Annotated in this window: 52 protein-coding genes (2 of these 52 running past the window's edge); 24 read left to right on the forward strand and 28 right to left on the reverse strand. The window is 38.5% G+C overall.

Going from position 1 to position 57,671, the window contains the following annotated elements; translation table 11 throughout:
- From AVFI_RS12965 to gspC, 12 genes are all read right to left on the reverse strand, one after another.
- Window positions 1-708 carry the 5' portion of a type II secretion system protein N gene (locus tag AVFI_RS12965; protein WP_054775825.1) on the reverse strand. Its footprint begins 54 nt before the window's first position, so the window shows 708 of its 762 coding nt (coding positions 1-708); the start codon lies at window positions 706-708; the stop codon falls past the left edge of the window.
- Entirely contained in the window at window positions 705-1,196 is a 492-nt protein-coding gene (locus tag AVFI_RS12970; protein WP_011262824.1) for a type II secretion system protein M, read from the reverse strand. Before AVFI_RS12970 ends, AVFI_RS12965 begins: the two co-directional genes overlap by 4 nt.
- Entirely contained in the window at window positions 1,196-2,449 is a 1,254-nt protein-coding gene (gene gspL / locus AVFI_RS12975) for a type II secretion system protein GspL (RefSeq protein WP_081300328.1), read from the reverse strand. The genes AVFI_RS12970 and gspL overlap by 1 nt, the downstream gene beginning before the upstream one ends.
- Window positions 2,418-3,452 (reverse strand): type II secretion system minor pseudopilin GspK, encoded by a 1,035-nt coding sequence (gspK, locus tag AVFI_RS12980; RefSeq protein WP_188863839.1) that lies wholly within the window; start codon window positions 3,450-3,452, stop codon window positions 2,418-2,420. The genes gspL and gspK overlap by 32 nt, the downstream gene beginning before the upstream one ends.
- The gene (gene gspJ / locus AVFI_RS12985; RefSeq protein WP_155662863.1) at window positions 3,452-4,126 is read right to left on the reverse strand and encodes a type II secretion system minor pseudopilin GspJ; all 675 of its coding nucleotides are present in this window, start codon (window positions 4,124-4,126) and stop codon (window positions 3,452-3,454) included. Before gspJ ends, gspK begins: the two co-directional genes overlap by 1 nt.
- Window positions 4,113-4,490, reverse strand: coding sequence for a type II secretion system minor pseudopilin GspI (gspI, locus tag AVFI_RS12990; protein WP_054775824.1), 378 nt, complete (start codon window positions 4,488-4,490; stop codon window positions 4,113-4,115). The genes gspJ and gspI overlap by 14 nt, the downstream gene beginning before the upstream one ends.
- Window positions 4,480-5,076 carry a type II secretion system minor pseudopilin GspH gene (gspH, locus tag AVFI_RS12995; protein WP_063650031.1) on the reverse strand — a complete coding sequence of 199 codons (597 nt, stop codon included), beginning with the start codon at window positions 5,074-5,076 and terminating at the stop codon, window positions 4,480-4,482. The genes gspI and gspH overlap by 11 nt, the downstream gene beginning before the upstream one ends.
- A gap of 22 nt (window positions 5,077-5,098) precedes the next feature.
- Window positions 5,099-5,551, reverse strand: coding sequence for a type II secretion system major pseudopilin GspG (gspG, locus tag AVFI_RS13000; RefSeq protein ID WP_011262830.1), 453 nt, complete (start codon window positions 5,549-5,551; stop codon window positions 5,099-5,101).
- Window positions 5,552-5,613: 62 nt separating this feature from the next.
- Window positions 5,614-6,828 carry a type II secretion system inner membrane protein GspF gene (gene gspF, locus AVFI_RS13005; protein ID WP_065639789.1) on the reverse strand — a complete coding sequence of 405 codons (1,215 nt, stop codon included), beginning with the start codon at window positions 6,826-6,828 and terminating at the stop codon, window positions 5,614-5,616.
- Window positions 6,829-8,328, reverse strand: a complete 1,500-nt coding sequence (gene gspE, locus AVFI_RS13010) for a type II secretion system ATPase GspE (protein ID WP_188863871.1) — start codon at window positions 8,326-8,328, stop codon at window positions 6,829-6,831. It abuts the gene before it with no gap.
- A complete protein-coding gene (gspD, locus tag AVFI_RS13015; RefSeq protein ID WP_188863872.1) occupies window positions 8,328-10,364 on the reverse strand; it encodes a type II secretion system secretin GspD in 2,037 nt (678 codons plus the stop codon). Before gspD ends, gspE begins: the two co-directional genes overlap by 1 nt.
- Before the next feature lie 32 nt (window positions 10,365-10,396).
- Window positions 10,397-11,305: a type II secretion system protein GspC gene (gene gspC / locus AVFI_RS13020; RefSeq protein WP_188863873.1), complete on the reverse strand. Its 909-nt coding sequence runs from the start codon at window positions 11,303-11,305 to the stop codon at window positions 10,397-10,399.
- 279 nt (window positions 11,306-11,584) lie between these two features.
- Here gspC and hslR point away from each other — a divergent pair, with 279 nt between their 5' ends.
- The 4 genes from hslR (at window position 11,585) to AVFI_RS13040 (ending at window position 17,054) form a co-directional block, all read left to right on the forward strand.
- Complete coding sequence (gene hslR / locus AVFI_RS13025; RefSeq protein WP_069581975.1) at window positions 11,585-11,986, forward strand: ribosome-associated heat shock protein Hsp15; 402 nt, start codon at window positions 11,585-11,587, stop codon at window positions 11,984-11,986.
- A gap of 92 nt (window positions 11,987-12,078) precedes the next feature.
- Window positions 12,079-12,954, forward strand: coding sequence for an Hsp33 family molecular chaperone HslO (hslO, locus tag AVFI_RS13030; protein ID WP_005421430.1), 876 nt, complete (start codon window positions 12,079-12,081; stop codon window positions 12,952-12,954).
- A gap of 336 nt (window positions 12,955-13,290) precedes the next feature.
- The gene (gene pckA, locus AVFI_RS13035) at window positions 13,291-14,913 is read left to right on the forward strand and encodes a phosphoenolpyruvate carboxykinase (ATP) (RefSeq protein WP_017018502.1); all 1,623 of its coding nucleotides are present in this window, start codon (window positions 13,291-13,293) and stop codon (window positions 14,911-14,913) included.
- 182 nt (window positions 14,914-15,095) lie between these two features.
- Window positions 15,096-17,054 (forward strand): AsmA family protein, encoded by a 1,959-nt coding sequence (locus tag AVFI_RS13040; protein ID WP_155662862.1) that lies wholly within the window; start codon window positions 15,096-15,098, stop codon window positions 17,052-17,054.
- Window positions 17,055-17,119: 65 nt separating this feature from the next.
- Here AVFI_RS13040 and AVFI_RS13045 read toward each other — a convergent pair whose 3' ends face one another.
- Entirely contained in the window at window positions 17,120-18,337 is a 1,218-nt protein-coding gene (locus AVFI_RS13045) for an EAL and HDOD domain-containing protein (protein ID WP_011262838.1), read from the reverse strand.
- 248 nt (window positions 18,338-18,585) lie between these two features.
- Here AVFI_RS13045 and AVFI_RS13050 point away from each other — a divergent pair, with 248 nt between their 5' ends.
- Window positions 18,586-19,554, forward strand: coding sequence for an alpha/beta fold hydrolase (locus tag AVFI_RS13050; protein WP_017018504.1), 969 nt, complete (start codon window positions 18,586-18,588; stop codon window positions 19,552-19,554).
- Between the two features lie 167 nt (window positions 19,555-19,721).
- Window positions 19,722-20,519 (forward strand): Cof-type HAD-IIB family hydrolase, encoded by a 798-nt coding sequence (locus AVFI_RS13055; protein ID WP_005421442.1) that lies wholly within the window; start codon window positions 19,722-19,724, stop codon window positions 20,517-20,519.
- Between the two features lie 116 nt (window positions 20,520-20,635).
- Here AVFI_RS13055 and xerC read toward each other — a convergent pair whose 3' ends face one another.
- The 5 genes from xerC to lptM form a co-directional block, all read right to left on the reverse strand.
- Window positions 20,636-21,547: a tyrosine recombinase XerC gene (gene xerC / locus AVFI_RS13060; RefSeq protein WP_005421444.1), complete on the reverse strand. Its 912-nt coding sequence runs from the start codon at window positions 21,545-21,547 to the stop codon at window positions 20,636-20,638.
- Complete coding sequence (locus tag AVFI_RS13065) at window positions 21,540-22,244, reverse strand: DUF484 family protein (RefSeq protein ID WP_012534350.1); 705 nt, start codon at window positions 22,242-22,244, stop codon at window positions 21,540-21,542. Before AVFI_RS13065 ends, xerC begins: the two co-directional genes overlap by 8 nt.
- Complete coding sequence (dapF, locus tag AVFI_RS13070) at window positions 22,241-23,071, reverse strand: diaminopimelate epimerase (protein ID WP_005421448.1); 831 nt, start codon at window positions 23,069-23,071, stop codon at window positions 22,241-22,243. Before dapF ends, AVFI_RS13065 begins: the two co-directional genes overlap by 4 nt.
- 81 nt (window positions 23,072-23,152) lie before the next feature.
- Window positions 23,153-24,406 (reverse strand): diaminopimelate decarboxylase, encoded by a 1,254-nt coding sequence (gene lysA / locus AVFI_RS13075; protein WP_005421449.1) that lies wholly within the window; start codon window positions 24,404-24,406, stop codon window positions 23,153-23,155.
- Window positions 24,407-24,468: 62 nt separating this feature from the next.
- Window positions 24,469-24,588 carry an LPS translocon maturation chaperone LptM gene (lptM, locus tag AVFI_RS13080; protein WP_005421451.1) on the reverse strand — a complete coding sequence of 40 codons (120 nt, stop codon included), beginning with the start codon at window positions 24,586-24,588 and terminating at the stop codon, window positions 24,469-24,471.
- Window positions 24,589-24,669: 81 nt separating this feature from the next.
- Here lptM and cyaY point away from each other — a divergent pair, with 81 nt between their 5' ends.
- Window positions 24,670-24,984 (forward strand): iron donor protein CyaY, encoded by a 315-nt coding sequence (cyaY, locus tag AVFI_RS13085; protein ID WP_012534347.1) that lies wholly within the window; start codon window positions 24,670-24,672, stop codon window positions 24,982-24,984.
- A gap of 147 nt (window positions 24,985-25,131) precedes the next feature.
- On the opposite strand, the gene prlC is transcribed toward cyaY, so the two are convergent.
- Window positions 25,132-27,174 carry an oligopeptidase A gene (prlC, locus tag AVFI_RS13090; RefSeq protein ID WP_054775823.1) on the reverse strand — a complete coding sequence of 681 codons (2,043 nt, stop codon included), beginning with the start codon at window positions 27,172-27,174 and terminating at the stop codon, window positions 25,132-25,134.
- A gap of 152 nt (window positions 27,175-27,326) precedes the next feature.
- On the opposite strand from prlC, the gene AVFI_RS13095 reads away from it, so the two are divergent.
- The 6 genes from AVFI_RS13095 (at window position 27,327) to AVFI_RS13120 (ending at window position 35,472) form a co-directional block, all read left to right on the forward strand.
- Window positions 27,327-28,166, forward strand: a complete 840-nt coding sequence (locus AVFI_RS13095) for a 23S rRNA (adenine(2030)-N(6))-methyltransferase RlmJ (RefSeq protein ID WP_054775822.1) — start codon at window positions 27,327-27,329, stop codon at window positions 28,164-28,166.
- A 263-nt stretch (window positions 28,167-28,429) separates the two neighbouring features.
- On the forward strand, window positions 28,430-29,788 hold the full coding sequence (gene gorA, locus AVFI_RS13100) for a glutathione-disulfide reductase (protein ID WP_188863874.1): 1,359 nt from the start codon (window positions 28,430-28,432) through the stop codon (window positions 29,786-29,788).
- A 95-nt stretch (window positions 29,789-29,883) separates the two neighbouring features.
- Window positions 29,884-31,209, forward strand: a complete 1,326-nt coding sequence (locus AVFI_RS13105) for a tyrosine-type recombinase/integrase (RefSeq protein ID WP_199414918.1) — start codon at window positions 29,884-29,886, stop codon at window positions 31,207-31,209.
- Window positions 31,202-32,962, forward strand: coding sequence for a hypothetical protein (locus AVFI_RS13110; protein ID WP_188863911.1), 1,761 nt, complete (start codon window positions 31,202-31,204; stop codon window positions 32,960-32,962). The genes AVFI_RS13105 and AVFI_RS13110 overlap by 8 nt, the downstream gene beginning before the upstream one ends.
- Entirely contained in the window at window positions 32,962-35,010 is a 2,049-nt protein-coding gene (locus AVFI_RS13115) for a hypothetical protein (RefSeq protein WP_199414919.1), read from the forward strand. Before AVFI_RS13110 ends, AVFI_RS13115 begins: the two co-directional genes overlap by 1 nt.
- Window positions 35,011-35,013: 3 nt before the next feature.
- Window positions 35,014-35,472, forward strand: a complete 459-nt coding sequence (locus AVFI_RS13120; RefSeq protein WP_054776221.1) for a hypothetical protein — start codon at window positions 35,014-35,016, stop codon at window positions 35,470-35,472.
- A gap of 462 nt (window positions 35,473-35,934) precedes the next feature.
- On the opposite strand, the gene AVFI_RS13125 is transcribed toward AVFI_RS13120, so the two are convergent.
- The 3 genes from AVFI_RS13125 to AVFI_RS13135 all read right to left on the reverse strand — a co-directional run bounded on the left by AVFI_RS13125 (window position 35,935) and on the right by AVFI_RS13135 (window position 38,648).
- Window positions 35,935-36,732, reverse strand: a complete 798-nt coding sequence (locus tag AVFI_RS13125) for a hypothetical protein (protein WP_054776222.1) — start codon at window positions 36,730-36,732, stop codon at window positions 35,935-35,937.
- Between the two features lie 75 nt (window positions 36,733-36,807).
- Window positions 36,808-38,208 (reverse strand): DEAD/DEAH box helicase, encoded by a 1,401-nt coding sequence (locus AVFI_RS13130; protein ID WP_188863912.1) that lies wholly within the window; start codon window positions 38,206-38,208, stop codon window positions 36,808-36,810.
- Window positions 38,205-38,648 (reverse strand): hypothetical protein, encoded by a 444-nt coding sequence (locus AVFI_RS13135; RefSeq protein ID WP_236782104.1) that lies wholly within the window; start codon window positions 38,646-38,648, stop codon window positions 38,205-38,207. The genes AVFI_RS13130 and AVFI_RS13135 overlap by 4 nt, the downstream gene beginning before the upstream one ends.
- A 206-nt stretch (window positions 38,649-38,854) precedes the next feature.
- Here AVFI_RS13135 and AVFI_RS13140 point away from each other — a divergent pair, with 206 nt between their 5' ends.
- Window positions 38,855-39,067 (forward strand): helix-turn-helix domain-containing protein, encoded by a 213-nt coding sequence (locus tag AVFI_RS13140; RefSeq protein WP_054776224.1) that lies wholly within the window; start codon window positions 38,855-38,857, stop codon window positions 39,065-39,067.
- Window positions 39,068-39,224: 157 nt separating this feature from the next.
- Here the strand turns inward: AVFI_RS13140 and AVFI_RS13145 are convergent, their stop codons facing one another.
- On the reverse strand, window positions 39,225-40,628 hold the full coding sequence (locus AVFI_RS13145; protein WP_188863913.1) for an RES family NAD+ phosphorylase: 1,404 nt from the start codon (window positions 40,626-40,628) through the stop codon (window positions 39,225-39,227).
- A 235-nt stretch (window positions 40,629-40,863) separates the two neighbouring features.
- Here AVFI_RS13145 and AVFI_RS13150 point away from each other — a divergent pair, with 235 nt between their 5' ends.
- The 6 genes from AVFI_RS13150 (at window position 40,864) to AVFI_RS13175 (ending at window position 48,485) form a co-directional block, all read left to right on the forward strand.
- Window positions 40,864-42,684 (forward strand): AAA family ATPase, encoded by a 1,821-nt coding sequence (locus tag AVFI_RS13150; RefSeq protein ID WP_188863914.1) that lies wholly within the window; start codon window positions 40,864-40,866, stop codon window positions 42,682-42,684.
- Window positions 42,677-43,588, forward strand: a complete 912-nt coding sequence (locus tag AVFI_RS13155; protein WP_188863915.1) for an ATP-binding protein — start codon at window positions 42,677-42,679, stop codon at window positions 43,586-43,588. The genes AVFI_RS13150 and AVFI_RS13155 overlap by 8 nt, the downstream gene beginning before the upstream one ends.
- On the forward strand, window positions 43,588-45,027 hold the full coding sequence (locus AVFI_RS13160; protein WP_252653951.1) for a response regulator: 1,440 nt from the start codon (window positions 43,588-43,590) through the stop codon (window positions 45,025-45,027). The genes AVFI_RS13155 and AVFI_RS13160 overlap by 1 nt, the downstream gene beginning before the upstream one ends.
- A 393-nt stretch (window positions 45,028-45,420) precedes the next feature.
- Window positions 45,421-46,674: a TRM11 family methyltransferase gene (locus AVFI_RS13165; protein ID WP_155662856.1), complete on the forward strand. Its 1,254-nt coding sequence runs from the start codon at window positions 45,421-45,423 to the stop codon at window positions 46,672-46,674.
- Complete coding sequence (locus AVFI_RS13170) at window positions 46,675-47,802, forward strand: DUF262 domain-containing protein (protein WP_155662855.1); 1,128 nt, start codon at window positions 46,675-46,677, stop codon at window positions 47,800-47,802.
- Window positions 47,799-48,485 (forward strand): MAE_28990/MAE_18760 family HEPN-like nuclease, encoded by a 687-nt coding sequence (locus tag AVFI_RS13175; protein ID WP_155662854.1) that lies wholly within the window; start codon window positions 47,799-47,801, stop codon window positions 48,483-48,485. Before AVFI_RS13170 ends, AVFI_RS13175 begins: the two co-directional genes overlap by 4 nt.
- A gap of 115 nt (window positions 48,486-48,600) precedes the next feature.
- On the opposite strand, the gene AVFI_RS13180 is transcribed toward AVFI_RS13175, so the two are convergent.
- From AVFI_RS13180 to AVFI_RS13200, 5 genes are all read right to left on the reverse strand, one after another.
- The gene (locus AVFI_RS13180; protein WP_054775879.1) at window positions 48,601-49,329 is read right to left on the reverse strand and encodes a DsbA family protein; all 729 of its coding nucleotides are present in this window, start codon (window positions 49,327-49,329) and stop codon (window positions 48,601-48,603) included.
- Between the two features lie 23 nt (window positions 49,330-49,352).
- The gene (locus AVFI_RS13185; protein WP_005421462.1) at window positions 49,353-49,856 is read right to left on the reverse strand and encodes a protein disulfide oxidoreductase; all 504 of its coding nucleotides are present in this window, start codon (window positions 49,854-49,856) and stop codon (window positions 49,353-49,355) included.
- A complete protein-coding gene (locus tag AVFI_RS13190; protein WP_188863798.1) occupies window positions 49,856-51,952 on the reverse strand; it encodes a protein-disulfide reductase DsbD family protein in 2,097 nt (698 codons plus the stop codon). Before AVFI_RS13190 ends, AVFI_RS13185 begins: the two co-directional genes overlap by 1 nt.
- Window positions 51,953-52,007: 55 nt before the next feature.
- Complete coding sequence (locus tag AVFI_RS13195; protein WP_233932612.1) at window positions 52,008-52,340, reverse strand: copper resistance protein; 333 nt, start codon at window positions 52,338-52,340, stop codon at window positions 52,008-52,010.
- A 134-nt stretch (window positions 52,341-52,474) separates the two neighbouring features.
- On the reverse strand, window positions 52,475-53,062 hold the full coding sequence (locus AVFI_RS13200; protein WP_188863799.1) for a hypothetical protein: 588 nt from the start codon (window positions 53,060-53,062) through the stop codon (window positions 52,475-52,477).
- A 265-nt stretch (window positions 53,063-53,327) separates the two neighbouring features.
- Between AVFI_RS13200 and AVFI_RS13205 the strand changes: the two genes are divergently transcribed.
- The 4 genes in view from AVFI_RS13205 to AVFI_RS13220 are tightly spaced (at most 29 nt apart) and all read left to right on the forward strand, a layout consistent with a single transcriptional unit that may run on beyond the window.
- Window positions 53,328-54,653: a serine/threonine protein kinase gene (locus AVFI_RS13205; RefSeq protein WP_065623385.1), complete on the forward strand. Its 1,326-nt coding sequence runs from the start codon at window positions 53,328-53,330 to the stop codon at window positions 54,651-54,653.
- A 29-nt stretch (window positions 54,654-54,682) separates the two neighbouring features.
- Window positions 54,683-56,110, forward strand: a complete 1,428-nt coding sequence (locus tag AVFI_RS13210) for a chromosome partitioning protein ParA (RefSeq protein WP_065623386.1) — start codon at window positions 54,683-54,685, stop codon at window positions 56,108-56,110.
- Between the two features lie 11 nt (window positions 56,111-56,121).
- Window positions 56,122-56,688 carry an ECF-type sigma factor gene (locus AVFI_RS13215; protein WP_054775880.1) on the forward strand — a complete coding sequence of 189 codons (567 nt, stop codon included), beginning with the start codon at window positions 56,122-56,124 and terminating at the stop codon, window positions 56,686-56,688.
- Window positions 56,689-56,694: 6 nt separating this feature from the next.
- Window positions 56,695-57,671, forward strand: partial view of a hypothetical protein gene (locus tag AVFI_RS13220; protein WP_188863800.1) — the 5' portion only. The gene runs 592 nt beyond the window's last position; the window shows 977 of its 1,569 coding nt (coding positions 1-977); it begins with the start codon at window positions 56,695-56,697; the stop codon falls past the right edge of the window.

Genomic DNA, 57,671 nt, shown 5'->3' on the forward strand with positions numbered 1-57,671 from the left:
TACCCATTTTAACTGACTTCTTAAACTTGAAGGAAAATTCGCTTCAGGTTTAAACCAACCACTTACTTGATAAGAACGATTTGGATTAAGGGTAACATCAAATTGACTCGCGACATCTTTTGATGATTGTTTACTCACGACACTAATTTTGCTGTCATTACAAGTGACATCAGCAATCACTGTTTCAGGGTCAATATTACCTAATGGTGAAACTACCTTGCCACTAGACCACACCACTTCACCGATTGCTTGTTTACACCAAGGCTGACCTTGTTGATAAGATTTCACACTGATCTCTGCTTGGCCTTGTAATGAGATAGGAACCGCCATCGGCAAATGTTTCATTGCATTTGCTATCGGGAAAGAAAGTACTAAATTCTCAGCATAAGCCCCCATAGATACGCTATAACCAACCGTGCCTTTTCCACGTAAATCTAATTCACTACCACGACCAAAACGCACATCAAATACAGCATGACCTTTAAGAATGGCAAGTGGATCAATTACCCATTGAACTTGGCCATAGTTCATTCGTTGAAAGGATAATGAATCAACTTGTCCTTTCCATGGTGTTCCTGAAAGTCCGGTTAACTCTAATCCTCTTACTTTAGGGGCTTGCTCTACAACCCACTGAATTGGGATATGTAATAACGCACTAAAAGTAAAAAAAGTAGAAAATACGGTCGCGATTAATAACTTAAACTTCATGATGCCTCTCGAGTTAATTGAAGACGGTTCACTTCAACCACGCCTTCCACATCAGTTTTATTTAAATCTAAAAATTGTACATTTATTCCTTGAGAATCGCGTAAAAATGCCAACCAATTAACCAAAGAATTAAAAGGTAAAGGTTTTACCCACACTTGCATTTGTTCGCCACGAGGTTGCATACGAATCAACTCAATTTTAAATTGACGAGTACTGCTTGGTATCACCTGATTCATTGGACGAATTGCAGATTGTGAGCTAGAAGATGCCCCGCCTCTTAATGTAATGATCGTATCAGCTTTTTTCTGCACCCACGCTAATAAGTTACGTTCATTATTAATTCGATTTTGAGCAAGTTCTGCACGGTCATTTAATGGTTTTATTCCCCCCCAGTAAATAACCGCGATCAACAGTGCCACACCACCGCCAGCAACCAATATACGTTCACGTGGAGAGATACTTTGCCACCATGCCATAAATGCTTTCATTATTGTCTCCTAATGATAATGGCACCAAAGACTTGGCCGTCATTCTTATTCAATTGACCTTGCTCTACTTCAAATTTAGTTCCTAGTTCTGAAGTCAACTTCTCAAAATATGGGAAATCAGAAGCACTGGCTTGAAGTCGAATTTCATTACGCTTGCCATCAAATTTTAGGCTTTGTAATTTAACTTGAGGAACCTTTGATAAATAAGGTGATATCTCTGCCATCCAAGCTAACAAATCATGTCCGCCAGCACCACCTTGTAAACGAGCTTCTTCATTTTTCATTTGAGATTTTAAATAGCTCGCCGTTGGTATTTTTCGCTTATTAGGGAAAATATCTCGAAAAATACGCTCGCTTTCTGCATGCAAAGCCAAACTGTGTTGTTCTAATTTTTGTACTTCAGAAACGTGTTGAGCAACAAAAGCAACCATCACAAGACCAAGAGACAGAATCACTTTTTGCCATACTCGCCAATGCTTTCTCCATGAAGATTGCGGACGATATGGACCATTTAGCACGTTTACTTTTGAAGACAACAATCCTTCAGCTAATAATTGCATCACAAGTTCAGGGGATTCAAGGCTGACCTTAGTCCCTGCGACTTCCATCTCACATTCAGAATAGCTATGAAGAATAAAAGGCATTGGTGATGATTCAGCATCTTCATCGCTTTCTGAATCTTCATATTTGGTTTCAGCACGCTCAACGATACCCGTCAATAACATGGATACCCACTCAGATTCAGCTACTGCACCTTGGTATTCATGATGACGAATAAGCCATTGTTGACCCAATTGAACCATACTCGCACCATCATCATGAAATGGTAAAGCCAATACGTCAGGCATGAATCGTTTGGTTTGGATCCCTGCATCGCTCAGTTGCTCTAACCACATGGCCATTTTGTTATGTTCAACAATAGCTACTTGAGCGGACTTGCTGTCTTTTTTCAAAATAACCATATGAAGATCATCAACATCTTGTGCTAAATCATCTTCAATAATAAACGGTAGCATCGATGAAAACTGACGAGTTGCCCCTTCAGGTATTGCAACCTCACGCAATAACACATCACTGCTTGGTAAAAGCACAGACACCATGCGTTGTTCACTGTATGACGACAACGAAGGTAATTCTTCAGACGAACTTAACTCACCTGAAGCAATCACTTCTTTATTTTCTGGAGACCAGACTATCCATTGAATGGGATCTGATGGTTGACTATTCAACCGTATTATCAGATGTTCGCTCACTCATTCCTCCATATTGGCGACGGATAACGTTCACCACTTTCTTATCACTGCTATGCAATAAAGAACGCACACGTACGCGCGAATCTTCTACTAATACTTGAGCATCTAACTCAAAAAACTGACTATCTACGGATAAATAATCTTTTGCTTGTTTACGAACTTTTTCTTCAACTCGGCTAATTGGTCCTTCAGCAAGAAAATCATCAACCGAATCCCACCCATCAAATGGACGATCTTCTAATACACTTCTTGCGTCACTTTCACTTAAATTTGGAGAAAATAGCGCAACCAATATCTTGGCATTTTCTGGTGCTAAGGTATTTACATTTAAGTACCAATTACCACTTGGTATCGCACAAACTAGTGGAGATATTTTTTCAACGACTTCAGCCGTAACGCCATTAACGGCACGTAACTCACTGGCATCGCCCATCCAACCATTTGGCGCTAAATACGCTGGTTTAAACGATTGATAAGTACTGTCTTCAACGCCTACCATTGAGCGTACAACATCATCAGGATCTAGATATTCCCATGTGGAGTCAGCAATCACTTCAGCAAGATAATTATCCACCTCAACTGATTCTAATAAGTTCATCCATACACTCACCAAAAAAGGACGTTTGGATGAATCATTACTGGCTTCAATACTGCTTAGTGCATTTAAGTTAAAGCAAGCTTGTTTGTCTTTTACACCACCATAAGCTTCACCATAATCAAGTGGATAAGTGGTTTCCTCGGTTGCCCACGCTTGGCTTAAATTAATTTTATTTCCATCTTTGTAGGCTTCTTCTATTCCGGTTTTTGCTAAGGCTTCAACACCAATAGAGTACCAATACGCTTGCTGATGATTTAACTGATTCTGAGCTCGATGAAATTGAAGAAATAATCGTTCTGACATTTGGGCTGCAATGGTGGTCATAATGGCTAAAAGCAGCAGTACCACGATCAATGCAACGCCTTTATTATTTTTAAAATGGGAAATCACGCCTACCTTTCTCATTAGCCACGATCCTCTTTTGAATCATCACTATTTTGATTCACGTTATTATCCAGCTTAAATCCCGGAGTAAGGTAAACACGCTCAACGTCACCATAATCTTTAAACGTGAGTATCATTTTAATGGCATTGGGTAATTGATTTTTCATTTCCCATTTTTTTAGCCACTTTTTACCGTCATAAAATTCAAATTTTAGCTCTTCGATACCGTCAATAAGCGGAGTAATTACCGCTTCCTGACCAACAGGCGTATCTGGGTATCGCCACCATAATCGCTCTAATTTATTCTCAATAACTCGATAGCCAACTTTAGTAATTTCACCACGAGGAAAAGCTTGCTGTGGATTTTTCCAACCAAGGCGTACAAACAAAATGGCTTGGAATTCAGAATCAAGGAAATACTCTCCCGATTTCAATAAAGCTTCCGACGCTTTTTCACCGCCAGTTCGAAATGGGCGAGCGACAATTTGTCGAAAATCGTTATCAAGAAAAACCAAACTGCGTTGCAGTTGTTTAATGCGCTCACTTTTTTCTAATGATTGTTCATTACTGCGTTGCACTTGATTCACCACTTGATACGCGGCAAAACTCAAGGTCGCAAATACAGCAATAGCCACCATCACTTCAATCAGTGTGAATCCTTTTGAAAAAGGATGAGAAGAATTACGGCGCAACATAGGTTCGTACCGTTATTAAAGGGGATTCTTGATCTTTTGTGGTCGACACAGAGACATCCACAGACTTTAAAATATCAGACGTTGTTTTTACTGGAGCAATTGTCCAATACCATGTTTGTCCTGCCAGCTCTGTCTCTCCCTTCTTCTTCGTTGTCGGTGGTTTATCTAACATCATTAATGCCATTTGGTTATCCACCACAATGCTTGCAAAGGTTTTTTCTTCTAAATAACTTAATGTATTTATATGCTGAGTCACCGAGCGCAGCACACTTAGGGCTGCGGTAGCAAAAATAGCAAGCGCAACTAATACTTCAAGTAATGTCATGCCTTTATAAGAGGTTCGCTGATATTTCTTATTCCTCATCACGTTCCTCTCCCGGAGCAAATAACTTAATCACCCCTGACTCTTCAACGCGAATAAGCCATGACTTATCATCAAGGTTTCCACGAGCACCTTGCGGAGATAAGCGAAACGAAAAAGGAGTCACTTCACCACTTGAAAGCACCATGACTTGAGGAGGTGTTGGCTTTTTATCTTTTTCGACATCCGCAAACATCTCTTCATCAAATAAAGAGCCCGGCTCAAATAGTCGCTCATCATCTGCCCAAGCTGAACCACCAAGCGTCATATCAAACTCTAGCGACTCTTCCATTTTCACTTCTGTAAAAAAGCGGCTTTTCTCAATTGGCTGCCAGCCATCTACCATTAATTGCATAAAGCGATATTCTTGTCGCTCTTGATTAAAGTAAATGCCGTAATCCATCCCATTGAGCAAAGCATCCTCATTAAGGAGTTGAACAAGTTGATAAAAACGTGAGGCTTCTTCTTCCAGCTGGTCATCCTGATTATCAGGAAGGCTCATGATAACGGCCATCGCACTGAGCGATAGCAGCACCAATACCAACATTATTTCGATCAGGGTAAACCCAACCTCACGTTTTATTTTCATCATTGTTCTTATTTATGAAGACTTATTGAAAGTCTTGCATGTTCCAGTTACCAATATCCGCATTCGCACCTTCACCACCTTCTTGGCCATCAGCACCTAATGTGAAGATATCGATAGTACCGTTATCACCAGGGCTTAGGTATTGGTACTCATTACCCCATGGGTCATTTGGTAAACGACGAATGTAACCGTCTGCACGGTAATTACGAGGCTCTGGAGTTGCTGTTGGTTTTGAAACTAGAGCTTCTAAACCTTGGTCTGTCGTTGGATATACGCTGTTATCTAGCTTGTACATATCCAATGAGTTTTCTAGTGCAACAATATCTGTGATCGCTTTTTGCTGATCGGCTTTCTCTTTGTTACCAAGTAGATTTGGAACCACTAAGCTCGCTAACACACCAAGAATTACAATCACGACCATTACTTCTAACAGTGTAAAGCCGCCTTGTTTACGTTGAGCTGAATTGACTTGCATGGAATAACTCCTAACGTTAAAAATTCATATAAGATAAAAGAAAAGGTAGATAGCAGTGAATGCTACCCAACCAAATTGTTTAATTCGATTATTGGCATCAATGTCGCAACAACAATGAAGAGAACAATACCAGCCATAAAGACAATCAATAACGGTTCAAAAATCCCTAGAGCCATATTAACTAAGGATTCAAAATCTCGGTCTTGATTATCCGCAGAACGCGTTAGCATTTGCTCTAACTCGCCACTTTGTTCACCACTGGCAATCATGTGTAACATCATTGGGGGAAACAGTTTTGTTTTTTCAAGAGAGACTCGTAAACTTGCACCCTCTCGAACATTATCTGCCGCTTCTAATACTTGTTGCTTAAAGTAGGTATTACTCATTACATCAGCAGCGACTTTCATACCATCAAGCAAAGGAATTGCACTTGATGTACAAATAGATAATGTGCGAGCAAAACGAGAGGTATTTAACCCTCGAACTACCTTACCAATAACAGGGAGCTGTAAGATTTTTTTATCCCATGCTAAGCGTAAATGCGGTTTTGTAAGTAACCACTTCACACCAGCAATAAAAACAATTACAACCACAACAACCAACAATCCCCAATGAACAACAAAGTTACTGGCTGCCAATAAGACTTCAGTAACCGTTGGAAGTCCTTGTCCCATTTGCACAAATTGATCAACAATTTTGGGAACTACCGTTGCTAACAAGAATGAAATTACAGCAATAGCAATCAGAGTGAGCATGATAGGATAAATCATCGCTTGCTGTAATTTACTGCGCATCTTCTGGCGGTTTTCAGCGTAATCCGCTAAGCGATTTAATACCGTATCTAAATGACCAGATTTTTCACCCGCAGCTACCATTGAACAAAACAGATCATCAAATACATGAGGATAATCCGCAAAACTCTCAGCAAGAGGATAACCTTCAATAACCCGCGAACGCACCCCCATCATCATGCTACGGATATGCGCTTTTTCACCCTGCTCTGCTACCGCTTTTAAACTCTCTTCAAGTGGCATCCCGGCTTGAACTAAGGTGGCCAATTGACGAGTGATCAATGATAAATCGTTAACACTGATCCCACGTTTAAAACTCAATCCTTGCGATGCACTTTTTTGCTGCTTAGATTTAGTTTCAATGACTTCTACAGGGATCAGACCTTGCTCTTTTAATCGCTGGCGAACTTGGCGGGCGTTATCTCCCTCCATGACGCCTTTTTTCTGTTTCCCTTTTTCTAACGCTTTATATTCAAACGCCGCCATCTATCCTTCCCGAGTGACTCGCATCACCTCTTCTAATGTGGTTATTCCTTTTTGTACTTTTAATAAGCCGTCTTGTTGAATACTGCGAGTCGACTTTCTTACTTCTTTTTCTATCGCTTGTTCACCCACTTCTTTGTGGATCAACTCTTGTACTTTTTCATTCACAACTAAAAGTTCATGAATACCCGTACGACCACGATAGCCTTTACCATTACAGTGCTCACAACCAATTGGTTTATATAGCGTTAACTCGTCACTTGCTGAAAGAGAGAACAATTTCTTCTGCTCCTCATCAGCTTGATACGCTTCTTTACATTCACCACACAGAGTTCTAACCAGACGTTGTGCAAGCACCCCAAGTAGTGAAGATGAAATTAGGAAAGGTTCAATGCCCATATCTCGAAGACGAGTAATCGCACCTACCGCAGTATTGGTGTGCAGTGTAGACATTACCAAGTGACCGGTTAATGAAGCTTGAACGGCAATTTCTGCGGTTTCTAAATCACGGATCTCACCGATCATCACCACATCAGGATCTTGACGAAGAATGGCACGTAAACCACGGGCAAACGTCATGTCTACTTTTGGATTTACTTGTGTTTGGCCAATGCCATCAATATCAAATTCGATAGGGTCTTCAACGGTTAAAATATTGGATTGAGAGCTGTCTAGTTCACCTAACCCTGCATACAAGGTCGTTGATTTACCAGAACCGGTTGGGCCAGTAACCAAAATAATGCCATGTGGACGCTTGATAATATGCTGAAAGTTTTTATGGTTTTCAGCCGACATGCCTAAACTGTTTAAATCCAGTCGAGTTGCGTTCTTATCCAACAAACGCATTACCACGCGCTCACCATGTGATGACGGCATGGTTGATACACGCACATCAACAGCGCGACCACCAATGCGCAATGAAATACGACCATCTTGTGGGACTCGTTTTTCAGCGATGTCCAATTTCGACATCACTTTTACACGAGACACCAATAATGGCGCTAACTTACGGCTTGGGCTTAATACATCACGCAACACGCCATCGACACGGAAACGAATCGACAATACTTTCTCAAACGTTTCAATATGAATATCCGATGCCCCCTCTTTAATCGCTTCACCTAGCATGGCATTGATTAATTTAATGATCGGCGCATCATCTTCTGATTCTAATAAATCATCATTATTTGGTAACTCTTCAGCTAATGAAAAGAAATCGTCACTGTCTGCACCGATATCTTCCATTAACTGTTGAGCTTCTGATGAGTTACGTTGATATACCTGAGTTAACTTAGTATCGAACTCATCTTTGGTTAACTGAATTAATGAAAAACTAGATTGGCAAACACGGCGGATCTCACACAGCACCATAGATGAAGGGGGCGATACATAGTACAGCACCCATCCATGAACACTTGATTCAATGACTACCGAATGCCTTTTTGCAAATGAAAAAAGCAAACGAAGTACAGCGTTAGATTCAGGAAATAATGTATCCGCCATTATTTTTCCTTTTTCTCGTTATCATCAAATTGCTCAGAAAATGCTTGGATCTCTGCTGGATGATTTAATTCTTTACCAAATTTAGGTAATACTGGAATATTCGCATCATCCATCAGTTTTAGGCCTTTTTCTGCGTTATATAACTGCTCTGCTCGAATGTAGTTATATTTACGCTGAGTGATACCATCCGCTGTCATTCCATTACGAATAATGGTTGGCTTAATGAATACCATTAGGTTTTTCTTCTCAACCTGAGTACTGGTTGATTTGAATAGATACCCCAACACAGGGATGTCACCTAGGAACGGAACTTTTGATTCGCTTTCCATTGCTCGCTCATCGATCAAACCACCTAATACCAGCATTTGACCATCTTGTACCATTACCGAAGTATTAAGTTGACGTTTTGCAAAACGCACATCCACAGCACCGTTGGCACCTAACACGTTAGATACTTCTTGTTCGATATCTAAACGAACAGAATCACCTTCGTTAATTTGTGGTACCACTTTTAGTTTTATACCCACTTCTTTACGATCAACGGTTTGGAATGGGTTTTCATTGTTTGAACCCGATGTTGAACCTGTTAATACCGGTACTTCTTCACCCACAATGAATGACGCTTCGCCATTATCCATCACAGTGATGCTTGGAGATGAAAGAATGTTTGAATTAGAGTCGGTAGATACTGCTGTAACTAACGCCGCCCAGTCGCCCATCATAATGCTTACTGCTGCACCTTGAACACCACCAAGAGCACCAGCTAGTGCATCATAGCTACCTTCTTCTGTAATATCTTTATAACCAGTTTGATTACCTGCTGAGTCATAAATTTTTTCAGTCGTTGTAGAACCTTTCGCTTCTTCCAAACCAACCATGGTGGCGCCAATTGACGCCCCTGTATTGCTGTATTGGATCATCGCACCAGTTTCTAGATTGCCCCACTGAACGCCTAAATTAACGCCATCACCTTCTGCTAATTCAACGATTAAAGCCTCAATCAATACTTGAGCACGACGGATATCCAACTGAGCAATCACATCTTTCATTGCTCGCATTACATCAGGCGGTGCAGTGATTACTAGTGAGTTCGTATCAACGTGTGCAGAAATCATCACATCATTGCGATTTTGTGAACTGCTTTTTTGCTTAGAGCCCCCACTTGCCGATAAGTTATCTGACACACCTTTTAATACATCAACCAAATCTTCGGCTTTAGCGTAACGTAAATAGATGACCTGATTATTACCTTTGGTCGCCATCTCAACATCAAGCTGCTTGATTAGTTTCTTCAGACGATTACGCACTTTTGGATCACCCGAAATTAAAATCGAGTTAGTACGCTCATCCGCAACCAATTTAGGTTGTAAGAATGCAGGGGTATTTTTGGCATCTGTGGTTTTATTTAGAGCATCAACAATGCGCACCATTTCTGCTGCTGATGCATTATCTAACTCCACCACTTCGACTTCTTTATCACCAGCACGGTCAACACGTTCGATAATCTCAGCTAAACGGTTAACTACCGCCGCACGACCTGTGATCATAATAATATTGGCAGGGTCGTAGTGAACCACGTTACCTGCACCCGCATTATCATTAAGTTGACGAAGCAAAGGAGAAAGCTCACGAACAGACACATTACGTACAGCGATAACTCTCGTAATCACCGCATCGCCTTTCACTTGATCTTTTGCACCAAGAACAGGAACCGCCGATGTTTTCGCGTCTTTGTCTTTAATGACTTTTAAAATACCAGAGTCCATCTCAACCACAGCGTATCCATATACTTCAAGTACGCTAAGGAAGAATTGGTAATATTGCTCTTCATTTAATAAATCATAACTACGAACGTCGACTTTCCCACGCACAGATGGATCAACAATGATGGTCTTTTCTAAGTTACGACCAACAATATTGATAAACTCTTGAATGTCTGTCCCTTTAAAACTGGCACTAAAGTCATTTGCAATTGCTGATGTCCACATCATGCTGCTTGCAAGTAATAAGGCTCCCTTGCCCATCCACTTTTTCACAATACACCCTTATTCATTCTCATCTTCTCAAGCTACAAGCCAACAAAGATGTCATATAATTGTCCATTACGCAGGACAGTTAAGTTTAATTCCGTCATTTCTGACATATTTTTCCACAATGAGCTCATTGCAGCAGGATCGGTTAAATCAACCCCATTTAAACTGGTTGCGATATCACCCGGTTTTAAACCAACCGAATCAAATAGCTTACGGTCTTTACCTGGATTAACTCGATATCCTTTAATTTTTCCATTTTCGTTCACCTGAGAAAGGCGAATGTATTTCAAAACAGATTGTGGATTTTGCGCCATTTCTTTACGGATTTTATCCAACTCATCTTGATTCGAATTTTGACGATTATTTCCTAATACGGTTCCAGAACTGCCCGTTATATTTCTTTCAGTAGAAATTTTGGTGTATTCAACACCTTCAAGCATCAGCGTTTCATCTCGACCATTGTTAGAGATAATGATGCGATCTGCACTTATCGCTTTAACACTTGCACGAGTACCATCAATGGTTTCATTGATCCCATACGTATTTTGCTTACCACGATTAGCTATCACAGCAAGACTTAGTGATGGTTCAGAACTAGCAACCACACCTGATAACGTTAAATTTAAACGCGTTTTAGGTGCATCTTTCACTTCAACCGCTTTTGGTTGATCAACTTTGTTCTCTGCATTAAAACGACCAAACACTTGGCTATTAAGCAGTTCAGAAAGCGAATCTTTACCTTGTTTTCCTTGAGATACAGCAACCGCCACTGTTTTAGGCGTCCACTTAGATACAGACGTTTGTGGGGCTAGCATAGACCAAAAAAGAGAGCCACAAATCCACGCAAACCAAGCAACGAGAATTACCGTCAAACTCTTTGCTATTGTTGATTGATATATCGACCAATATTGAGAAATCTTCTCTATTTTCATATTAGTTATCATTTGGATCCTACGTTTCCTTTCCCATCGTCATAAAATGATTAAATGTCTGATTTTATATTTATTATAAGAGAACAGCACAGCTTTGCCGTTATTGACGGTATTTTCTTAAATTACTCGCAGACATATCACGAAATTACATAAATAAAGCACCGTATTAGAGCATTATTTCTCATTAATGACTCTAATTAGATACGATTTTTGATTAATTCCCCTCAAAAGATTGAAAAAAAGATTCCAGCCACCATTTAAGAAGCAGAGATATGACATTAGGTAGACATCATGAGTTCAAAATCAAACACTGCAGAGGGTGTAAGACTCGATAAATGGCTCTGGGCAGCTCGTTTTTATAAAACACGCTCAATTGCTCGCAACATGGTTGATGGCGGTAAAGTTCAATATAATGGACAGCGCTCAAAACCAAGTAAGATTGTGGAAGTAGGCGCTGAAATAAAGCTGCGCCAAGGAAACAATGAAGAGATCACGGTGATCATCGAGATCGTTTCCGATCAACGCCGCGGAGCACCTATTGCACAAACTCTTTACAAAGAAACACAAAACAGTATTAAGCACCGTGAAGAAAATGCGCAATTACGCAAACTCAATTCACTTGGTAGCCCACGACCAGATAAACGTCCGGATAAAAAACAACGACGCGATATCATGAAGTTTAAGCACCAATAAATACGCTTTTCTGTCTCATACCTTATTTATACTGGTTGTCTCCGCTATACTATGAGTAACGACAACCCTTAATACAATTGCTGGAGTATTTCATGGCAAATAACACATTGCATCGTTACCTATTTGAAGATTTATCTGTTCGTGGTGAATTAGTTCAACTAGATGATGCTTACCAACAAATCATTTCTAGCAAGGAATACCCAAAACCAGTTCAAAATCTATTGGGTGAGCTATTAGTTGCAACCACACTATTAACTGCAACATTGAAATTTGAAGGTTCTATTACCCTTCAACTTCAAGGTGACGGTCCAGTTTCTCTTGCAGTAATTAACGGCGATAACAACCAAAAAGTACGCGGTGTTGCTCGTTTTGAAGGTGATATTGCTGAAGATGCAACGTTGCACCAACTAATGGGTCGCGGCTACCTAGTTATCACTATCACACCAAAAGATGGTGAGCGTTACCAAGGTGTTGTTGCTCTTGAAGGTGAAAATCTAGCACAATGTTTTGAAGGTTACTTCGAGCGTTCTGAGCAACTAAAAACTCGTCTATGGTTACGTCTAGGTGAATATGAAGGCAAACCTCACGCAGCTGGTATGTTACTGCAAGTAATGCCTGATGGTACTGGTTCTGAAAATGACTTCGAACATTTAGAACAACTAACAGACACCATTAAAAATGAAGAGCTGTTTGGTTTACCTGCTGAAGACGTACTTTACCGTCTATATAACCAAGATAAAGTTCAACTGTTTGAACCTCAAGACGTTGAGTTCTTCTGTGGTTGTTCACGTGAACGTAGCGGCGGTGCAATCGTAACGATTGATCGCGCTGAAGTTGATGACATCATTAAAACAGAAGGGAAAATTTCTCTTCACTGTGACTATTGTGGCACAAGCTACGATTTCGACAGTATTGATGTTGCAAACCTATTTGAACAAGCAACAAGCGGCAACGATACAGTACATTAATTTACTGCATAGAATAAGTTGCAAAACTGTTACAAAAGCCAGCCGTTAGGTTGGCTTTTTTTATAACTAAATTTGATATAAACCACACTTTTAATTCCACTTATCCACACTTAATTTTGATTAAATAATAATCAATTACATCTAGCGCAATCGATTTTATTAAGAGTAGAATAGAGCTATTGCTATTTTGTGATGGCGATAAAATAACCACTACCACTTTATGGTTATTTTGTGATTCATCTCCCTGTTTTCAATTTGCCGCGTTGTTAGCATGATTAGCAGAATACAAATAATTAGAAATATTAAAATCCCTACAAAATCCTCTAAGGAGCACCTATGACTGTTATGGAACACAAGAAGGCTGCACTACTCGATCTAACTCAATATGGTCTTACTGGGGTTACAGACGTACTACGTAATCCAAGCTATGAGCAACTATTTGAAGAAGAGACACGTCCAGATTTAGAAGGTTATGAGCGTGGTGTAATGACAGAGCTTGGCTCAGTTGCGGTAGATACTGGTATATTTACTGGTCGTTCACCAAAAGATAAATACATCGTAAAAGATGACACTACCAAAGATACGCTATGGTGGTCAGATCAAGGAAAGAACGACAACAAAGCTATCACGCCAGCAGTTTGGGATGATCTAAAGTCGCTAGTTACAACACAACTATCGGGTAAACGCTTATTTGTTATTGATGGTTTCTGTGGTGCCAACCCAGATACTCGTTTAAACGTTCGCATCATTACAGAAGTAGCATGGCAAGCACACTTTGTGAAAAACATGTTCATTCGTCCAACAGAAGCAGAACTTGAAAACTTCGAGCCTGATTTCGTGGTAATGAATGGAGCAAAAGCAACTAACCCTAATTACGAAAAGCACGGATTAAATTCTGAAAACTTCGTTGCTTTCAATTTAACAGAACGCGTTCAAATCATCGGTGGTACTTGGTACGGCGGTGAAATGAAAAAAGGTATGTTCGCAATGATGAACTACCTACTTCCACTTAAAGGCATTGCTTCAATGCACTGTTCAGCTAACGTCGGTGAAAAAGGCGATGTTGCGGTATTCTTTGGTTTATCAGGAACAGGTAAAACTACGCTTTCAACCGATCCTAAACGTCAACTTATTGGTGATGATGAGCACGGTTGGGACGACGATGGTATCTTCAACTTTGAAGGTGGCTGTTACGCTAAAACCATTCGTCTTTCAAAAGAAGCTGAGCCAGATATTTATAACGCAATCCGCCGTGATGCGTTGTTAGAAAACGTTACTGTACGTAGCGACAGCTCTATTGATTTTAATGATGGTTCTAAAACAGAAAACACTCGTGTTTCTTACCCTATCTATCATATCGATAACATCGTTAAACCAGTTTCAAAAGCTGGCCACGCTAAAAAAGTCATCTTCTTAACAGCGGATGCATTTGGTGTCCTACCACCAGTAGCGAAACTCACACCAGAACAAACTAAGTATCACTTCCTATCAGGTTTTACCGCAAAACTTGCAGGTACTGAACGTGGTATTACAGAACCAACACCAACTTTCTCTGCTGCATTTGGTGCTGCGTTCTTAACGCTTCACCCAACACAATATGCAGAAGTACTGGTTAAACGTATGGAAGCTGCAGGCGCTGAAGCTTACATCGTAAACACAGGTTGGAATGGCACAGGAAAACGTATTTCAATTCAAGATACACGTGGCATTATTGATGCGATTTTAGATGGTTCAATTGACCAAGCTAAAACCAAAAATATCCCTGTATTTAACTTAGAAGTACCGACATCTCTACCTGGTGTTGATGCCTCTATTCTTGACCCTCGTGACACCTATACTGACCCACTACAGTGGGATAGCAAAGCGGAAGATTTAGCGCAACGCTTTATCAAAAACTTCGCTCAATACACAGATAACGAAGAAGGAAAAGCGTTAGTTAAAGCGGGTCCTCAGCTATAACCTACGCCTGATTACTAATAAAAACCAAGCCCTTCTCTCCTTATGAGAAGGGCTTTTTTATACCCTTAGCTCAAGAACGCAATAAAGACTGGAGATCATAAGGATTATTGAACACGATCACTTGATTGAAAGGCGTTTTTACTCCACTCTTTCTATTCATCTTTCTTTTATTGGAGTTAACAATGTACACCACACTGAAAAGCCTAGGCTGGCTTATCACTTTCTGTTTGCTGCTTGTGGTCGCATTCTTAGCCTTATTACATACTCCTTATGCACAACCCGTGCTTAATCCTTTGGTTCAAAAACTCTCTCATCAGAAGATTTCTTTTGGAGAACTTAATTATTCAATTCAATCACCGCTGCATTTAACTCTGTCAGATGTGAGTATTGAATCAGAAAAAAATATTAATATTCAGCAAGTTGATTTTTGGTTATCTCAACACCCTATTCAAAATAATAAATTGGCATTTGATAGTGTAAAAATCGACGGAATTAGCTTACAAACAGGATTACCTAACACTCAACAATTGGATTGGCTTTCTATTGCACAACTGAGTATTTCCAATTTAGATTTTGCTGACGATGGATTGGTTATCCGTGAAGCACAAGTTCAACTCAGTAACTGGTCAATTAATAAAACCAAAACGCTACCTTTTGAAGGTGAATTCCAGTTTTCAACACAACAACTATATTGGCAATCAGAAGCTCTAGATGATGTGCTCATTGATGGCTACTACTCACAAGATTACACCGCACTAGATGGCATATCACTCACTTGGCGTGGGAGTACCATTACTGCGCAAGCTGAGTTAAAAGAAAACAAATTATGGGTTATCCCACAATTTACGCTACGTCGATTTAATTTAGAGTCAGATAATGCTGACATCATTGGGAAGCCGTTGCAGTGGCTATCAGAGCAACACTTTACGTATCAATTCAAGCGTATCGATTTATTAAATATCAATTTAGAATTACCTCAGATAGTAACAAACGATCTCAGTCTATCGGCTGAAAATATTTTACTTCCTTACGATCTCTGGGAGCAGACTAACGCCAATATTTCCCTTAATGCTGACAGCATAGTGTGGAATGAAACCATGATTGAAAAACCGATCATGGATGTCACTTTAAATAAAAAAGAAGCCAATATTGAAAACCTGTCTTTTGATATTTTTAATGGCAACATTCAGCTTTCAGGTGACTTATCACCTCATAAAATCAATCTAAAATCGTTAACGGTTAGTCAGATAAGATGGTTAATTGACAACAAAGATACAGACTCAATCGTTGAATATATCAAGCAACTTGAGCAAGTTAAGATCGATAACGTCGACATCAACAATGTGCAAGTAATACAGCCTGAGGGGAAATACCCATATCAAGTTTCAGGGTTGAATGCTGAAGGTCATGATCTTGATTTATTAAAATATTACCAATGGGGATTATGGGATGGAAAACTCTCTTTAAGCGCTTCAAATGCCAGTTTTAATTATTTATTAACGCAACAAATGTTGATTGAGATGAATACTGAAAATGGACTTTGGACTGTTGAACGAGCGCTTTTCCCACTAGCTGAAGGGCTATTTGGCTTTAGCGGCAGCTTAAATTTAACTCAAGATAGTCAGCCTTGGCAGGTAGAAGCGTACGGTGACGGTTTGCCAATTAGTTATCTAACCAGTTTATTCCCTCATGCTGTTCCACTGGATGGTATGGCTGAATTTACTTTTAATGGCAGTGGCCTTGCAGCTAATCGTGACAGCTTTAATTACAGTTTTAATGGTGATTTAAATATCATTCCAAGAGAGATGGTGACCACTCAAACAGCGAAAGAATTATGGCAATATAAATTAGGTTTGGTTCCTGATACAGAGCAACCCGATAATGCAGTCAAAGAACCTAAAACAAAGCAAGCATCTTATCCAATTCATGTTGAGCCAATTCATATTTCAGCCAACCGTGGACGTATTACAATCAAACCGATCACGATTACCGGTGATGGCTTTAGTTATAACATTGAAGGGGATTACGACTTGGTTAATCCAGAGAAAGCAGAAACGATTACATCAATAACACAAGAGTGTCACCAACTGGTTCAGAAGCTCTTTTCAGATACTGTGCAAATGATTAATTACTGTCAGTAAATCAAAAAAACGCCCCATAAATCACTTATGGGACGTTTTTATTTAAACATAATGAAATTGAAAAACTATTTAGACAAAATACTCTGATACCACTTAACGGCTTCTTGATAGGTAGATTCAACAGTTTTTGCAGAGAACCCAAGTTGTCGACTCAACTTATCAATATTTTCCCAATTACCAGTATCGATGTTTTCATACAACTCCAGCATTGACCCTAATAATCCCTCACGGATCAAAATGGCTTTCTCAATGTCTTGGCTCAAAGATAGCTGTACTAATACATCATCTAATTTCTTATCCAATAACGCATCAAGTAAAGAGAACAATCCAACAATAAACGCTTGTTGGCCTGGCGTTCCATTTTGACAACGATAAATCATCAACTCACAGAACCGGCCTTTCACCAATGATTGCTTATACAGCTCTTTGGGTTTATTTATCGCCGCATGCGCTGTAGCAATTAAGGTCACGAACATTTTTATCTGCTCTTCTCCTAAATACACTAACGCTTGCTTAAACGATGAAATTGGATTTTCTAATCGAACTGCTGCCGTATTTACAAACTTCAACAACTGGTACGACAGAGACACATCTTGAGAAATCAATTGCTCAATTCGAGTGAAGTCGACCTCTTCACGACACACCTCTTGAAAAAGTTGTACCGTTAACAACTCTTCAGGTTTTACGACTCGATTTTTAATGATTTCAGGCTTACTAAAGAAATACCCTTGGAAGAAATGAAAACCGACATCTAAAGCTTGCTGAAACTCTTCATTCGTTTCTACTCGTTCAGCTAAATAATGACGCTTACAACCTTGGCGTTTACGCTGCTTAACATAAGCACACGCTCTCTCAAGACCCAGCTGCATAATATCTAACTTAACGATATGAGAATAAGGAAGGAATCGATCCCACTCAGGGTCTAAACTAAAATCATCAAGCGCAATCACATACCCCATTCTGTGCAAATGTTTAATCGCACTAAATAGCTCATCGTTTGGGGTACAGGTTTCAAGAACCTCAATGACAATCTTCTTTTTAGGAAATGCCGTTGGAACGAGTGAAATTAATGACTCTTGTGGGAAATTAATGAAACTACGAGGAGACTCTAAAGCAGGGTTATTTCCCGTTGCCATAAAGTTTTCAACCAACAATCGACACGTTGCTTGATTGGCTTCCATATCAGGAAACGCATTGCTTGCACCGTCGCGAAAAAGCAGTTCATATCCTATAGTCTGTTTTTTTCGATTAAGTATCGGTTGTCTGGCAACGTATGCATACATAACTTTAAAGCGGTATCCTGTAAAAATATATCGGGATGATAAATGATTATATCGGCAATTTCTTTATGAACTTGAGATGTATCAACACATTCCTTAATGATTTGAAGGACATCTTAGTCGAAACACACAATAAAAAAAATGCTCTTGCTTAAGAAGTATGCAAGAACTTACCAAAATATGATACGAAGTTAACTTATGTCATTATAATAACAGCATCGATTTCACTTATTCGTTATTCAGAGAGTCCAATGAAAGCAGCGACCTTTACTCAAGAAACGCATTACCTTGAAACCATGAAAAACCAAGTAGCCCCTTTTTGGGAGAAACGCCAACACGGTTTTTATCAAGGAGAAAAGGAAACACAACTTCATTGGGTTAGCTTTACCAGCCCTGCTCACACCAAAGCGATCATGGTTGTTAACGGACGAATTGAAAGCGTCTATAAATATCAAGAGCTGTTTTATGATTTATTCTGCCAAGGCTATGATATTTATTCTTTCGATCACCGTGGCCAAGGTCTGTCCGATCGCCTAACGGATAATAATGATATTGGTCATATTGAAGACTTTAATGATTACGTTCTGGATTTAAATAGCCTAACTCAATCATTAATCACACCAGAGCATTACCAAGACTGCTATCTACTCGGCCATTCAATGGGAGGGGCAATTGCAACTCAATACGTTGAAACTCACTCTCACCCCTACACCGCTTTAGCATTAAGTGCTCCAATGCATGGTATTCATATGCAACCTTGGCTAAAGCCCATTGCAAACCCAATTAGTCGCTACTTAAGTTTATGGTCAAAACAGCCTTCTTACGCCTTAGGTCAAGCGCCATATCATGCAAAACCATTTTTAGATAATGCGCTCACTACTTGTGAAATTCGCTATCAGTGGTTTAGAGAGCTCTATGACACCAAACCAGAATTGCAGATCGGTGGTCCAAGCAATCATTGGGTTAATCAGGGATTAAAAGGGGCAAAGCTGTGTGTTGACCAAGCAGCACAATGCACGCTTCCAACCTTATTACTTCAAGGTGAAAAAGACCAAATCGTTGATAATAACGCGCATGTGAAGTTTCAGAAAAAAGCACCAGATTGCCAATTAATAACCATTTCTGATGCTAAACATGAATTGCTGTTTGAGACGGATGAATGCCGCAACCAAGCATTAGTTGCTATCATTGATTTTTTCCAACAACACTCTCACGTGTGATGCTCTGCTAAAAAGTAAAAAGAGGAAAGATAAGAAGTGTAATCTTTACCCTCTTTTTTACTTATAAAGTGACGTAAACTTAGCCTCATTAAACTGAATTCTAATTTTATACTGATGCCGTTAATTGAATGTTCTATTTACTGGCATTGGTATTCTCATGAGGCTTTATGATTACCATTGTTGCATCGGATCTTGACGGTACCCTTCTTACTCCAGAGCACAAAGTTGCTGACTTCACGAAAAAAACACTGAACAAATTACACCAGCAAAATTTAACCTTTATTTTTGCAACGGGTCGCCATCATATTGATGTTGGTAATATTCGCAGTGATGTGGGTATTCCGGCTTATATGATCACATCTAATGGTGCTCGAGTTCATGATGCTGATGATAATTTAATTTACAGCAAAAATGTTCCAGAAACGTTAGTGCCTCAGGTTATCGACCTACTAAAAAATGATGACCAACTGACAATTCATATGTACTCAGATACGCAATGGTTCATTAATGCTGAAGATGAGAGCTTAAAAGAATTTCATGACAACGGCTTCACCTACACGGTATTCGATGTAAATAACCCACCAGTAGACGATATTGCTAAAGTCTTTGTGACCATGCCTGAACACGAGTATTTAGTGCAATATGAAGAGCAATTAAAAGCACAGTTTGGCGATCAACTGATGGTGGCTTTCTCTACGCCTTGGTGTTTAGAAATCATGGCAGCTGAAGTATCAAAAGGGGCAGCACTAGAGGCGGTGGCTAAATTACTTGGTAAGACATTAGAAAACTGCATCGCATTTGGTGACGGCATGAATGACTACGAAATGTTGAGCATGGCTGGCAAAGGGATTGTGATGGGTACATCGCATGAGAAAGTAAAAAAAGCACTACCAAATAATGAAGTAATTGGTTCTTCAGCTGACGAAGCCGTTGCTCATTACCTAGAGAATTTATTGCTTAAATAAGCTTTTTCACTATTTGGCCTATCATAGGCCAAATAGTGAATATCATTGTAATGGCTTTTAAAATCAATGAATTAAAAAAAACAGAGAGTTCTCTGGCTTTTTTGTATCATACGATTCTATTTTTTCTTCGCTCTAGGATGCGCTTGGTCATACGCTTGAGCAAGGTGTTGAAAATCTAAATGGGTATAGATTTGAGTAGTAGAAATATTTTCGTGCCCAAGCAGTTCTTGTACCGCACGTAAATTACCACTGGATTCCAACATATGTGTCGCAAAGGAGTGACGCAATTTATGTGGGCTAATGTGGCTATTTACCCCTTGTTTTAATCCCCATTCAGCCATGCGTTTTTGTACATTTCGATGAGAAATACGCACACCTAACTTAGAAACAAACAATCCTTTTTCTTCGGGTTTTGCTAATTGATTTCGCACTCGTAACCAATGCCCTAACCACTCTTTCGCTTGGCCTGAAAAGGGTACTTTACGCTCTTTATCACCTTTACCAATGACACGTAATTCACCTTGACGTAATTGAATATCACGAACATCAATGCTGACCAATTCCGCCAAACGTAAACCGGCACCATACATTAATTCCATGATAGCGCGATCACGAATAGACAATGGGTCATCTTCGTTTACTTCAAGTAATTGCCCCATCTCATCTACATCAATATTTTTAGGCAAAGGACGAGATTTACGAGGTGCAGACACCCCTTTAGCAGGGTTAGCCGTCAACACATTACGTAAGACTAAAAAATCAAAGAAACTACGCAGAGAAGATAAACGCGTAGATAAACTGCTCGCTTTTAATCCTTCACGCATTCCTTTACTGGTCACTTGTCTCACCCATCCAGCATCAACGTCTTGCCAAGATTCAACGCCTAGCTCAACAAGTTGTTCCGCTATGGTCGTCAATTGACGTTTATAATTACGTTGGGTATAGATACTGAGTCCTTTCTCATTGCGCAAGAACTCATAAAAGGCATCAAGATGCTTTGAAAATTGAACCGGTAAAACATCACTCATTATCTAACTTCGACCATTGAGTTAATAAATAATGAAACACACTCACTAATTGCTCTAAAAACAGTGTGCCCATATTCGGTTGGAAATGTCCGCCATCACGACTAGCAAATGCAATGATACCCATAGGCTTTGATGATGCACCTAAAGGTAAAATAGCAAAAGAGCCTAAATCAGAACTTGATAAATCCAACCCTCCATACGCAAAAAGACTATCGCGGTCTGTTTTACGTAATCGCCCTAAATAAGCGGAATGCCCATTCAAGAATTTCTTCACAAAATTATCTAGTGCACTTTGCTCGACATGATATTTAGGGTGAGAATGTTCAACAATTTTAATGTGTGCGGTTAAGTTAAGTTCAATGGCTTTTTTTTCAATAATAGCCACAGCTTGAGAGAAGTTTTCGCTCAATAACAATTGTTTTTGAATACTTGAAAACTCATGAAACAAACGATCATTTTGTGCCGCTAACGACATCAATTGCGTAATTTCTTCTTCTAACTCACCAATACGACCACGCAATTTATTAACCTGAACCTCAACTAACGAAACCACCCCACGCTCAGGTGTATCCACCTTAATTCGATTCAATAACTCAGGATGTTTTTGAAAGAAATCAGGGTGATCCGTTAAAAACTGAGCCACAATATCTTCTGTTAGCTCAGTTGGCTCTATGTATTCTTGTTGCTTCTCAATCATATTGATAGTTGACCATCGTATACGTGTGTTGCTGGGCCTGTCATAAATAATGGTTTTCCTGGTCCTTGCCATACGATGTGCAAATCACCACCAGGTAAAGACACTTTCACTTCTTCACCCAATAATTCTTGCATAATACCGACAGCAACCGCACCACAAGCACCGCTACCACAAGCTTGAGTTTCACCAGCACCACGTTCATAAACGCGTAATTTCACTTCATTTGGTGAGATGATTTGCATAAATCCAGCATTTACACGTTCAGGAAAGCGTTCATGGCTTTCCACTAACGGTCCATACTTATCAACATCATAAGCATCAACATCATCTACGACAGTCACACAGTGAGGATTTCCCATGCTGACTGCGCCACTGAATAAGGTTTTATCATCAACACGCAATAAATAGGTTTTTTCAGCTTGCGTTGCTTTAAATGGAATCTTATTTGGCTCAAATACAGGCTCACCCATGTTCACCGTAATTTGATCATCATCTTCCACTTTTAAAATCATTTTGCCTTTCTTAGTACTGACCGAAATGCTGGTTTTATTGGTTAACCCTTTCATTCGTACAAATCGAGCGAAACAACGTGCACCATTACCACACTGCTCTACTTCCGATCCGTCAGCATTAAAAATTCGGTAATGAAAATCCGTTTCAGGATCATAAGGGGCTTCAACCACCAATAACTGATCAAATCCAATACCACGATGGCGATCAGCCAAACGACGGATCAGGTCTGGAGAAAAGAAAATATTCTGTGTCAGACAGTCAACAACCATAAAGTCGTTGCCTAGCCCGTGCATTTTAGAAAAATGAAAGTGCATAGTTGTTCTTCTTATGTATGTTTTCTTTCTTGGCTGAAAAAAGAGCAAGCATGCTTAGCACCTTGCTCTTAAATAATATTTTTAGTTGGGTAAAATCGCTTCCAGTTCCCACAATGAGCTTAGCTCTTCACGCTTACGAACAAGGTGAACGTCCCCGCCATCCACCATAATCTCTGCCGCTCGGCAACGTGTATTATAGTTGGATGACATTACAAACCCATAAGCACCTGATGAGCGAACGGCCAGTAAATCATTCGCTTCTAATACCAATGCTCGATCTTTCCCAAGGAAATCACCGGTTTCGCAAATAGGACCAACAAGATCGTAATTTTGAGCGTCACCCTCACGAGGTACAACAGGAACAATATCTTGCCACGCTTGATAAAGAGCAGGACGCATTAGATCGTTCATTGCTGCATCAATAATCGCAAAGTTTTTATGCTCAGTGTGTTTTAAAAACTCAACTTTAGTAACTAGGATACCTGCATTTGCAGCAATAGCACGTCCCGGCTCAAAAATAAGTTCTAAATCTTGATGTTCCGCTAGTCTGCCTAATAATGCGGTCGCATATTCAGAAGGTTGTGGCGGTAATTCATCACGATAAACCACACCAAGACCACCACCAACATCAAGGTGACGAATATTGACGCCTTGTGCTTTTAAATCATCGATCAACGCTAGCAAACGATCCGTTGCATCAATAAACGGTTCAATATCGGTTAATTGAGAGCCGATATGACAGTCGATACCTTGAACATCTAAATTTGGCAGGCTTTGAGCAAATTTATACACTTCAGGAGCACGATCAAACGCAATACCAAATTTGTTATCACGCAACCCTGTAGATATATATGGGTGTGTTTTTGCATCAACATCTGGATTAATACGTAAAGAAATAGGCGCAATAACCCCCATTTCAGCCGCAACGGCATTTAGGCGTTCAAGCTCTGGCTCTGATTCAACATTAAAGCATTTAATTTTTAGCTCTAATGCACGACGCATTTCATCAGCCGTTTTACCTACACCAGAAAAAACAACTTTAGTTGGATCGCCACCTGCGGCAACAACGCGCTCTAATTCACCTTGAGAAACAATATCAAACCCTGAACCTAGACGAGCAAGTGCGTTTAACACACCGATATTTGAGTTCGCTTTTACGGCATAACACACAAGATGAGGGTGATTACCTACAGAGTTATCAAATGCTTTCCAGTGGCGCTCTAGTGTCGCACGAGAATACACGTATAAAGGTGTGCCGAATTGCTCAGCTAACTGTGTAATAGGCAGCTCTTCCGCCCAAAGTTGTCCATCATCTTTATAATTGAAATAATCCAATGTCATCTTCCTTGTCTAGTTTTCGTTGTTCTGTTTATCGATTTATCCGCGAGAGTTATTGACTACTCTGCCGCTTCTGTTTGTGGTGCTTCATCTGCAGGCATGTACAACGGACCAGTTTGGCCACAACCAGCTAAAGTAAGAAGGCTCAATAGCATTAATGCCATCACTCTTTTGTGCATAAGATTTTACCATTAGTGTTAATATCTACTGATGCTCTCTATAATCGCACCACAGCCAAGAAAAGCAATAGGATAAACAAGATGAATAACACTGAATTTCACGAACTAGTCGATGAAAAACTGCAATTACTCGAAGATATGATTGATGATTCGGGTGCTGATATTGAACCTGTTATCACAGGAAACGTATTAACGCTGGAATTTGAAAATCGCAGCCAAATCGTCATTAACAAACAAGAACCAATGCACGAAATTTGGTTAGCTTCAAAATCGGGTGGCTTCCACTTCTCTTATGTTGATGAAAAATGGACATGTTCTAAAACGGGCATGGAGTTTATCGAGATGGTAAAAGAAGAGTGTCAGAAGCACGCCGATGAAGAGATTGAGTGGGTTTAATTTCTCGATACGCTATCGCTGACTATAACGCTTCGCTTCTATAAGAGCAGAAAAACGGCAACTGGATAAATTACTTATCCATACGGACCATTTCCTGCTCTTATAGAAGCGAAGCGTCTAGTTTCTAATTAGCGCTAGCGTATGGTTTTATTTACCAATTCCTGCGTGACGCAGCATCGCATCCACTTGCGGCTCACGACCACGGAAACGCTTGAACAACTCCATCGGTTCTTCACTGCCACCCATTTCCAAAATATTATTTAAGAAACTTTGACCAGTCTCGGTATTAAAAATACCTTCCTCTTCAAAACGAGAGAACGCATCAGCTGATAATACTTCTGCCCATAGGTAGCTGTAATAACCTGCACTGTAACCGCCCGCAAAAATATGACCAAAGCTGTGAGAGAAACGGTTCCACTCAACGCTTGGTAATACCGCTACTTTCGCTTTCACTTCCGCTAGCGTTTCCAGTACTCGACCGCCTAGCTCTGGGTCAAAATTAGTGTGCAGTGTAAAATCAAACAAACCAAACTCTAACTGACGTAAAATAAACATCGCTGATTGGAAGTTTTTCGCCGCAAGCATTTTATCTAGCATCTCTTTTGGTAGTGGCTCACCCGTCTCATAGTGACCAGAAATAAACGCCAATGCTTCTTCTTCATAACACCAGTTTTCTAAGAACTGGCTTGGCAATTCAACCGCATCCCAAGGCACGCCATTGATACCAGACACTGACGCCACATCAATTTGAGTTAGCATGTGGTGAATACCGTGACCAAATTCGTGGAATAACGTCACCACTTCATCGTGAGTAAACAGTGCAGGTTTGCCACCGACAGGTTTATTAAAGTTACAGGTTAGATAAGCAACGGGAGTCTGTAGTTCGCCTTCTTGAGTCAAACGACGTACACGACACTCATCCATCCATGCGCCACCGCGCTTATGCTCACGAGCATACAAATCAAGGTAGAAGCTGCCGCGTAGTGTGTTCGTTGAATCAAAGATATCAAAGAAACGCACTGATTCATGCCATACATCCACACCTTCACGCTCAACCACTGTCATACCAAACAGACGGTTTAATACTTCAAATAGGCCAGATACGGCTTTTGATTCAGGGAAGTAAGGGCGAAGCTCTTCATCAGAAATTTGATACAGCTTTTGCTTTAACTTTTCAGAGTAGTAAGTGATGTCCCACAGATCTAGCTCATCAATACCAAACTCTTCTTTTACAAACGCTTTTAACTCTTCAACTTCACGCTCACCTTGAGGTTTTGCTTTTGTTGCTAGGTCATTTAAAAAGCCAAGTACTTGAGTTGGGCTTTCTGCCATTTTGGTTGCCAATGATTTATCACTGTATGAGCCAAAACCAAGTAGACGAGCGATTTCATGACGAAGTTGTAATTCTTCTTCCATGATTGCGCTATTGTCCCACTTACCTGCATTTGGACCACGATCCGATGCACGAGTCACGAACGCTTCATAAATTTCTTTACGTAATGGTTTGTTATCACAGTACGTCATTACAGGTAAGTAAGATGGCATTTCTAACGTAAGTAACCAGCCATCCAATTCTTTTGCTTCAGCCGCGGCTTTTGCTGCCGCCATTGCAGACTCAGGTAAACCTGATAACTCTTTTTCGTCCGTAATGTGTTTTGACCAACCCATAGTTGCATCAAGCACATTGTTGCTGAAGTTTGAGCTTAGCTCAGAGCTACGTTTACTGATCTCGCCGTAACGCTTTTGTTGATCAGCCGGTAAACTAATACCTGATAAGTCAAAATCACGCAGTTCATCAATGATGGTTTTTTGTTGAGCTTGAGATAGGCTTGTAAACGCCTCGCTCTCTTTAATGGATTTATACGCTTCGTACAATCCTTTGTGTTGACCAACCCAAGTGCCATATTCAGATAACTCAGGTAAACACGCTTCATAAGCTTCACGCCATGCTTCGCTGTTTTTTACTGAATTTAAATGGCTTACTGGTGACCAAATACGGCTAAGACGATCATCCGTTTCCGCTAAAGGAACAATAATGCTTTCCCAGCTAGGAGTTACGTCAGAAGCTAATACTTCTTCAATTTTTGCACGGCAATCAGCAATCGCTTGTTCTACAGCAGGCTGAATATGCTCAGGCTTAATTTGAGAAAATGGAGGTAAATCGGTGAAGGTCAGTAGCGGGTTAGACATATTCATTCCTTTTTATTTCTTATTCGATTTGATGTCACTATGTAGATAAGATGGTGCTTAATTGACTAAATTTCAATGGCTGATGCAAGAGTACACACATTGAGCCACAAACTTGGGTATAATATTCCCATTCCAATAGTGAGAGTTCATCCATGTTAAGTTACCGTCACAGTTTTCATGCAGGCAACCATGCCGATGTGGTTAAACACATTGTACAAAGCCTTATCCTTAATTCATTAACTCAAAAAGATAAGCCATTTGTTTATCATGACACCCACTCAGGTGTTGGCCGTTACGACTTAACGCATGAATGGTCTGAAAAAACAGGTGAATACAAACAAGGTATCGCACGTATCTGGGAGCAAGCGAATCTTCCAGAAGAAATCACCAGCTACCTTGATGCTATCAAAGCCTTAAATGACGGCGAAGAGCTGCGTTACTACCCAGGCTCTCCTCGTGTTGGCCGTGCACACTTGCGTCGCCAAGACCGTATGGTACTGACGGAACTTCACCCTTCAGATTACCCACTGCTTGAACAAGAGTTTCATCGTGATCGCCAAGTGTCTATTTATAAAGAAGACGGCTTTGCGCGACTAAAAGCAAGTCTTCCGCCAAAAGAGCGCAGAGGATTAGTCTTAATCGACCCACCTTATGAGCTTGCAAAAGAATATCGCGATGTAGTTACTGCTATTGGCCAAAGTCATAAGCGTTGGGCTACGGGTATTTATGCGATTTGGTATCCTGTGGTAAATCGCCACGATATCGACGATATGATCAACGGATTAAAAAAATTAGACATTCGTAACATTCTGCAAATTGAATTAGGTGTATCACCAGATACCAACGAGCGTGGCATGACAGCATCAGGCATGATCGTGATTAACCCACCTTGGAAGCTAGAAAGCCAAATGAACGATATTTTGCCTTCCTTAAAAGAAGCGATTGCACCAGCAACCGGTCACTTCAAAGTAGAGTGGATTGTTCCGGAATAAGGTCTAAAAGATCTAAGGGTTCAGATCGGTCGCAAGCTCCCTCAAAGGATTCAGGAAAAAGATAGCATTGCTCAGTTTTATCTCCTTCCTGAAACCTGCAAGCGAAGCGACCTGAAACCTAGTAGACCTTGAAGCTCTTATACCTTGAAAAAATAAAATTTGGTCGCATTTCATACATAGTAAATAAAAAGAATTAATACCAATGTAATAAATTAGATGAAGATAATTATTAGAATTGGTTAACACTTATTGGAGAGAAAGTAATGACTACGCATTTTGATTATATCTGTATCGGCGGTGGTTCAGGCGGTATCGCATCTGCAAACCGTGCATCAATGTACGGTGCAAAAGTGGCACTGATCGAAGCTCAAGATCTTGGCGGTACGTGTGTAAACGTAGGGTGTGTACCTAAAAAAGTAATGTGGCACGGTGCTCAAGTTGCTGAAGCCATTAATCTATACGCTGAAGATTACGGCTTTGATGTAGAGCTAAAAGACTTCAAATGGAACAAGATGATTGAAAGTCGCCAAGCTTACATTGGCCGCATTCATGAATCTTACGATCGCGTACTTGGTAATAACAAAGTAAACGTAATCAAAGGCTTTGCAAAGTTTGTTGATGCAAAAACCGTTGAAGTAAACGGTGAGCACTACACAGCGGATCATATTCTTATTGCCGTTGGCGGTCGTCCAACCATTCCAAATATCCCTGGTGCAGAATACGGTATTGATTCAAACGGTTTCTTTGAACTGACTGAACAACCAAAACGCGTTGCAGTTATTGGTGCAGGTTACATTGCTGTAGAAATCGCAGGCGTTCTTCACTCTCTAGGTACAGAAACTCACCTATTCTGCCGTAAAGAATCACCACTACGTAGCTTTGACCCAATGATCATCGATACGCTAGTTGAAGTAATGAATACCGAAGGCCCAACACTTCATACTCACTCGGTACCAAAAGAAGTAGTTAAAAAAGCAGACGGCAGCCTAACGCTTCACCTAGAAAACGGTAATACACAAAACGTTGATACGCTAATTTGGGCTATCGGTCGTCACCCAGCAACGGACGCTATCAATCTTGATAAAACGGGTGTTGCGACGAACGATCGCGGTTACATCAAAGTGGATGAATACCAAGAAACAAACGTGAAAGGCATCTACTGTGTTGGTGACATCATGGAAGGCGGCATTGAGCTGACTCCTGTTGCGGTTAAAGCAGGTCGTCAACTTTCAGAACGTTTATTCAATGGCAAAACCAATGCAAAAATGGACTACGATTTAGTTCCTACGGTTGTATTTAGCCACCCACCAATTGGTACGATTGGCTTAACAGAGCAAGAAGCTGACGAACAATACGGCAAAGAGAACGTGAAAGTGTACACATCAGGCTTTACTGCAATGTACACAGCGGTCACTAAGCACCGTCAACCTTGTAAGATGAAACTAGTATGTGCAGGCGAAGACGAGAAAGTCGTTGGTCTACACGGTATCGGTTTCACGGTTGATGAAATGATCCAAGGTTTTGCAGTAGCAATGAAGATGGGCGCAACTAAGGCTGATTTCGATGCCGTTGTGGCTATCCACCCGACAGGTTCTGAAGAATTTGTTACTATGACACGTTAATGTAGAAATACATAAAATACACGTTTGTAAATCTGGAAAATAAAAATTCACTGACTATGCTGTATGTATCGTCAGTGATATTTTCTAGGTGAGCAATGACTTTATTAATCCAATCCAGTGATGTTTTTAAGAAAACAGAACTACACATCAAAAATGATGGTTCTTACCATTGCACTCCATTCAAAGGGAATATTGGTTCTCTTCCGACTCTATTTAATCAAGATGGAGAATTTCTTCACGAGCCAAATAGCTACCTCTTTTATCTTAAAGCCATTAAAGGCGCTAAAGACCTAAATCCATGCTCTCAGGCTTTACTAAAATACTATCAATTTCTAGAAGTCGAACAATTAAAGTGGGATCACTTTCCCCCAATCAAAAGACTAAAGCCTACTTATCAATTTCGTTCATACTTACTCAAGTCGATTAAATCTAGAGAATTAGCACATAGCACTGCTAATCACTATATGAATCACATCAAGAATTATTATCTATGGGCTATGAGCGAAGGATATCTAAAAATTAAAAGGGAACAAGAAGCTCCATTTAAAATAGAATTAATTAACGTTAATAACCTAGGAATGTTGGCACATATCAAACCAGTGTTTACAGTCGAAAGTAGTGATCTTCGAATCAAAGTACCTAGAGATAGCACCTCAAAAAATATTCGCCCTCTCTCTCCTTTAACTCAAAATTCACTTGATTTATTAATATACTCTCTACCCTATGCTTCAGAAGAATTGAGACTACAAGTACTACTTTCTATAGACACAGGAATGCGAGTTGAAGAAGTTAGTACATTCACCCTAGATGCATTACACACCGCAACTCCCATAGCTGAGAGTCAGCACCGTTATGAAATAACCTTGTGCCCTCAAGCCACTGGAGTTCAAACTAAATTCGATAAACAAAGACGTATTGAAATCTCTGTCGATTTACTTCAAGCCTTGCGTAAATACCAAGCGTCTGAGCGCAGGTTAATTAGAGCCAATAAATTATATACAAAAATAAAGCAACTTAGCGTCAATGAAGTATTACTAAATAATAAAACTATAGCAATTCTAGAACAATGTAGACGCCACGAACCTTTATTTATCAGCCAACAAGGTAACCCTGTTACAAGTGAGACAGTAAAAGCCAGATGGTCTGAATTAAGAATTCATATTCAACAAATAAATGAAACATTCAAATACCGATTTCACGATCTTAGAGCGACTTACGGAACATATCGACTAAATGATTTATTAGAGGCTAACTTAGGAACGATAGAGTCCTTAGAGCTTCTTATGGGATGGATGGGACATAAAAACGAAAGCACCACTTGGAAGTATCTGCGTTTCCTCAAGCGAAAAGAAATATTCAAGGTAAAATTTGGTATTTTAGATTCTATCATGCACGAAGCTATAGGTGATGAATATGAATAAAGTGACTTACCTAAGTGGATGGGATAAGGACTTATATTTTTTAATGGATGTTAGTAACAATCGGTATTGTGATTTCAATCGATTATTCTATAAAGGAGTCCCTACCACCAAAAGTTTACACAAAAAAAATACCTTCAAGCCAGCGAATCGAGACAACTTTATTTTTCAACTCATAGAAGAGTATGAACAAAAAAAAGAAGAAGGAGTTTCAGATAGTACACTTTATCACTTGTTTTATAGCATAACTAATTACATAAAATGGTGTGATAGCGAATGCATCAATCCATTCAATAAAAATTCTATAGAAAGCCATTTTCAGTATCTTTTCGAGCAAGTGAGGCTTGGTGACCTAAAAAATACAAGCTACAACCGAAAAAGGTCTAATCTGTTAGTTATTTTTCGCGATTACCTCGACCTACCTGCCAACTGGTTTCGAGATATACCATCAGTTGGTCGAGATCAACTGGAACCGTTCGAAGCATATACGAGAAGTGATTTAAATCAACTTCTTCCATTTTTAAGGCAACTTTTTAATCAGACCTCTAAACAATTCCTTAAAAACCCCAAGAAGCACATAGAAGCACATAACAATGTAAAAACCATGATTTTTCATTGGAAAGAAAAAGACTACAATCTTTGTGGTGCTGTTTCAAAGATGATGTGCGCTGCCACATTTTTAATGAGCTATTACACCTACTTAAACACGGGTACTTTACTTAAGTTAAAGCGTCCAAATAATGCCTCAATATCAATTGGGGAACTTTGGTATACCATGCCTGCGTTTAAACGTAGAAGTTTCAAGACGATTACTATTGAAATGGGTGAGCACGGCTTCTTAGACATACCCAAATACTGCATTACCTTTTTTGATACCTTACTTAAGGTATCAAAAGCCTTAGATAATTCTAATAATGCCCTATTACTCCAGACTATTGCGTATAAAAATATACATCCCCTTACGGGAACAACCCTTGAGGACTTTAACAGGCGCTGGTTACAAGTTCACTTTCCTTTTATCGATCAACAAGGTCGTAGACTTAGACCTACAATCAGCCGTTTTCGAGAAACTGGGTCACAGATCACAACAGCCTATCAAGGAGAATTAGCCAATAACATAACACTAGACAACACTCCACATATTCGAAAAAGACATTACTCTACAGGTAACAAACATACCAACAATGCCATAATGCAAGATGTTGCATCTATCCGCCAAGAACAGGCAATAACTAAACTCAGTGCTAAAGAAGCTCAAATATCTCTTGGTATTGAAGTACTTACCATTGAAGAAGAAAACAGAACGAATTTCCCTCAATTATCTCGCACTCCAAACGGAGGCAGTTGTGCTAACCCTTTTGGGGAGAAATCTGAGGCATACAATAGAAAAGCTAAACAAAGAAATTTGCTGAAAGATGGTGAAAAACTGGCATGTGCTGATTTACTAAAATGCTTTGGGTGCCCAGAACAGGTCATAGTTCAATCGGTAAGCGATATTTGGTGCCTCCTATCATTTAAAGAGTGTATTAAAGAGTCACTGTACCTACATTTAAATACGCATCATTATCGCCAAAACTTTGAAAGAACAATCATTTTCATTACAGAAAATATCATACCAAAACTGAAAAAAAACATTCTAAAACAAGCCAAAGTCATGTTAAACGATAAAGGCTTACATCCCCATTGGGATGATGCTGAATCCATCATTGCTATGATACCTAAAACACATTCAAAGATGCCTAAGGAATTGAACTGATGAGTAATCCATATTTATATGCTATTGATTTCCCCAAACAATATGAACATAAAGATATTGATATTATTCATTTATTTTATAAAAAAGATTGGAATGCACTTAATAATGTCGTTGTCTGTCGTGATAAAAATGGAGTGGTAACGGCTCGTTTTGGTGAAAGTAAATGGAATCTTAAGCCTTATGCCAGAAGCAAAAGCCACTATTCATTCATATTTGAAGATTGGGATGATGCATTTGAGTTACAACTTGAACTCAAATTATTAGCTTATGGTTGGCTTTTTCATAAAAGTAATAACGGGAAAGCCCCTAAATTCACAACTATTATTCAGCGGTTATATAAAGTAAATATAGTCTTTCGACATCTTAAACTAATGAATATAAAGTCACTTTCGGCGTTATCAGATTGTAGAACACTTGAAGATTTCAAAAATGCCCTAATAGAGCAAGATTATAGTCAAAACACTTTAGATAAAGTTTTTGTTTCTATTAATAAGTCTATGGATCTCGAATCTTGGCTTCAGTTTTCATTTGGCTTCAAAAATAAATTTGAAACAGTAAAACTATCAAGAGAACTAAGTAACAAAAAAGCTCAGCAAACTCTCGTAATCCCAGAACGATTAAGTGACTCAATTTATGGGAAAGCTATTGAATTAATCGAAGAAGCCCTACCTTACAAATTATTAATTGCTAACACAGAAGTTAACTTACAAAAAAACTACCTAGAAGCTAAACATATACTTGATACCAAGATCCGAAATGGCACTCAATTAACTTGTACCAACAATGCTCGTGAAATTATTAATAATCGTAAATATTTAACCGCTATTGCGGATTATCTACCTTTAGAGATCAAAACTATTATAGCTCCACTTTCCAATCAAAAAATAGGTAGAAAGATCCATAACGGCAGGGACTTCCAACAATATTTTGGACAACTAATTACAGCTTGTTATATCGCTTGTGGAGGCTTTTCTGGTATGCGTGACTCTGAGTTAGATAAACTCACACCCAATAGCTATTACAAAGATAATTTTAATGACCATGTTTTTCATATGCTCCAATCCAATACATTTAAACTCGGTGAAAAACGAGAAACTTGGGTTGCAGCACCTATTGCAGAAAAAGCAATTGAATTAGTATCTACATTAACAAAAGCATGGCGAGGCCAAGTCGAATATCCAGATCCTCGTTACACCAATTTACTTTGGTGCAACCAAATTTTACGCTCAAGACCTCCCGTATTAATTAGTACTTGGAATGAACGACTACATCGTTTCTGTAAGCAATTCGGTTTTCTTGTTACCAAAGAAGATTATCAAGAATGTATTGAATCAAATCCTAGCTCAATGAACAAAATTAAAGAGAGTGTTGTAATTGGACAGCCTTGGCCCTTAGCAACTCACCAGTTTCGTCGCTCACTAGCTTTTTACACCATCAAACACCGGCTAGGGACCAAAGTTGCTCTAAAGCAACAGTTTAAGCATCTCTACCTTTCAATGACTGAGTGGTACACCAATGGAGGGCAATTGGCTAGTATTCGTGAATTAGTTATTGATAAAAACATCCAGCAAACTCTGGATATCATTAACTCAGAAATGACCACGAATAAGATATTCAAGCAATGGCACACTGACGAATTACTATCAGGCTCATATGGAAAAGCTATTGTAAAAATGAGAGGAGATATCCCTTCTATTTATAGCTCTTGGGAAACAATCTATGAAGCAGTTAAAAAAGGCACATTAACTTTACATGGAACAGCACATAGCTACTGCAAAAATGGTTATGATTGCGATATGGATGGTGTTGTTATTCCTCAGTTTTGTGTAGATTGCAATGGACAAGGAAGCATTATAGACAAAGACCAAGCAAAATGGTGGCAAAACAAACATAACAATTTAGTTCGTTACATGGAAATAGGAGAAGATATCTCAGTGACAGATAGAAGTCATTACATCACACAAATACGAGCCGCTGAAAATGTAATGACCGATTTTCATATGAAATTCACACCTTTTGAAGCTGAACTTAAGGTCACGGAGATATAAACTATGAGAAAAAGTGAAAACACCTTAATCGCATTAGAAGCAGCATTAGAGCGGATTGCAAAAGGTAAGCCTAAACATATCCCTACAACAAGAAAACTTAGTGTAAGGGCTGTTGAAGAAGAAGCGAGCCTAGGTAATGGTAGTGGCTACTATTACCCTGAGTTTGTTGAAAAGGTAAAAAAAACCAAAGCAAATATAGCTACTGATAACGGCATACATGTACAAACAGATATTCAATCAGTGCGATCCAAGCTCAACGAACAAAAACGTATCAAGCAAAACTATAAAGAAAAATATGAATCAATAAAAGATCAGCTAGCTCTATTTGCAGCAGCACAACATCACCTCAACGATAAATTAGTTCAAGCGCTAGCTCGGATTGATGATCTTAATTATGAAAATATAGATTTACGTAAGCAGCTTGCTAAAGCGAATAGGAATAACATTACAGCATTAAAGTAAATCTTTAGTTGTAATGCTAAAAACCTAAAAAGTTAACAACAATTATAGATAAAATGGCTGAGGGAGCTTCTTAAACATATCTCAAAAACAAAGTTAGATATAAAAAATGATATGGCTAGTTTCTACCTCATGATGCACCTTGCGTAACGCAAGTTGCGTCATAATAATATCCCCCTAGAAAGCGTACTCGATAAAACTTCAATTCCTTTAACATCATAAGTTAGATTAAGAATTCAAATCATACATCCAGTTATTACGATTCGGAGTGTGGTTGTCTATGAACGTTCGGAAAAATATGGTTGCTTTCTGTGTTTCTGTAAGCAAGTTTGATTTACTATGTAACTGCTCATACTAATAAATCCACTCACAACAATTGCTTTATATGATCGAGAAATGAGAAGGCTTAAACGTAATACCAATACAAGACAGATAACAACTGTTTAGGCACGACTGATAGACATTCTAATTAGGTTTAACGTCATATGAGTATAATCGGCTAAGAAATGGTTGATCTACTACAGATGATATAGCACATTTAGACAAAGTAGCCGTTTGTACTATTGATATAAATTCGTTCAGGGAGTAGCTGTTAGCTAGTGCAATATCTAACTCAGAACGCGGTATATGATATCCTGTCAATTTATAAACAGCACTCTGGCATGTATCGACAATACACACTTTAGATAACTCTGGAAGAACGATCCTATTTAGACCGTTAAATTGGGAAATCCTACATATTTTCTTCGGGAGAAAAAGAATTTTAATACCTGTAGTGCTAATAATATACTCAACCCAAGGCATTAAATAATTCGATACAGCGTCACTGACGCGAATACATAACAGTGTATCGCCTTCAAATTTTGATAGCAGATCAACGCAATCATAGATGCCTAAATCTGGCTGTGAGCCTGAATTAATTTGTTTTTTTAGTTCATCGCTATGATACTTGCCAATCTTGTTAAGAAATGCCTCAACAGCTTTTTCATTAGAGGCAGCATGTCGCCAGATCGTATCAATAATCCCGTTGATATGCTCCCCATTAACATTTAAACATACACATGAACGACTACTGTCACTAGATAACCTCCCTTCAAATTCAGAAGAACTGATACCATTCCAGGGACTAAGTTCACAGCACAGAACTTGCTCAGTTGTTGAGTTGAGCCAATTACAAAAATGACTCGTGATATCAGGTGTCCAAAATAACATTAAGATTCTCGGTAATTGTAATGTTGTTTTACTGAACATAGATTGAGTCATTAATTAAACATACTAACTTTTATCTACGACAGTCTCATATTGCACTAGTTTAGTTACTCCCTCCACCATTTCTATCTATTGAAATACATCAACTATCTGTTGTCTAAAACTCCCTACAATATCAAAGTAGTGTTCATGCGACTCTGCTAAATAGCTTAATGGTTCCATGATCTGGAATTCATCACTATTTTCATTTAAAGAATTAAACTCTCCTAAATCGGTTCTTAGGTTAGACATCATGTCTTTTGAACCATTTTCTTTTTTTTCTAAAGAAGAAAAGAATACACCGCTCATATCGTCACAAAAAAGTAGATTCTGTTCTGGGATCTCTTTATCAACCCTATGTGCGTATTTAACCAAATTCGGTTCAGCAAATGTGTATAGCCATGCTTCTTGATTATCCCCCCTATTTACTCTAAGGATCCGGCCCAATACCTGCCTAAAGTGGAGTTCGGTTTTAACTCGACTTAGATGACAGCATACTTGAAGGCGAGGTATGTCAGTACCTTCACTCACCATACCAACACTTACGATCCATTCTGCTTCGCTATGTCGGAAGTGGTTTATCTTACCGGCTGGATCGTCATGTTTATAGGTAACCAAAACAGTGTTTTTTTTGTATTTTCTGGATAATATTGAGAACAGCTTTAATGCATGCTCAACAGATGATGCTATAACTAATCCGGCTGCATTTTTTTTATTTTTCCGGATTTTTTCTAGTTTGTTTATGCCACATTGAAGCAAGTACTCCATACATTTTTCATCATTAATAATCGCCTGATATGACCCAGAAGAGTCTTTTAAAAAATCATTAATACAAGAAAAATTCTTTGATTCAGACTCTGCGCTTCTTATGGTGATTTTTGCGTTATCGATTAAAACAATTTTAGGTGAACGACAAACACCATCGCTCACAGCTTGGCTTAATCCGTAAACATAGTTACATTCGATTTGATTATTGGGATCTGTGTAATTAGATAAGCATATTGGAGCTTTGTCAGAACGCCATGGCGTCCCCGTCAGAGCGAGAGTATATGTTGCTTGGGATTGAATATTTTCAATTATTTTTTCTCCCCAAGAATTCGCATCATTAAGGCTCGAACCAGCACAGTGATGAATTTCATCAAAAATCACCAGTACGCGATTGTTTTTTATCAACTCCCAAAACTGGCGATCAAAGAACTGTAAATTTTGATAGGTATAGGATGCTCCTAAAGCACCAATGATGCCATCAAAACGACAGTTTAAACGTGAAGTAAAGGTTTGCTCCAACCCTTGTGAGATGGAAGTAGAAGGAGAGAAACACAACACAAAATCAATTTTCTTTACCTTGAAAAGACGAAAAGCAACTTCTGCTGCCATAACAGATTTTCCAGCCCCAGGGGTAGCTAGACAAAGGAAGTGCGGTTGACCTTCATTATAACGCTCTAACGTCAGTTTCACGCACTCTTCTTGCCATTGTCGTAGAGACATCATGATAACGTAAGGGCCATCTTAATTGCTCGTATCTCACCAACAAGCTTGGAACTCTGCGTTTTGGTTTTCCGTTGGATATCAAGCAAGCTATCCGCTAAATGAGGATAATCCAAACACAGATTTTTATAGGTTTCAAACTCATGAATACACGCCAGAAAATCACTTTCGCATTGCTCAAGTCGCTTCTGAAGTGTAATTTTAGGAAAAAAACGATTTTCCTTTTGGTGCTTGAGTTCAATTGGTTCAGACTCAAGTTCACTGCCTTTAATCGCTGTATTCCATTTCGTTTTAGAAAACTGGGATGTTTTTTGGTACTTAGGCTTTGTTAATGATTTTTCAGTTACTTTCTCCAGTAGCTTCAGTCTTTCTAAGCGTAAGATATGCCGGTAAACGAAACGCCTTACTTTATGTTTATCTTGTCCTAAATTGGTGAACTTCATAAATGTATCTCTGAGTTCTAACACTGAGAAATTATCTAGTTGGTTTTCAATCAGGATCTGATAAAGGGAATGGTCTAAGTCTACTGATTTGTTGGGCATGTTTGATGGTTACCGGAGTTCAATTACTCTATCTGAAAATACGGATTATAGTCCGTGGATTTATATACCGCAACTAAGGATAGTTTTAGTCTTTATCTGGACCATAAATGAAAGACTTAGCAGCAAGCTTTGGGAAAAGATTACGAGAAGTCCGAAAGCTAAAGGGACTCTCTCAAGATAAACTAGCGCTAGTAGCAGAGATAGATAGAAGTTATGTTGGTCGTATTGAGCGTGGTGAAGTCAATATTACACTTGAGAAAGTCTACGAATTAGCGGAGGCACTAAAGTGTAATGTCACCGAGTTGTTGCCAGATATTTGAAGGTTATAAATATTAGATGTAGCTGTGTTGGTAAAAAATCAAGCTTCTTTATTTTATGGAATCACTAAAAAACATGTTTTTACAGGCTATGTTAAAGTTCTACACTTCAATATTGTAGCAATAATTACAACAACTGAAATCAAGCACTCAGAAAAACCTAGAACAATTCATCTTCATTATAGGTAAAACAATAATCTATCACTTCGTGGCTTTCTGAGGTGTAATTTACACCTTTGATAACCTCAACAGTAATCTTTTTACCATCAATCTTTAAGGTATCAACTCGTTCGTTACTCGAACTTTCGTCAATATTAATTTGATGTTCTGGAGGCTTATTGCCCTCCGTTTTTATTGAAGGTGATGTGGACTCAAAAACCATTCTAGTCACCGTTGGAGAAAAATAGCGTGAATCCTCATCAATTTCAAAAAGTTTAACTTTTACATCAGAGTATGGTTCTTTATCAATAATTGCGACCTTAGATGCCTGCTGAAAGAGTACAATATTTTTAGAAGGTGTTGCCGTTTGAGAAGAAGAAAAGATTATTCCATCCCATTTAACGCCTAAATACTCAGCAACAAGCTGCGTCGTAAGGTACTCCAGTTCAGCTTCATGAGGCTGAACTGGGCGTGATATTTGATTGCTAAGAGTCTCTAAAAAAATAGCTTGCTGCTCAGCTCTATAATAATCTGAATCGAACAGGCTTCCATTTGCTCTAATATCTCGCAACGCAGAAATATCAATAAGTTTTAACGGTCGTATAATTTCAAATTTACCAACAACTACATAACTACCAACGAAGGGCCTAACTTCAGATATGGCTGTAGATTGTTCTATAGCCCCATAAAAACATGAAATCCCTCTAGGGTTCATTCGCCCTGCAGAAGCTAAATATGAAGGAGGAGGAGCTAGTTCTGTATCTGGAGAAGACAGTGTTTTTTGAAGAGAAAAATCATCCCTATGAACTCTTGCTCGATATAAGTATTCGATCGTTGTTTTTGGTCCAGCTGCGACAATAGCTGGTGAGCCGACATGTGTTTTTAGGTCACCTACATTATTAAAAACCTCATCTAGAACCTGTGTAGCAGTTTGATTAAAAAATCTAGCTTCTGATTTTATTGATGTCTCTAAATTTCGCCACATTGCTTCCCACTCAGGGTCAACATTACGAGAGTCAATATAATGTGCAGACTCATCATGTGCGCACTCATCGAAATCATCATATGTGGACTTTTCTGGTAAAAGTTCGAGTACATCTTCAGCTATTTGTTGGTTAACTTGCAGTATCTCACAGATGACATCTAATAGTGGGTCACCATCTCTATACCATTCGTAGTCAATTTCCTTGTCCCGTAAAGCAGCTTCTTGCCATGATTCTGGACTATTTGGCGTCCGCTTAAAATGTTTAATTAGAACGTTTTCGACTTGAGATGATATATCTCTGATTCTCGTACAAGGAAAACTTTCGTTACAGTAATCACAAGTTTGAACGTTAAGGCTATTTATCTGCTGACTTAAGAACTCTTCACCAATACATACAGTACAAACTAGGTTATCTTCCATTGATACCATCTCAAATCTAATAGGGTTAATTTGTTACATACTACAACGCATGCATAGTGATTGTCTGTAAGTTAAGGTTTGTAATTCATTGTTGCCCAATTACAGTAATTCATCTTATTTAAGATGAAAAACGCACTCCCCTCCCATCTAGAAAGTTAGTACTTGATACGTTTAGTATATATAAGGTATATACTACACCAATCGTTATAAACAATTGGTGTAGGTGAGTTTCTTGATGAGTAATGTATTTATTGAAAAAGTACAGGTTGAAGGTGGCTTTTTAGATGGCATGAGCTTAGAGCTAAAAAAGGGGCTAAACACTGTCATAGGCGCTAGAGGTACAGGGAAATCAACTTTCATAGAACTCATTCGATATTGCTTAGGTATACAAGGTCATACATCCGAATCCCACTCAAAATCACTTGCTCATGCTAAATCTGTTTTAAAAGATGGGCAAGTTTCCGTGACTCTATCCGATGGTGTTCAGACATATCATTATTCGCGCACTGCTGACGGTGACACTATTCCTCCAACACATAAAGATTTACAACTACCCCTTATATTTTCTCAAACCGAGGTTGAAAATATAGGGTTGGTATCCAATGGTAGACTAAAACTAATCGATGATTTCATCGGTGATATTGAGATTTTTGAGTTACGAGAGCTATCAGCTATTTCCCAGATTGAATCTTTCTCATCTGAAATGATGAAGCTTTCATCCACAATCAGTGATACCGAAGACAAACTTTTAATACTACCAAAACTTAAAAGTAGTCTAATAGAACTATTGGATGAAGAAAAAAAGCTTGCAGCCGTATCTTTTCAAGCGCACTCAAAGAGTCAAGCGCTAAACATGCTATCAGACAACTATCTTAAAGTTACTGGCGATATAGAACAGTTAAAGCAATATATAGAGGCACAAGAAGAGGCTAAGAATAGTCTTACGGAAATATCCCCCCATTTTATAGATCTATCAACCAAAAGTGATGGCATTACTAAAATGTACTCTGTGGAAAAAGAAGCTTATGACTTGATAGTTTTGGCAAACTCAAAATTGGACGATGTTTTAGTCATAGCTAAAAAAGAGTTAAACACACTACACAGCCTTCAATCAGATATAACAAAAAGTGGACAAGCTCTTAGAGCTGAAGTTGACTCACTTCAAAAAGGGGCTGGTGAATTATCTCGCAAAACTCAACATTTAAAAGAAGAAATAAGCAAACTTGAGAGCATCAAAAAAAATAATGGTGACAAAAGAAACAGAATATCTAAGTTGAAAATAGAACGAGACAATGCACTAAATAATCTGGAGCAAGCAAGAAATGAAAAATCTCAACTCAGAGAAACTGTCTGTCGTGATTTAACTGATAGCTTATCTCCACGCATTAAAGTTCACCTCGAAGAATATAGTCAACTAGACGAGTATCAGCAGGTTATTATCAATGCACTTAAAGGAAGCGGTATAAAATATAACGACCTAGCACCTCTCATTGCTGAATCTATACCTCCCCGACTATTACTGCAAATAACCGAAAATGATGACATAGATATGTTTCTTTCTTTATTGAACGTAACTAAAGACAGGGCATCTAGAGTACTCAACGCTTTAAAATCAAGCATAAACTCTATAGCTACTGTTAAATTAGAAGATGAAATTACTTTTGAGTTACTCGATGGTTCTGAAACTAAAGATCTGTCAGAACTTTCTACTGGTCAAAGATGCACTGTCATTCTCCCAATTATATTAGAACATAGGGACTCTTCATTAATCGTAGATCAACCAGAAGACCATATAGATAACGCATTTATCGTTGAAACATTAATCGCCTCCATCAAGCGCCGTAAAGGTCAGGGACAAACAATTGTTACGACACACAATGCAAATGTCCCTGTTCTTGGTGAGGCAGAAGAAGTAATACACTTAAATTCTGATGGCACTAGAGGCTATGTGATGGCTAGCGGTCCTTTAATGGAAGCAAATATTGTAGACGCTATTTCATCCGTAATGGAAGGTGGAAGAGAGGCATTTAATTGTAGAGCTAACTTTTATGACTAATCCAGCATACCAAAATGCCAAAAGTGATCTCACATCGACAGATACCATTAAGCGCTTCCAAAGTGCTACTTATTTTGCACAAAATATTCATACCGATATGAAGAAAGATTTAGAGACTTGCAGAAGGACTGAAAAAGTTCGTTACATCAAAATGGCTTTAGATAAAGCTCTTTATCTACTATCAAATAGTACCCCAACGCCACTGCCTTCACATGATGCAGAGCTAGGTGGCGACCTAGAAAATGCTGAACAACTAAAAAGACATTTAAAAAACCAAGCCATTGACGAATTTTCAGGGGTAATTCTTCATGAATTAGCTCCAAAATTAGGGTTGGTAGATGCGAGTCTCAAAGAAGAATTTAACAATTATGATAGTAGTAAAGCTAAAGGATTCGTAGAGCGACTTACCCAGATATTCCGAGCTATAGAATGCCTCAGAAAATCTACACGCGAACCAGAAAGCGTAGAAACAGACCTCTCTCAACTAATAAAGAACATCGTTCACGATGAAGTCATCGAAAAAGAAAAAATAAATATAAGCTTCCAAGGCATACAACCATGCATTATTAACTCCGACCCAGCTCTGATTACTTTAGCCTTTTCCAATGCTGTTAGAAATAGCTATGAATCTCTCACATCACTAACCAGTAGCGAACCTAAAAGCTTAATAATTTCATGGGGTGTGAGTGATAAAGATTCATGGATTAGCGTTATAGATAACGGGATAGGATTTATAGGTAATCCAGAGGTAGCTTTCAAACTAGGAAAAACAAGCAAACAAGGGCACACAGGCTTTGGTATGGGAATAATGAGGCAAGCTATGGATAACATAGGTGGTTATGCTGAGCTTTCTAATATCGAAACAGGTGGTGCAAAACTATTATTGAGATGGGGGAATTTTTAGTGTCAAACCGAGTATTTAATGTTTTAGTAGTTGAAGATGATACTGAGCTATCAGACCTCATTGAAAGTACTTTCAACTCCAAGTTTCTACAAGTAAACGTAATAAAAGCCTTTTCTAGAAATGCTGCATTTGAGATTCTAGATAGCGAAGCATTTTTTGACTACGTAACATTAGACCTATCTATTCCAGATATAGATGGTAGTTTCGATACGGATGCATCTAATGGATTGGCCGTTTTAGGAAAAATAATCGAAGTGTCTTCAGGTACGCCGGTACTAGTTTTAACAGGCACAAGTACTGTAGATATGATTCAAGATTTCTTAAATCACTCAAATTTGACCGATATTTGGGGAAGCGGAAATACAAGAGGTACTATTGAGCATCTTACAAAGTCACGTATAGGTGAGTTAGCTGATAAAATAGCTCAAATCAATCAAGAGTTTTCATCTTCTTTTAATGTTGAATTAGTCACCAATACTTTAGAGTTACCAATTAAACACGACCGATTATTACGTGTTTTTATTAACAGTCGAAATGCTAGCTTGGGGATTATACGTCAAATAGGAGGAGGACTATCTGCCGCAAAAGTTTACTCTGTGCTCGTTCAAGATGTCTCTGGACGTACATTGCACGCCGCTATTTGCAAATGTGGCCCAAAAGAAGATATCAATTCAGATGCTAAAAATTACCATAACTATATCAATAGATTAAAACCTGATGCCACACCAAGAATCTTAGGGCACTTAGAATATGCAGCGGGAGACAGTAGCGGTGTTTTCTATGGGCTGGCTGAAAATTACGAAACATCGTTTTTCGAGGCGAGTCTCAATCAAGAATTTGGGGGTGGCCTAATGCAAGCTATCAAGCAAATGTTAGCCCCCTGGCATCAAAATATGAGACAGGATCAAAAACTAATTCGTGAAATTCGCTCTCAGTTAGTTTCAGATACAATTGCAGAAAGGCTTATTAAAGAGTTTGGTTTAACTGAAGCACTAAACTTTGAAACTATGCCTGTAATTTGTAAAACCTCCTGTACACATGGTGATTTCCATGGAGAAAATATTTTATTGGATATATCTTCCCAGAAAGCCACTCTCATCGACTATGGTGATGTATGTGAAGGCGTCAGTATCATCGACCCGTTAACCTTAGAATGCAGTTTTTTATTCCACCCAAAAACAAGTGATGCACTCTCCGTTTGGCCTACAGAGACAAACCGAGAAAACTGGGAAAACCTTGAAGCTTTTGTTGATGGGTGTCCTTTTAAGGAGAGTATAATTTTCTGCAGAACTTGGACTACAGAGTTAGGTGTTGGTAACAGAGAGTTAGCTGCTTGTTTGTACGCATACGCATTGCGACAATTAAAGTATGAGGGTACCAACAAAGAGCATGCTATCTCTTTGATCAACACTGCTTATCGATTGTATCAACAAAGCTAACGATATCTCATAGATAATGAAGATACCGTCTCTGGAAAATAATATAGTCAAAGTTCAAGTTTTAGGAAAAACAGCGAAAGAATGCTGCTTTTCTGGAAAAAACTTACAAACCTTATTACACAAGCCTTTCCAGATTTATTACAGAACTTACCTGTGACAGTAGTGCTTAACGATGCGATAGTCTATTTCAGACTATTTTAGCAATAAAAAAACGCCGCCAATTAACCTTGGCGGCGTTTTTGTTTTATTGAATCATTAATAAAATAAAGAAATTCCATCTCTGTTATTTTATATTCAAAAGTAAATCAAAACTATACAATACAAACATCACAATCCTAACGCAGTACATATTGTACAAAGTAATCGAAATATAAACTATTAGAGGTCTAGTCAGTGATTCAGAACCCCAAGCGTTCAGCCGATTCTAAATCAAAAAATAATTATTGGTATGATTACTATGCAGGCTATTCAGAATCTTTCACTATAAGTGCCTTACAATCAGCTAAACTACCAATCAATGCTACTATTCTAGATCCTTGGAACGGAGCAGGGACAACGACTAACTCTTGCTCAAAATTAGGGCTTAAATCGTTAGGATTCGATTTAAATCCTGTAATGGTAATTATAGCGAAAGCAAATCAAGCCAACGATGATGAAATTCGACTCGCTTTCCAAAATAACAAATTACTATCAAGAAGGTACAAGAGTGAACCGAATATTCAAGATCCTTTATTATTATGGTTAACTCCTTGTTCTATTGAGCATATTAGAAAAATTGAAAAGTTTATTCTAAAAGGTAAAACCTATGATTCACTGTTAAAAAAATCAGAAGCTTTAACAACATCACAATGTGTGCAGTATGTTGCACTATTTAACACACTAAGATCTTTTTTGGATAAATTTATTCCTTCAAACCCAACTTGGATAAAAAAAGCATCATCGAATGAAGAAAAAATTGATTTAAGCTGGGAGCAAATAAAAAGCGCCTATTTAATCAACTCATCTAAAATGAGCGAAAGTTTAATTAATTCTTCGACAAATTCTCATATACAGCACCCAACACTAAAAACTGGTACATCTACAGATCTCCCTGTCAAAAGTGAAACTATTGATCTGATACTATCATCCCCACCTTATTGCACTCGTATTGATTACGCTATTGCGACCTTACCAGAATTAGCAATCTTATCCGTAAAAGGAGAAAAAGAGATAGATTCCTTACGAAGAACATTAATGGGAGCAACAACGGTACCAAAAGCAGTTCCATCAAACATTAGTTTTGGCAAAGTATGCGATCATTTTCTACTTAAAGTGAAACAGCACTCTTCGACTGCATCTTCAACTTATTATTATAAAAATTTTTTCCAATATTTCTTAGAGCTGTCATTATCAATGAAAGAAATCGCAAGGGTTCTCAAATATAAAGGAAAATGCTATCTAGTTGTACAAGACTCATACTATAAAGATATACATTGTGATTTAGCCAAAATTATTGTTGATATGTGTACTTCATTAGGACTTAAACACATTTCAACTAATACATTTTACAGTAAAAACAACATGGCAAACATCAACCCGAAAGGGAAAAAATACAGAATAAAGACTGAAGCAATCGAAAGCGTAATTGAGCTAAGAAAGGTTGAATAGATGCAAAGCGAAGAATTAGTAAAAGAACTGGAACAAAAAGTAACAAAAGTCCATACCCAAAGTTTGGACCTATCTTTTAATGAGCTACTCGATATGTATGTTGATGGAGAGCTTGATATTAACCCTGAATACCAGCGTTTATTTAGATGGTCTGAAGGCGCTCGCTCTCGATTTATCGAATCACTATTATTAGAAATGCCCGTTCCACCAATTTATGTAGTAGAAGATGAAAACGGATCTTATCAATTAATTGATGGCTTACAAAGGTTTTCTTCTTATCTACATTTAAGAGGACATCTAGATGCAGAACATTTACCGACTCCTGTACATAAAGGAGAACTATTAAAACTTCAAGATTGCGATATTGTACATGAGCTTAACGGGTTTGATTATGATGCTCTTCCTCTCCCATTAAAAATTCGATTAAAACGAGCTTTTGTTCGAGTTGAAGTCGTTAGAAAAGGAAGCGATAACAAATTTAGATATCATATGTTTAAGCGCCTTAATACTGGTGGTGAAGAGCTTACTCAGCAACAACTAAGAAACTGTACGATAAGAATGTTATCCTCTGATTTTATTGATTTTATTTCTAAGTTAAGTAAAGACAATAATTTTTCTACATGCATAAGCAAAATTTCAGACTATCAAAAATTAGGAAGTTTTGATCAAGAACTAGTCTTAAGGTTTTTTGCATTAAAAAACTGGAAAGATAAATTTACTCATGACCTAGCTGACTTTTTAACTGATTACATGGAAGCTGTTTCCGATCCTGAAAACACCAACACACCATTTAACTACGATTCAGAAGAAGAAAACTTTCTCAAAACTTTTAAAATATTGAAATTAGCTCTTGGAGAAAGAGTATTTGGTAGATCCGGAACAAACGGCCCTCAAGCAAACTTCGCAGTTTATCAATTTGAGTCAATTTGTATTGGTATCCAAGGGATTATTCAACAAATAAACCCTGATAATGACGCACATATTCAAACAATTAAAACTGCTCTTGAAGAGCTGAAAAAAGACACAACCTTTGTAACTCAAACAACGGGCGGCGGAAAAAATTCAAAGGGCTCTCTTGCCAAAAGAATAGACGTTGCCCATAACAAATTTCTTAAAGTACAGCTATGACACTAGAAGAGTTTCAAACTGAATTAGAACTTGAAAGAACTTGGCGTGAAAATGACATTCGCTTCCTTCATAATCTTCAAGAAAAACTATCAAGTTCAAAAGAAAGAGAACAACTTAGACGTTCCATCATAGGAATGCACTATGCTCATATTGAAGGTTTTTCTTATTTTGCATTTTCTCTATATGCCGAATCAATTAACGAACTAAACCTTAAATGTAAAGAAGTTAAACCAGCTATTGCAGCAGCTTCAATGCATCAAATTTTTTCAACATTGAGAAAAGGTGAAAAGAAAAACCCTTTATTTAAAAGATCTCTTCCTGATGACAAAAAACTTCACCAAGCTTGCCAAGAGATTGATTTTATAGAAAACATTAATCAAGTAGCAGAAAAAAAGGTAAAGATACCAAAAGAATTTATCAATACAGAGAACAACGTAGGCCCAAATGTGTTAAGAAAATTACTCTATCAAATGGGGTTAAATCATACGGATCTAGACAGTATAAGCTCCGACTTATCTCGACTACTTAATATAAGAAACGATATTGCGCATGGGAAATATAAAAATGGTATCTCTGATAAAGACTATGAATCTTTTAAAGCATGCTTTAATACAATTATTTCCAAACTATCCAGTCTGATAAATACAGCTTTTTCTCAAAAACATTATTTACTAGCTAGTTAATAATTTTGTCAATTGATTTTAATTTATCCTATCTATCAAAAAACGCCGCCACTTAACCTTGGCGGCGTTTTTGTTTTATTGAATCATGTTTAATTCGATTAAGCAGTTAGAGACATTACTTACCCGATTTTTCTGCGATTTTAGCTTCAACCATGGGCGCTAATTTTTCATAAGGTAAATAGCCCGGAAGAAGTTGACCATCGATCAACATAGCTGGTGTTCCTCGCACGCCTAAATCCGTAAATAGTTGGTAGTTCTTCGCTACCATATCTTGAACTTCGTTATTCGTTGATACGTACTTTTCCGCATCATTCGCTTTTGCGACCTTCATGATAGAACGCATATTGTGAATTCCCGGTTTACTTAATAAGGTCTCATTGACCTTATTGAATTTATCAGGGTTTTCTTTCCATACTCTTAATGCAAAGGTTGCCGAGTTAGCCGGATTTGAACCTTCTTTAAGTGGTACATAAATATTTATCACTTTAAGATCATCAGGATGCTCTTCGACCAACTTCATTAATACTGGATCTAATTTTTTACACCACGGGCAACTTAAATCCGTTAGTACAACAATGGTTAATTTAGGATCTTTCGCACCAAACCACGGAAGATTTGGGTTGTTGTACATATAATCATGATAATCCGCTAACGTTTTTTCATACTTACCCTGTTGAGCAATATACATGGCCAAACTCTCATGAAGGCTATCAATAATGGTAGGGTTGGCTTTAAGCATTTTATTAATATCTTCCACTTTCTCCGATTGAGTCATTGCAGAAGCAAGAGGAGAAAATAAGCATGCCATTACCAGTGTTGTGATTAATTTCGTTTTAAATTTCATTTTTATTGTCCAAATTTATTCGTTTAGATAAGCCATAAGCGAGCAAGTAATCCCATCGGAGTTGTTATCCCCGTGGTGATGTTTTTTATCTCGCCTTTATCAATAATGACGATGGTTGGGGTCACTCGAATGCCCCATTCTCTTGAAATATCGCCACGCGTATCATTTATGTTTTTAAAAGTGTAATCGTGAGTTCTCATATAACCAGAGACTCTTCTGTCCTCTCCAGAACTCGTACTCACGCCAACAACTTGATAAGCATCGCTGAACCAATTAATGGTTGGCGTTACAAATCGACACGCTGCACACCACGTCGCCCAGAAATACACCACCACAGGCTTTTCTTGGCTCATAGCGATAACATCAATCGCTTCACCTGTTGTACTTATTCCAGCAAGAGCAGGGGCAGTATTTGCTGGCATATCTTTAGTTCTCCACGCATCAACAGCAAAACTAAAAATAATGATCACCAGAAGGTAAATCAGAGTCTCTTTACCCCAGCGCTTCATTTTTTGTCTTTTACCCATTACGGTTTATTTCCTGCTTTTTTAATCGCATCCATAACGACTTTTTCATTCAAAATAACCGGAAGTTCGATGCCGTTTGGCGCACTAGGGCCATAAACCACATTAAATGGCACTCCAAATCGTCCATGCTCTTGTAGGTAAGAAGTGATTTTTTCACTCGGAACTGTCCAGTCTCCCTGCATATGAATAATATTGGCACTGTTTAACTCGCTATAAACTGGTTCTTGAAGCAACACACCAATTTTGTTTGCCTTACAGGTCACACACCAATCAGCAGTAACATCAACAAAGACCACTTTTCCTTCATCCACATATTGCTGAATAGATTCACTCGATAGCGGAACCCATTGAGGCTCTTCAGGTAGTAGGTCCGTTGACGTCATGCTGTCTATCACGGTGCCAAAGCCAAATGCGATAGCAAATAAGATACTTAACCACCCTGCCGCTTTCTTACTATGAACTTGAACGGTTCGCAGCAAGATTACGCCACCCGCAATTGCTGCAATGACATAAATCCAAAACTCTGATAGATGGTTAGAAAGTAAGTTCAGCAACCAAATGCTAGTAATAAGCATCATTGCACCAAAGAGATACTTCACCTTACTCATCCATGGGCCGGGTTTAGGTAATGAAAGAGCAATGGATGGGAAGAGAGCAACCAATATCCATGGTAGAGCCATACCAAGCGCTAACGCAGTAAAAATGCCGTACATGGTTGGGATGTTTGTTGCTAAAGCAAAAGCAACCGCAGTACCTAAGAAAGGTGCGGAACAAGGAGTAGAAAGTAAGGTGGCAAACATACCTTGAATAAAATGACCAAAGTACGAATTGTTTCCTTTTGATGCGATCCAAGTGTTGGTGTTTGAGGATAATCGAATTTCAAACAAGCTCAGCATATTGGCACCAAACAATGCCGTAATAAGCGTCATGACTCCAATAAACCATGCACTCTGAAATTGAATGCCCCATCCAATTGCACTGCCTGATAACTTAAGTACTACTAAGAACGAAGCCAAAAGCCAAAACGAAAAAACAATCCCACTTGCAGAGGCTAAAAACTGCAATTTAATCTGTTTTTTCTCAAGACCTTGAGCTGAAATAACACTGCTTAACTTCATTCCCAACACAGGGAAAACACAAGGCATTACGTTTAGAATCAAACCACCAAATAAGGCAAATAAGATCATTTTCAGAATAGACTGCAATCCATTGCTGCTTGTGATTATCCCATCACTAATGCTTGCTGGTTGCTCTGCTATAAACTCACTGTCTTTTAAAGTAACACTGATATTTTCACCGGTTAAATCCGGCGTTCCCATCCAACTGCTTACATCAAATGTTGCGGTAATATTGTTACCATCTACATCGATCTTTGGACGAGAAAAATTAGCGTCTTGCATTTCATCTGACGGACCATCTACTAAAACATCAGGCGTTATCCATCCCATTTTTTTGCTTGCTGTCACCTGAAGCTGCATTTTTGTGGCATCCCACACTGCTTCCACATCACTGATCAGCGCAGACTCTTTTGGAACCTGACTTAACCCTTGGGCGTAAACGTGCATCGCCTCTTTAGAAAGCGTTAAATCAGCAGGAGTGAATGTAAGTTCAAATGGGTAGTCAGTCAGTACACAAATAGTGGTGCAAGATGACAGAGTGAGATCAGCCTTAAAGGTGACCGGCTTATTGAGATCATCAATATGAAGTGTCATAGGGAAAATTACACTTCCCTTATACCCTAAGGTTTCAATACCAAGTAGATCGAAGCGTTTCGGATACGGCCAATACCAATCGATACTGCGAATATTTTGAGAGCCTTCCCAAGTCATGCTCGGGGCAATGCCTCCTTCTCCTGGGCTTCTCCAATACGTTTTCCAATCACCCGCTAAACGAACCTCTAGAAACCCGGCAACGGTTTGATCGACTTTATTGATTTGCCCGGTAAGAACAAAACGAGTTTCAATCGGAGTGTGGTTCTGGTTTTTGAGCCACCCAGTATTTGGGGTTTCGGCTTGAGCAACGGATATAAATACGCTGCACAACATCGCGAATAGCCCAAATAGGACCATACGTGTTGTGATTACTGATTTTTGCATCTGTGTTTCCTTTAAAAATAAATATACGTCGAATGTTGTTACAACATTCGATTATTTATTCTCTAAAAACACACAACTTGAGGTGAACCCGCCTTCCTTTATGAAGAATAGGCTCGGTAAATGAAGAGGTATAGCTGAATGATAAACACAACCCAATAACGAGAAGAACCGTGAATATCTGCACAATAAGTGCATGATCGCCAACTTGATGTTGTTCGAAATGGATTAAATGTTCCGATAATTCACACTTATCACCTAACCCATTTTTGTCTTGCTGTGTTTCCGATGCTTGTTGCACAGTATCAGATACTGAGCTATCCAACGGTAAAGAACACGAGCTTAATAAACCAATATTGTTTGCCGCACAGACAAAGATAACCCAACACACAAGAATGAGGGGCCATCTAAAAAAATCATGTCTGTAAAACGCAGATTTCATCAACTGGTTAACTACAAGAATAAGGAACGTGTGCAGTTAGGACACACGCTCCTTTAAATAGTTTCCTAGTTACCTATTTAAATTTAATGAGCGTGGTTATGATGGTGGTGACCACAACCACATGTTGGTGCTGCAACCACGCTTTGTAATGGATGAAATACCATTTTTTCTTGTAAAGCTTCAGGTGTTAATGAATTTAATAGGTGCATATTCTCGATATTTACCACATTAACATCACCTAATTCACGTTGTGTTTTTGCTACTTCAATAAACTGACGACTTAATGCTTCTGGTAACGTAAATTCACGAATTGCACACAACAAATTAGTTGCTGTATCTACCGCAATCATAGAAACAGATAAGGTGTTATCTTCAGAAAGAGAGAAATATTCATCTGGAATTGCTGATGAATTAAATTGCATTTCAAAAGCCAAATCACCAAAACTAACAACAAGTAGGCAACCGCCTTTCTCTGATGATACTAAACCTAATTGAGCACCACTTTGACCTAATAGTGTTTGTTCATCAGCGGTAATATTGCTAAGTCCAACATACAGTAAATTAGGTAAATCATTACGAAATAGTTCAAGCATCGCACCGTCGCCCTCTTGGAAAGGGTGGTTTTCAAACGTTTGTCCAACTTGAAACTGTGGAGTGTTGTGTTCAGCCATAATCATTACCTTCTTCATCTGTATCTTAATTTATACCGCTAAGTGTAATCCTTATTTGAAAAATGACTATCCTAGTAAAAAGCAAATCACTATTACTTATTTGTAATAATAATCATCATTATTAATTTATTATTAAAAACATCAATAACCTCCATCTACTGAGATCAAAAAATCCATTTAAACTTTCTTAAAATCGAGAATATTCATTCACATTTTCAATATTAACTTATACAGTACGCACAAATTATTTTTATAAATTAACATCGTGCTGCTAGGTACTTCTTCAACACAAATCTTTTATCACTTGTTAGATCTGGATGATGAACAACAACAAAAAGTGCTCGATACACTTAAAGAAAATCAACCAGAAATCCATCAAGAGATCACAGCGTTACTAGGTTCTTCTCCATCAGAGCATTTTTCCGATCTGCTCGGCTTTCACGCGCAACAAACTTGTCATTTTGATTGGGATTTAAGCAATCAAACAATTGATAAATACCAATTACGTGATGAGTTAGGTCGTGGAGGAATGGGCGTTGTTTATTCTGCACATCGAGCAAATGGTACTTTTGAGCAAGAGTTGGCTATCAAGTTTATTCAGCCAAGTTTTAACAACCTACTCGATAAGAGAGCGCTATTTGAAGAAGCTCAACTTTTAGCTCGTTTAAATCACCCCTACATTGCAAAAGTATTCGATGGTGGTGAGCACCAAAATCTTGTTTATGTCGTAATGGAAAAAGTGATTGGTTCAACGCTTAACGATTTTTTAGTGACGCATGAACTATCCAAGGCACAAAAATTACACCTATTTAGTCAAGTTTGTAAGGCTCTTGAACACGCACATCAGCACAATGTACTTCATGCCGATCTTAAGCCTGAAAACATATTGATTGATAAGCAACACTCTCCCAAATTAATCGACTTTAACCTTACACAAAAAGTAAAAGAGAGCACGATTGAGCCTCAACAAGGTGTGCTTGCCTTTAGTGAGCAATTTGCGAGTCCTGAACAGAAATCAGGTGGGTTTCTTACGCAACAGAGTGATATTTTTTCACTCGGAAAGATCTTACATTTGCTATTTCCAGTAACAAATGAAAATGATGATATTCACTGCATCCAAACGAAAGCGATGCAAGAATCATTAGATCAGCGCTATCACTCGGTTTTAGAGCTGCGATTAGATATCGAAGCCGTTATCGCGTCTCGTCCAATTAGCTTAAAGCAGCATCGTCCATGCTATACATTAACGTGCTTATTAAAACGTAAACCTATTCCTTCATTTTTATGCGCATTATTAATGATTACAGGGATCGCATTTTCAAGTTTATTAGCACTTAAAAATCATCAGTTAGAGCAAGAAAAAATCGTTGCTGAAAACATGATGTATGAAGTGACGCAATTACTGTTTCACTCAAAAGGGTCAAGCGTCTCTCAAGCATCGATCAACTCGATGTTAGAGCTTACTCGTCGCCGAATTTTATCTAATCCAGATTTACCAGCACATATAAAACAGCGAATGCTATTGGCCATGATGACGCCAATTCCAACAAAACAGAAATTAACGACTCATCATTTCACCAATAATAATTAAATTCTCGTTTAGAAAAGGACATTCATAATATGAAAAGCAAACCGTTTTCAGCCCTTTTATTGATGCTATTTCTAGGTACTCCTTCTGTTGCTCATGCAGAAATAAAAACGGGATATTTCATCGACTCGCCAGTTACTGGTCTTTATTACCAAACAAGCTCACAACTGTCAGGTACGACAAATAAAGGCGCTTTTGAGTATCGAACTGGTGATGTCGTGCGTTTTTTCTTAGGTACTGATGAAAATGGTTATCTTATTAGTACACTATCAGGCCAAGAGGTGGTTACCCCAACGTTAGCCACCACTACACCAAGTAAAAGCATTAACCTAACTCGGTTATTGCTCTCTCTTGATAGTTCGCCAAATAACCGAGATGAAATCACCCTAGCAAGTAAAATGCTTTCTAACGTGGATTTTCAGCAGCGACTCAAGCAAATCGATCTCAATGTATTAGACAGTTCTTCTAAAGAGCTAAATATTGATCTCGTTTCAGTAAAAGAAGCCGTTGAGCACTTAAATCTAAGCCAGCAATACATCGAAGATAATTTCACTTCCGATGACATTATTTATGAGCCAGTCAATAAACATCTAAAACACATCATAATTAAGAAAAAAGACTGGCAAGGTCGAATGTGTGCTTACGACATTAAATATCAGCATCACCCAAGATATCGTCCTTCTTTTGGCAATATGGAATATACGGTGACAAATACTCACCTTATCCAATACCCAAGCGCTGGTGATTACTTTAATGGATGCGAATTAGATACCAGTCATCCTGTGATTGCAGACAAAAGCCCTATATCTGAATTTGAAGGCTTTGGTGGAATGATCGGATGCGCAGCAACAGGTTGCACTCGTAATGATCTTAATGGATTTACGTTAGACGATTATAACGACGAAGGTGACTGGAAATACCGAACCATTGCGATGAATTTTGATCCTGAAACTGAATTAATGATGGAGAAAATTCAAGGGTTAGGTCCCAACGAACACGTACGCCATCAAAATAGAGGTGAACAAATTACTTTTATTTATCCAATAGATAAAGAAGAAAAAATCCCTTTTGAAGGCATATGGCAACAAACGCAATACCATGGTCAAAAAATCGAAAAACACTGTTTATTAGTCAAGAATCATCAAGTTCTTAAGCACCCAAAAACAGGTAAAACCTGCTCAAAAAATGAAGAACAGTACACATTAAATGTGACGAAAGACTACGCCGATATGTGGTGGGTAAACAATAAAGACAACAGTGCTCAACTAGAACAAATGAACCTATTGGTTCGTTGGTATCTCAATGGAAATCAGGTTCAACATACAACATGGGAGTATTTACCCGCCGGTAGAGATTGGAAGCAAGGGGTACTCTATCGCTATCGACAAACACTTCAACGCCAACCAAATGGTATTGAAACTATGGATACATTTTCTGTCTCTGAATTTAGCAAAATATAACGGAATTAGTCATGAAAACGACAACAGAACTGACACGCATTATTCAAGATTGGCAAGCAGGAAATAAACAAGCTGAAAACCAGTTATATCAATTCGCTTATTTACAACTCAGACATATCGCTCAAGAAGAGCGAAAACGTAACGCTGAAAAATTCGGCCAACATAATGATGTTCTGGCTGACAGTGTAAATAGTACAACCGCTTTGATTCACGACGCTTACCTTAAGCTTTCAAATTCAGAGCTAAGTGATGTAAAAACCAAACGCGATTTCTTTTTAATGGCAACCAAAGTAATGCGTCAAATTTTGATTGATAACGCTCGCTCGCAACAAGCCCAAAAGCGTCAGGCGTTAACCTCAATTCAAGATGATAATGATAAATTTGAACAATTAATCATTATGGATAAAGCACTTGATAACTTTAGTGTTCGCTATCCCCGCCAATCCAATGCCCTAAAATTAAAATATCTTATGGGCATGAAGAACAATGAAATTTGCCAACTTTTAGAATGCAGCTCAAGCCTGATAGAGAAAGATTTAAAATTCTCTCGCAGTTGGCTTCAAACTCGTATGATGTAATTACTAATGAAAAAAAAAGCACTCATTCTATTATCAATAAGTACTATTGCTTTAAGTGGTATCTGGCTACGCTCTGCTATTTCATCACCATCCGAACATGCCGTGATAGCAGAACCAATTCCATTACCAACAATACAAAACACACCATCTCGTGAAGCATTTTTATCTAGCTTTCATAAAGAAAAAACACAGTTAAATACAGTGCCAAAAAAGGAACGAGATAATGATGAAACTACGGAATATTCAGAGAAAATAAATACCCAAAAAACATCACCTCAAGAAGATAGTGAAACTGATTTAGAATATAACGTAGATAAAGTACAAAGCCTCCCACAATTGAGCTCGACTCAAAAAGTAGGAAGTGCTGGCAACCAAAAACCCAAAGTGGATAACGACATACAGCAGCAGTTACAGACCATGATGTATGCGTGGAATTTAACGCAATCCACACCGGTAAATTATTCATTTAATATCAACGGTCTTTTTTATGATGAGGAGCATGATTTTATTACCACAAGAGTTCGCTTCTCTTATCCAGGACTTTCTTTAATCAATAGAGGCGAGCTAACCTTGGTTGGTTCTCCTATCGAAAGTGATAAACCAACCCAATTCATTATTTCAGCAAAAGATGACTATCATGGAAATAAAGAAAGTGCATGGACTCATGTAAGCTTTGATTTACCCTCGACAGAAGAATCAAACTCAAGTGTTGAACACCCATTAATTGGGCATATCCTTTATCGGTTAGAAACAACAAATCATTTTGCTGGCCATAACTATGATTATGAAATTGTTTATTGTGAGGCATTTAAGTTCATTAATAACCTCGCTTATTATGCGGCTTCAACCAATAAAAGAGCCTGCCCTACAGAAGAGTCGCTATCCGAAGTCGGTACCTATGCCATTGATGACAAGCACCTTGTTGTAACAAGCAGCTATTCGGCTTTTGATGCAGAGCAACGTTGGAAAATACTGCATTTCTA

This window comes from Aliivibrio fischeri ATCC 7744 = JCM 18803 = DSM 507 (assembly GCF_023983475.1).
Classification (GTDB): Bacteria; Pseudomonadota; Gammaproteobacteria; order Enterobacterales; family Vibrionaceae; genus Aliivibrio; species Aliivibrio fischeri.

What these genes read in the sequence shown, in the direction of transcription:
- AVFI_RS12970 (WP_011262824.1), bottom strand. Translation starts at nt 1,196, where the DNA reads ATGAAAGCATTTATGGCATGGTGGCAAAGTATCTCTCCACGTGAACGT.
- gspK (WP_188863839.1), bottom strand. Translation starts at nt 3,452, where the DNA reads ATGAGAAAGGTAGGCGTGATTTCCCATTTTAAAAATAATAAAGGCGTT.
- gspJ (WP_155662863.1), bottom strand. Translation starts at nt 4,126, where the DNA reads ATGTTGCGCCGTAATTCTTCTCATCCTTTTTCAAAAGGATTCACACTG.
- gspI (WP_054775824.1), bottom strand. Translation starts at nt 4,490, where the DNA reads ATGAGGAATAAGAAATATCAGCGAACCTCTTATAAAGGCATGACATTA.
- gspH (WP_063650031.1), bottom strand. Translation starts at nt 5,076, where the DNA reads ATGAAAATAAAACGTGAGGTTGGGTTTACCCTGATCGAAATAATGTTG.
- gspG (WP_011262830.1), bottom strand. Translation starts at nt 5,551, where the DNA reads ATGCAAGTCAATTCAGCTCAACGTAAACAAGGCGGCTTTACACTGTTA.
- gspF (WP_065639789.1), bottom strand. Translation starts at nt 6,828, where the DNA reads ATGGCGGCGTTTGAATATAAAGCGTTAGAAAAAGGGAAACAGAAAAAA.
- gspE (WP_188863871.1), bottom strand. Translation starts at nt 8,328, where the DNA reads ATGGCGGATACATTATTTCCTGAATCTAACGCTGTACTTCGTTTGCTT.
- gspC (WP_188863873.1), bottom strand. Translation starts at nt 11,305, where the DNA reads ATGATAACTAATATGAAAATAGAGAAGATTTCTCAATATTGGTCGATA.
- hslR (WP_069581975.1), top strand. Translation starts at nt 11,585, where the DNA reads ATGAGTTCAAAATCAAACACTGCAGAGGGTGTAAGACTCGATAAATGG.
- hslO (WP_005421430.1), top strand. Translation starts at nt 12,079, where the DNA reads ATGGCAAATAACACATTGCATCGTTACCTATTTGAAGATTTATCTGTT.
- pckA (WP_017018502.1), top strand. Translation starts at nt 13,291, where the DNA reads ATGACTGTTATGGAACACAAGAAGGCTGCACTACTCGATCTAACTCAA.
- AVFI_RS13040 (WP_155662862.1), top strand. Translation starts at nt 15,096, where the DNA reads ATGTACACCACACTGAAAAGCCTAGGCTGGCTTATCACTTTCTGTTTG.
- AVFI_RS13045 (WP_011262838.1), bottom strand. Translation starts at nt 18,337, where the DNA reads ATGTATGCATACGTTGCCAGACAACCGATACTTAATCGAAAAAAACAG.
- AVFI_RS13050 (WP_017018504.1), top strand. Translation starts at nt 18,586, where the DNA reads ATGAAAGCAGCGACCTTTACTCAAGAAACGCATTACCTTGAAACCATG.
- AVFI_RS13055 (WP_005421442.1), top strand. Translation starts at nt 19,722, where the DNA reads ATGATTACCATTGTTGCATCGGATCTTGACGGTACCCTTCTTACTCCA.
- xerC (WP_005421444.1), bottom strand. Translation starts at nt 21,547, where the DNA reads ATGAGTGATGTTTTACCGGTTCAATTTTCAAAGCATCTTGATGCCTTT.
- AVFI_RS13065 (WP_012534350.1), bottom strand. Translation starts at nt 22,244, where the DNA reads ATGATTGAGAAGCAACAAGAATACATAGAGCCAACTGAGCTAACAGAA.
- dapF (WP_005421448.1), bottom strand. Translation starts at nt 23,071, where the DNA reads ATGCACTTTCATTTTTCTAAAATGCACGGGCTAGGCAACGACTTTATG.
- lptM (WP_005421451.1), bottom strand. Translation starts at nt 24,588, where the DNA reads ATGCACAAAAGAGTGATGGCATTAATGCTATTGAGCCTTCTTACTTTA.
- cyaY (WP_012534347.1), top strand. Translation starts at nt 24,670, where the DNA reads ATGAATAACACTGAATTTCACGAACTAGTCGATGAAAAACTGCAATTA.
- prlC (WP_054775823.1), bottom strand. Translation starts at nt 27,174, where the DNA reads ATGTCTAACCCGCTACTGACCTTCACCGATTTACCTCCATTTTCTCAA.
- AVFI_RS13095 (WP_054775822.1), top strand. Translation starts at nt 27,327, where the DNA reads ATGTTAAGTTACCGTCACAGTTTTCATGCAGGCAACCATGCCGATGTG.
- gorA (WP_188863874.1), top strand. Translation starts at nt 28,430, where the DNA reads ATGACTACGCATTTTGATTATATCTGTATCGGCGGTGGTTCAGGCGGT.
- AVFI_RS13105 (WP_199414918.1), top strand. Translation starts at nt 29,884, where the DNA reads ATGACTTTATTAATCCAATCCAGTGATGTTTTTAAGAAAACAGAACTA.
- AVFI_RS13110 (WP_188863911.1), top strand. Translation starts at nt 31,202, where the DNA reads ATGAATAAAGTGACTTACCTAAGTGGATGGGATAAGGACTTATATTTT.
- AVFI_RS13115 (WP_199414919.1), top strand. Translation starts at nt 32,962, where the DNA reads ATGAGTAATCCATATTTATATGCTATTGATTTCCCCAAACAATATGAA.
- AVFI_RS13120 (WP_054776221.1), top strand. Translation starts at nt 35,014, where the DNA reads ATGAGAAAAAGTGAAAACACCTTAATCGCATTAGAAGCAGCATTAGAG.
- AVFI_RS13125 (WP_054776222.1), bottom strand. Translation starts at nt 36,732, where the DNA reads ATGACTCAATCTATGTTCAGTAAAACAACATTACAATTACCGAGAATC.
- AVFI_RS13130 (WP_188863912.1), bottom strand. Translation starts at nt 38,208, where the DNA reads ATGATGTCTCTACGACAATGGCAAGAAGAGTGCGTGAAACTGACGTTA.
- AVFI_RS13135 (WP_236782104.1), bottom strand. Translation starts at nt 38,648, where the DNA reads ATGAAGTTCACCAATTTAGGACAAGATAAACATAAAGTAAGGCGTTTC.
- AVFI_RS13140 (WP_054776224.1), top strand. Translation starts at nt 38,855, where the DNA reads ATGAAAGACTTAGCAGCAAGCTTTGGGAAAAGATTACGAGAAGTCCGA.
- AVFI_RS13145 (WP_188863913.1), bottom strand. Translation starts at nt 40,628, where the DNA reads ATGGAAGATAACCTAGTTTGTACTGTATGTATTGGTGAAGAGTTCTTA.
- AVFI_RS13150 (WP_188863914.1), top strand. Translation starts at nt 40,864, where the DNA reads ATGAGTAATGTATTTATTGAAAAAGTACAGGTTGAAGGTGGCTTTTTA.
- AVFI_RS13155 (WP_188863915.1), top strand. Translation starts at nt 42,677, where the DNA reads ATGACTAATCCAGCATACCAAAATGCCAAAAGTGATCTCACATCGACA.
- AVFI_RS13170 (WP_155662855.1), top strand. Translation starts at nt 46,675, where the DNA reads ATGCAAAGCGAAGAATTAGTAAAAGAACTGGAACAAAAAGTAACAAAA.
- AVFI_RS13175 (WP_155662854.1), top strand. Translation starts at nt 47,799, where the DNA reads ATGACACTAGAAGAGTTTCAAACTGAATTAGAACTTGAAAGAACTTGG.
- AVFI_RS13180 (WP_054775879.1), bottom strand. Translation starts at nt 49,329, where the DNA reads ATGAAATTTAAAACGAAATTAATCACAACACTGGTAATGGCATGCTTA.
- AVFI_RS13185 (WP_005421462.1), bottom strand. Translation starts at nt 49,856, where the DNA reads ATGGGTAAAAGACAAAAAATGAAGCGCTGGGGTAAAGAGACTCTGATT.
- AVFI_RS13190 (WP_188863798.1), bottom strand. Translation starts at nt 51,952, where the DNA reads ATGCAAAAATCAGTAATCACAACACGTATGGTCCTATTTGGGCTATTC.
- AVFI_RS13200 (WP_188863799.1), bottom strand. Translation starts at nt 53,062, where the DNA reads ATGGCTGAACACAACACTCCACAGTTTCAAGTTGGACAAACGTTTGAA.
- AVFI_RS13210 (WP_065623386.1), top strand. Translation starts at nt 54,683, where the DNA reads ATGAAAAGCAAACCGTTTTCAGCCCTTTTATTGATGCTATTTCTAGGT.
- AVFI_RS13215 (WP_054775880.1), top strand. Translation starts at nt 56,122, where the DNA reads ATGAAAACGACAACAGAACTGACACGCATTATTCAAGATTGGCAAGCA.